The organism is Enterovibrio norvegicus DSM 15893 (assembly GCF_900115495.1).
GTDB lineage: Bacteria > Pseudomonadota > Gammaproteobacteria > Enterobacterales > Vibrionaceae > Enterovibrio > Enterovibrio norvegicus.
In genome coordinates, this window is record NZ_FOWR01000015.1 from 43,126 (window position 1) to 100,796 (window position 57,671).

The 57,671-nt window shown below is 48.0% G+C and carries 55 protein-coding genes and 1 tRNA gene (1 of these 56 running past the window's edge); 34 read left to right on the top strand and 22 right to left on the bottom strand.

The genetic code is table 11. The features are described from left to right. The first annotated feature begins 1 nt into the window (after position 1). Positions 2 to 76: transfer RNA gene (locus tag BM082_RS11315), tRNA-Gln, on the top strand. Between the two features lie 167 nt (positions 77 to 243). Then, positions 244 to 1,731, top strand: coding sequence for a protein adenylyltransferase SelO (locus BM082_RS11320; RefSeq protein ID WP_074926964.1), 1,488 nt, complete (start codon positions 244 to 246; stop codon positions 1,729 to 1,731). A gap of 91 nt (positions 1,732 to 1,822) precedes the next feature. Here BM082_RS11320 and BM082_RS11325 read toward each other — a convergent pair whose 3' ends face one another. Then, complete coding sequence (locus BM082_RS11325; protein ID WP_074926966.1) at positions 1,823 to 2,983, bottom strand: 2-octaprenyl-3-methyl-6-methoxy-1,4-benzoquinol hydroxylase; 1,161 nt, start codon at positions 2,981 to 2,983, stop codon at positions 1,823 to 1,825. 291 nt (positions 2,984 to 3,274) lie between these two features. Here BM082_RS11325 and miaB point away from each other — a divergent pair, with 291 nt between their 5' ends. The 6 genes from miaB to BM082_RS11355 all read left to right on the top strand — a co-directional run bounded on the left by miaB (position 3,275) and on the right by BM082_RS11355 (position 9,565). Continuing rightward, positions 3,275 to 4,699, top strand: a complete 1,425-nt coding sequence (gene miaB / locus BM082_RS11330; protein WP_017012653.1) for a tRNA (N6-isopentenyl adenosine(37)-C2)-methylthiotransferase MiaB — start codon at positions 3,275 to 3,277, stop codon at positions 4,697 to 4,699. A gap of 166 nt (positions 4,700 to 4,865) precedes the next feature. After that, a complete protein-coding gene (locus BM082_RS11335) occupies positions 4,866 to 5,957 on the top strand; it encodes a PhoH family protein (RefSeq protein WP_026024683.1) in 1,092 nt (363 codons plus the stop codon). Then, positions 5,958 to 6,422 (top strand): rRNA maturation RNase YbeY, encoded by a 465-nt coding sequence (gene ybeY, locus BM082_RS11340; RefSeq protein ID WP_017012651.1) that lies wholly within the window; start codon positions 5,958 to 5,960, stop codon positions 6,420 to 6,422. It begins immediately after the preceding gene. A gap of 24 nt (positions 6,423 to 6,446) precedes the next feature. Then, positions 6,447 to 7,313 (top strand): CNNM family magnesium/cobalt transport protein CorC, encoded by an 867-nt coding sequence (gene corC, locus BM082_RS11345; protein WP_017011298.1) that lies wholly within the window; start codon positions 6,447 to 6,449, stop codon positions 7,311 to 7,313. Between the two features lie 7 nt (positions 7,314 to 7,320). Beyond that, positions 7,321 to 8,871 (top strand): apolipoprotein N-acyltransferase, encoded by a 1,551-nt coding sequence (lnt, locus tag BM082_RS11350; protein WP_074926968.1) that lies wholly within the window; start codon positions 7,321 to 7,323, stop codon positions 8,869 to 8,871. Positions 8,872 to 8,980: 109 nt separating this feature from the next. Further along, the gene (locus BM082_RS11355) at positions 8,981 to 9,565 is read left to right on the top strand and encodes a lipid-binding SYLF domain-containing protein (RefSeq protein WP_017012648.1); all 585 of its coding nucleotides are present in this window, start codon (positions 8,981 to 8,983) and stop codon (positions 9,563 to 9,565) included. Between the two features lie 107 nt (positions 9,566 to 9,672). On the opposite strand, the gene BM082_RS11360 is transcribed toward BM082_RS11355, so the two are convergent. After that, entirely contained in the window at positions 9,673 to 10,158 is a 486-nt protein-coding gene (locus BM082_RS11360; RefSeq protein ID WP_017011302.1) for a zinc ribbon-containing protein, read from the bottom strand. Between the two features lie 107 nt (positions 10,159 to 10,265). Between BM082_RS11360 and leuS the strand changes: the two genes are divergently transcribed. From leuS to BM082_RS11430, 14 genes are all read left to right on the top strand, one after another. Continuing rightward, positions 10,266 to 12,839 carry a leucine--tRNA ligase gene (gene leuS, locus BM082_RS11365; protein WP_074926970.1) on the top strand — a complete coding sequence of 858 codons (2,574 nt, stop codon included), beginning with the start codon at positions 10,266 to 10,268 and terminating at the stop codon, positions 12,837 to 12,839. A gap of 44 nt (positions 12,840 to 12,883) precedes the next feature. Then, positions 12,884 to 13,585, top strand: a complete 702-nt coding sequence (locus BM082_RS11370; protein WP_074926972.1) for an LPS-assembly lipoprotein LptE — start codon at positions 12,884 to 12,886, stop codon at positions 13,583 to 13,585. Beyond that, entirely contained in the window at positions 13,582 to 14,610 is a 1,029-nt protein-coding gene (gene holA, locus BM082_RS11375) for a DNA polymerase III subunit delta (RefSeq protein WP_074926975.1), read from the top strand. Before BM082_RS11370 ends, holA begins: the two co-directional genes overlap by 4 nt. Positions 14,611 to 14,744: 134 nt before the next feature. Then, positions 14,745 to 15,062: a ribosome silencing factor gene (rsfS, locus tag BM082_RS11380; RefSeq protein WP_017011306.1), complete on the top strand. Its 318-nt coding sequence runs from the start codon at positions 14,745 to 14,747 to the stop codon at positions 15,060 to 15,062. A 4-nt stretch (positions 15,063 to 15,066) separates the two neighbouring features. After that, the gene (gene rlmH / locus BM082_RS11385) at positions 15,067 to 15,537 is read left to right on the top strand and encodes a 23S rRNA (pseudouridine(1915)-N(3))-methyltransferase RlmH (RefSeq protein ID WP_017011307.1); all 471 of its coding nucleotides are present in this window, start codon (positions 15,067 to 15,069) and stop codon (positions 15,535 to 15,537) included. 3 nt (positions 15,538 to 15,540) lie between these two features. Then, entirely contained in the window at positions 15,541 to 17,418 is a 1,878-nt protein-coding gene (gene mrdA / locus BM082_RS11390; RefSeq protein WP_017011308.1) for a penicillin-binding protein 2, read from the top strand. Next, positions 17,415 to 18,536 carry a peptidoglycan glycosyltransferase MrdB gene (gene mrdB / locus BM082_RS11395; protein WP_017011309.1) on the top strand — a complete coding sequence of 374 codons (1,122 nt, stop codon included), beginning with the start codon at positions 17,415 to 17,417 and terminating at the stop codon, positions 18,534 to 18,536. The genes mrdA and mrdB overlap by 4 nt, the downstream gene beginning before the upstream one ends. Further along, a complete protein-coding gene (locus BM082_RS11400) occupies positions 18,536 to 19,333 on the top strand; it encodes a septal ring lytic transglycosylase RlpA family protein (protein ID WP_017011310.1) in 798 nt (265 codons plus the stop codon). The genes mrdB and BM082_RS11400 overlap by 1 nt, the downstream gene beginning before the upstream one ends. A 109-nt stretch (positions 19,334 to 19,442) precedes the next feature. Further along, complete coding sequence (locus tag BM082_RS11405) at positions 19,443 to 20,615, top strand: serine hydrolase (RefSeq protein ID WP_017011311.1); 1,173 nt, start codon at positions 19,443 to 19,445, stop codon at positions 20,613 to 20,615. A gap of 219 nt (positions 20,616 to 20,834) precedes the next feature. After that, positions 20,835 to 21,104 carry a DUF493 family protein YbeD gene (gene ybeD, locus BM082_RS11410; RefSeq protein ID WP_017011312.1) on the top strand — a complete coding sequence of 90 codons (270 nt, stop codon included), beginning with the start codon at positions 20,835 to 20,837 and terminating at the stop codon, positions 21,102 to 21,104. Positions 21,105 to 21,253: 149 nt separating this feature from the next. Beyond that, the gene (gene lipB / locus BM082_RS11415; protein WP_017011313.1) at positions 21,254 to 21,907 is read left to right on the top strand and encodes a lipoyl(octanoyl) transferase LipB; all 654 of its coding nucleotides are present in this window, start codon (positions 21,254 to 21,256) and stop codon (positions 21,905 to 21,907) included. Continuing rightward, positions 21,904 to 22,869 (top strand): lipoyl synthase, encoded by a 966-nt coding sequence (lipA, locus tag BM082_RS11420; RefSeq protein WP_017011314.1) that lies wholly within the window; start codon positions 21,904 to 21,906, stop codon positions 22,867 to 22,869. Before lipB ends, lipA begins: the two co-directional genes overlap by 4 nt. Positions 22,870 to 23,100: 231 nt before the next feature. Continuing rightward, positions 23,101 to 24,642, top strand: coding sequence for a YjjI family glycine radical enzyme (locus BM082_RS11425; protein WP_074926977.1), 1,542 nt, complete (start codon positions 23,101 to 23,103; stop codon positions 24,640 to 24,642). A 30-nt stretch (positions 24,643 to 24,672) separates the two neighbouring features. Further along, on the top strand, positions 24,673 to 25,569 hold the full coding sequence (locus BM082_RS11430) for a YjjW family glycine radical enzyme activase (protein ID WP_074926979.1): 897 nt from the start codon (positions 24,673 to 24,675) through the stop codon (positions 25,567 to 25,569). Here BM082_RS11430 and BM082_RS11435 read toward each other — a convergent pair. From BM082_RS11435 to BM082_RS11465, 7 genes are all read right to left on the bottom strand, one after another. Then, a complete protein-coding gene (locus BM082_RS11435; protein WP_074926981.1) occupies positions 25,566 to 26,489 on the bottom strand; it encodes a LysR family transcriptional regulator in 924 nt (307 codons plus the stop codon). The two genes, BM082_RS11430 and BM082_RS11435, sit on opposite strands and share 4 nt — an antisense overlap. A gap of 154 nt (positions 26,490 to 26,643) precedes the next feature. Then, positions 26,644 to 27,912 (bottom strand): glutamate-5-semialdehyde dehydrogenase, encoded by a 1,269-nt coding sequence (locus BM082_RS11440; protein ID WP_074926983.1) that lies wholly within the window; start codon positions 27,910 to 27,912, stop codon positions 26,644 to 26,646. Between the two features lie 51 nt (positions 27,913 to 27,963). Further along, positions 27,964 to 29,121 carry a glutamate 5-kinase gene (gene proB, locus BM082_RS11445; RefSeq protein WP_074926998.1) on the bottom strand — a complete coding sequence of 386 codons (1,158 nt, stop codon included), beginning with the start codon at positions 29,119 to 29,121 and terminating at the stop codon, positions 27,964 to 27,966. A 105-nt stretch (positions 29,122 to 29,226) separates the two neighbouring features. Further along, on the bottom strand, positions 29,227 to 29,631 hold the full coding sequence (crl, locus tag BM082_RS11450; RefSeq protein ID WP_017011320.1) for a sigma factor-binding protein Crl: 405 nt from the start codon (positions 29,629 to 29,631) through the stop codon (positions 29,227 to 29,229). 225 nt (positions 29,632 to 29,856) lie between these two features. Beyond that, positions 29,857 to 31,110 carry an esterase FrsA gene (frsA, locus tag BM082_RS11455; protein WP_074926984.1) on the bottom strand — a complete coding sequence of 418 codons (1,254 nt, stop codon included), beginning with the start codon at positions 31,108 to 31,110 and terminating at the stop codon, positions 29,857 to 29,859. 228 nt (positions 31,111 to 31,338) lie between these two features. Further along, a complete protein-coding gene (gene gpt / locus BM082_RS11460; protein ID WP_017011322.1) occupies positions 31,339 to 31,797 on the bottom strand; it encodes a xanthine phosphoribosyltransferase in 459 nt (152 codons plus the stop codon). Positions 31,798 to 31,862: 65 nt separating this feature from the next. Then, the gene (locus BM082_RS11465) at positions 31,863 to 33,149 is read right to left on the bottom strand and encodes an NCS2 family permease (RefSeq protein ID WP_017011323.1); all 1,287 of its coding nucleotides are present in this window, start codon (positions 33,147 to 33,149) and stop codon (positions 31,863 to 31,865) included. Between the two features lie 881 nt (positions 33,150 to 34,030). Between BM082_RS11465 and BM082_RS11470 the strand changes: the two genes are divergently transcribed. Both BM082_RS11470 and BM082_RS11475 read left to right on the top strand, forming a co-directional pair. Next, positions 34,031 to 35,671 carry a methyl-accepting chemotaxis protein gene (locus tag BM082_RS11470; RefSeq protein ID WP_017011324.1) on the top strand — a complete coding sequence of 547 codons (1,641 nt, stop codon included), beginning with the start codon at positions 34,031 to 34,033 and terminating at the stop codon, positions 35,669 to 35,671. Between the two features lie 129 nt (positions 35,672 to 35,800). Further along, complete coding sequence (locus BM082_RS11475) at positions 35,801 to 37,261, top strand: aminoacyl-histidine dipeptidase (protein WP_017012638.1); 1,461 nt, start codon at positions 35,801 to 35,803, stop codon at positions 37,259 to 37,261. Between the two features lie 47 nt (positions 37,262 to 37,308). Here BM082_RS11475 and dinB read toward each other — a convergent pair whose 3' ends face one another. The 10 genes from dinB to bolA form a co-directional block, all read right to left on the bottom strand. Next, positions 37,309 to 38,370: a DNA polymerase IV gene (gene dinB, locus BM082_RS11480; RefSeq protein WP_026024686.1), complete on the bottom strand. Its 1,062-nt coding sequence runs from the start codon at positions 38,368 to 38,370 to the stop codon at positions 37,309 to 37,311. 175 nt (positions 38,371 to 38,545) lie between these two features. Then, a complete protein-coding gene (nqrM, locus tag BM082_RS11485; RefSeq protein WP_017011327.1) occupies positions 38,546 to 38,767 on the bottom strand; it encodes a (Na+)-NQR maturation NqrM in 222 nt (73 codons plus the stop codon). Between the two features lie 10 nt (positions 38,768 to 38,777). Next, complete coding sequence (locus BM082_RS11490; RefSeq protein ID WP_017011328.1) at positions 38,778 to 39,794, bottom strand: FAD:protein FMN transferase; 1,017 nt, start codon at positions 39,792 to 39,794, stop codon at positions 38,778 to 38,780. A 255-nt stretch (positions 39,795 to 40,049) separates the two neighbouring features. Then, positions 40,050 to 41,273: an NADH:ubiquinone reductase (Na(+)-transporting) subunit F gene (nqrF, locus tag BM082_RS11495; RefSeq protein ID WP_017016650.1), complete on the bottom strand. Its 1,224-nt coding sequence runs from the start codon at positions 41,271 to 41,273 to the stop codon at positions 40,050 to 40,052. A gap of 31 nt (positions 41,274 to 41,304) precedes the next feature. Then, positions 41,305 to 41,901: an NADH:ubiquinone reductase (Na(+)-transporting) subunit E gene (gene nqrE, locus BM082_RS11500; protein ID WP_017011330.1), complete on the bottom strand. Its 597-nt coding sequence runs from the start codon at positions 41,899 to 41,901 to the stop codon at positions 41,305 to 41,307. Positions 41,902 to 41,908: 7 nt separating this feature from the next. Then, entirely contained in the window at positions 41,909 to 42,541 is a 633-nt protein-coding gene (locus BM082_RS11505) for an NADH:ubiquinone reductase (Na(+)-transporting) subunit D (protein ID WP_017011331.1), read from the bottom strand. After that, positions 42,534 to 43,316 (bottom strand): Na(+)-translocating NADH-quinone reductase subunit C, encoded by a 783-nt coding sequence (locus BM082_RS11510; protein WP_017011332.1) that lies wholly within the window; start codon positions 43,314 to 43,316, stop codon positions 42,534 to 42,536. Before BM082_RS11510 ends, BM082_RS11505 begins: the two co-directional genes overlap by 8 nt. After that, positions 43,303 to 44,547: an NADH:ubiquinone reductase (Na(+)-transporting) subunit B gene (locus BM082_RS11515; RefSeq protein ID WP_017011333.1), complete on the bottom strand. Its 1,245-nt coding sequence runs from the start codon at positions 44,545 to 44,547 to the stop codon at positions 43,303 to 43,305. The genes BM082_RS11510 and BM082_RS11515 overlap by 14 nt, the downstream gene beginning before the upstream one ends. Positions 44,548 to 44,550: 3 nt before the next feature. Further along, positions 44,551 to 45,891: a Na(+)-translocating NADH-quinone reductase subunit A gene (locus BM082_RS11520; RefSeq protein WP_035017086.1), complete on the bottom strand. Its 1,341-nt coding sequence runs from the start codon at positions 45,889 to 45,891 to the stop codon at positions 44,551 to 44,553. A gap of 503 nt (positions 45,892 to 46,394) precedes the next feature. Next, the gene (gene bolA / locus BM082_RS11525; RefSeq protein ID WP_017011335.1) at positions 46,395 to 46,715 is read right to left on the bottom strand and encodes a transcriptional regulator BolA; all 321 of its coding nucleotides are present in this window, start codon (positions 46,713 to 46,715) and stop codon (positions 46,395 to 46,397) included. Positions 46,716 to 46,861: 146 nt separating this feature from the next. Here bolA and BM082_RS11530 point away from each other — a divergent pair, with 146 nt between their 5' ends. The 8 genes from BM082_RS11530 to BM082_RS11565 all read left to right on the top strand — a co-directional run bounded on the left by BM082_RS11530 (position 46,862) and on the right by BM082_RS11565 (position 53,635). Further along, positions 46,862 to 47,989: a methyltransferase gene (locus BM082_RS11530; protein WP_017012635.1), complete on the top strand. Its 1,128-nt coding sequence runs from the start codon at positions 46,862 to 46,864 to the stop codon at positions 47,987 to 47,989. A 28-nt stretch (positions 47,990 to 48,017) separates the two neighbouring features. Next, positions 48,018 to 48,590 (top strand): YajG family lipoprotein, encoded by a 573-nt coding sequence (locus BM082_RS11535; RefSeq protein WP_017011337.1) that lies wholly within the window; start codon positions 48,018 to 48,020, stop codon positions 48,588 to 48,590. After that, a complete protein-coding gene (locus BM082_RS11540; protein WP_074926986.1) occupies positions 48,590 to 49,159 on the top strand; it encodes a peptidylprolyl isomerase in 570 nt (189 codons plus the stop codon). The genes BM082_RS11535 and BM082_RS11540 overlap by 1 nt, the downstream gene beginning before the upstream one ends. Before the next feature lie 14 nt (positions 49,160 to 49,173). Next, complete coding sequence (locus BM082_RS11545) at positions 49,174 to 49,539, top strand: hypothetical protein (RefSeq protein ID WP_017011339.1); 366 nt, start codon at positions 49,174 to 49,176, stop codon at positions 49,537 to 49,539. Between the two features lie 49 nt (positions 49,540 to 49,588). After that, complete coding sequence (locus tag BM082_RS11550) at positions 49,589 to 50,977, top strand: AmpG family muropeptide MFS transporter (RefSeq protein ID WP_017012633.1); 1,389 nt, start codon at positions 49,589 to 49,591, stop codon at positions 50,975 to 50,977. 278 nt (positions 50,978 to 51,255) lie between these two features. Further along, positions 51,256 to 52,002 carry an outer membrane protein OmpK gene (locus BM082_RS11555; protein ID WP_074926988.1) on the top strand — a complete coding sequence of 249 codons (747 nt, stop codon included), beginning with the start codon at positions 51,256 to 51,258 and terminating at the stop codon, positions 52,000 to 52,002. Positions 52,003 to 52,158: 156 nt separating this feature from the next. Further along, complete coding sequence (locus BM082_RS11560) at positions 52,159 to 53,049, top strand: 2-dehydropantoate 2-reductase (RefSeq protein ID WP_017011342.1); 891 nt, start codon at positions 52,159 to 52,161, stop codon at positions 53,047 to 53,049. Next, on the top strand, positions 53,036 to 53,635 hold the full coding sequence (locus BM082_RS11565; RefSeq protein ID WP_017011343.1) for a DJ-1 family glyoxalase III: 600 nt from the start codon (positions 53,036 to 53,038) through the stop codon (positions 53,633 to 53,635). The genes BM082_RS11560 and BM082_RS11565 overlap by 14 nt, the downstream gene beginning before the upstream one ends. A 99-nt stretch (positions 53,636 to 53,734) precedes the next feature. Here the strand turns inward: BM082_RS11565 and thiI are convergent, their stop codons facing one another. The 3 genes from thiI to pomA form a co-directional block, all read right to left on the bottom strand. Further along, a complete protein-coding gene (thiI, locus tag BM082_RS11570; RefSeq protein ID WP_026024687.1) occupies positions 53,735 to 55,183 on the bottom strand; it encodes a tRNA uracil 4-sulfurtransferase ThiI in 1,449 nt (482 codons plus the stop codon). A gap of 141 nt (positions 55,184 to 55,324) precedes the next feature. After that, the gene (locus BM082_RS11575; RefSeq protein ID WP_017011345.1) at positions 55,325 to 56,254 is read right to left on the bottom strand and encodes a flagellar motor protein MotB; all 930 of its coding nucleotides are present in this window, start codon (positions 56,252 to 56,254) and stop codon (positions 55,325 to 55,327) included. Between the two features lie 10 nt (positions 56,255 to 56,264). Beyond that, positions 56,265 to 57,026, bottom strand: a complete 762-nt coding sequence (gene pomA, locus BM082_RS11580; protein ID WP_026024688.1) for a flagellar motor protein PomA — start codon at positions 57,024 to 57,026, stop codon at positions 56,265 to 56,267. 215 nt (positions 57,027 to 57,241) lie between these two features. Between pomA and xseB the strand changes: the two genes are divergently transcribed. Together xseB and ispA are read left to right on the top strand one after the other, a co-directional pair. Then, positions 57,242 to 57,487, top strand: a complete 246-nt coding sequence (gene xseB, locus BM082_RS11585; protein WP_017011347.1) for an exodeoxyribonuclease VII small subunit — start codon at positions 57,242 to 57,244, stop codon at positions 57,485 to 57,487. Next, positions 57,480 to 57,671, top strand: partial view of a (2E,6E)-farnesyl diphosphate synthase gene (gene ispA, locus BM082_RS11590; protein ID WP_074926990.1) — the 5' end (the start) only. It continues 708 nt past the right edge of the window; only the first 192 of its 900 coding nucleotides appear in the window; its start codon is at positions 57,480 to 57,482; its stop codon lies beyond the right edge, outside the window. The genes xseB and ispA overlap by 8 nt, the downstream gene beginning before the upstream one ends.

Sequence of the window (57,671 nt, forward strand, 5' to 3'; positions counted from 1 at the left end):
TTGGGATATCGCCAAGCGGTAAGGCAGCGGCTTTTGATGCCGCCATTCCCTGGTTCGAATCCAGGTATCCCAGCCACAACATTTAAAAGCTCACCTTCGGGTGGGCTTTTTTTGTTTTAGCCCTTCTCTTTGACCTCTCCTCGTTTTACCTTTTAATCCGCATGGTTGAATCATCCCCCATACTCTGTAGTCTTAGTTCTCAGAGCTAAATGATCGCAGCATAAAAGTAGGGAAGCAGTATCTATGACCAATCGCACCCACTCTCCTCATTCAAACCCCATTGCAATGCAGCGCTATACCAGTCTGCCTGACGATATGTATGTCGCTCTAGCGCCTACGCGCAGCGAAAGCCCGACAATGCTTACCGTCAATACAGGGCTGATTGAAGAGTATGGCCTTTCTGTCGAATGGTTCGAAAGCGCTGACGCATTGGGCTTATTGTCTGGCAATCACGATTATGACGGTGCTTCTCCGATTGCCATGGCGTATTCAGGCCACCAGTTTGGGCATTTTTCGCCACTGCTTGGCGATGGTCGCGCACATATGCTCGGCCAATTAGAGACTGCAGACGGCAAGTGGGTGGATGTGCAACTTAAAGGATCAGGGCGAACCCCTTTTTCTCGCGGCGGTGATGGCAGAGCCACGCTAGGAGCGGTGATTCGCGAATACCTCATCAGTGAAGCCATGGCGGGTCTTGGCATTCCTACAACGCGCACGCTGGCCTTGGTGACGACAGGTGAAAGCATCATGCGTGATTATCAAATGGTGCCCGGTGCGATTCAGGTTAGAACAGCAGAAAGCCACTTGCGTGTTGGGTCGTTTCAATATGCGTATTCAAAACTGGGGAAAGATGGCGTAAAGGCCCTTGCTGATTTCGCCATTGAACAGCACTTTCCGGAAATCAAAGGCAGGGACGACAAATACCCCGCTTTCCTTGAAGCGGTTTCTCTTCGCCAAGCCGATTTGATTTCGCAATGGATGCTTGTGGGCTTTATTCATGGTGTGATGAATACAGACAATGCTGCGATTGTCGGTGAATCTATCGACTTTGGCCCATGTGCCTTTATGGACGATTTCAAAGCCAATAAAGTCTTTAGCTCCATCGACAGAGACAGTCGCTATGCTTGGAAGCAACAGGCGTCGATTGGCTACTGGAACTTACAGCGTCTTGCAGAAACCTTGTTACCTTTGTTTGATGACGACACTGATAACGCAGTGAAAACCGCAGAAACGCAAATTGGCGCCTTCATTCCACGCTTCCAATTGGCATTCCAAGAAGGGCTAAAGCGAAAGTTGGGCATCGCCAGTGATTCAGATGCTGCTGATGCCTTTGTCGATAATGTAATGCCTGTTCTCGAAGATGAGCATATCGACTTTACGTTGTTCTTTGATGCACTGACCTCAGTGGCTGAAGGCGGATCAGAGGATATCTTGTTGCGTTACTTTGATAATGCAGAAAAAGGGAAAGATTGGTTAAAAAAATGGCGACAATTCAGCGATCGTGACCAAGCGACGTTAACCGCCATGAGAAACGCTAATCCTGCATTGATTGCAAGAAACCACCAAGTGGAGAAAGCGATTGACGATGCCACAGAGCGCAATGACTTTACCTTGTTCCATCGACTCAGCAATGCCCTGAAAACCCCTTACGTAGTGAGCGACAAGAACGTTGATCTTCAAGAGGCACCGCTGCCGGAACAATGTGTATTGCGAACCTTTTGCGGGACGTAATACTTGCTTGAAGCATAGGGCCAATTCACATCCATAAAAAATGGGGCTTCATCGCCCCATTTCTCATCCATCCCCTAGCGAGCGTTAAGTGCTAAAGGCCCATGGCGTATTTCAGCACCTGTGTTTTTATTGGCCCACTGTTTTCCGCCAGCTTCAACCCAATATTGCGCAGCAGTTTCAACGGCACGATATCGTTGCTGAACCCGCCGTAAAACACATCCATGCCCGCTTGCATCAATAAATTGTCAGGCTTACGTTTTCGCTCGTAGGCAGCAAGCACAACGTTATCTGCCCACTCCGTGCCTGCATCTGCAACCACATCAAGCAAGGCATCGACATCTTTGAACCCAAGGTTAACCCCCTGCCCCGCAAGTGGATTGATGGTATGCGCTGCATCACCAAGGATCACAACGCTTTTGCTGTAGTAACGCTGAGCATGACGACGGGTGAGTGGGAATGCGCCTTGCGCGATAACCTCAATCTCGCCAAGCTCTGGCGGGAAATGCGACACAATTTCTTGTTTTAGCGCGTCAGGCGACATCGCACAAAGCTGCTTGATGCGTGTGGGATTGTCATACCATACCAGCGAGCCTTGATGACCCGGTAGCGGCAAAAATGAGCGAGGGCCTTCCGGCGTAAACCACTGCCACGTAATGTCTTGCTGCGGCAGTTCGGTGCTTACGTTCACCAGCATGCAGTGTTGTCGATAATCCCATGCCGTTACCCCAATGTTGGCATAATCACGAACGCGAGAATTTGCACCATCTGCACCGACGAGCCAACGGCCTTGCAGCTGGTCACCGTTATCAAGCTCAACAGCATGCCCGTCATGTTCCGCCCACATCGTTTTGATGGTATTCGGACAGAACAAGGTTAAATTCTCGTGGGCTTCACACGCTTCCCACAGTGCCAATTGGAGAATGCGGTTTTCGACAATAAAGCCCAGCGCCATCAAATCCATGCTGTCACTGCTAAAGCGGATTCGACAATCAGGATGATCCCACGTTTCCAATCGACGGTAGGGGCAAAGTCGCATCCTGAGGACGGCATCCCACACTTTGAGCGATTTGAGTAAAGAAACCGATGACGGTGAAATCGCGGAAACCCGCAAATCCATAGGCTGCTCAGCGGAAAAAGGCTTGGGCGCTTCTCTTTCCACCATGGCAACACGCTTTCCCTGCTTAGCAAGGCCAAGTGCCGTTGCGGCGCCCACCATGCCGCCGCCAACCACGATAATATCGAATTGTTTCATAAGACAATCTCTTTAAATCCTTCCTGCATTCTACTGACAACCAGATTAAATGCGACATTCAGGGTCTTATCTCCGCGTGAAATCCACCATTAAATTTGGGGAGAACGTGATCTGGTCACAGAATGTCTAAAGCAGTACAATACGCGGCTTGCTGTTAACCAGCGCAGTTTCTCTGCGGGTTAACCAAAAACAGATTAAACATTTTCGACTGACACTCACACTCTGATATTGCATCATGTGTAGACCTCTCAGCCGAAAGACGTAGAAACATCAACGTGAGCAATGAGTTACATGGCTAAGAAACTGCTGATCAAAACCTGGGGCTGTCAGATGAACGAATACGATTCATCAAAAATGGCAGATCTTCTCAATGCGGCCGGCGGCTACGAGTTGACCGAAGAGCCGGAAGAAGCAGACGTACTGCTGCTTAATACCTGTTCGATCCGTGAGAAAGCTCAGGAGAAAGTGTTCCACCAGTTGGGACGCTGGAAAAACTTAAAAGATCAGAATCCTGATCTTGTGATCGGTGTTGGCGGTTGTGTGGCAACGCAAGAAGGCGACCACATTCGCGAGCGCGCACCTTATGTTGATGTAATTTTTGGCCCACAAACACTGCACCGTTTGCCTGAGATGATTAAACAATCTCGCGCAGACCACGGCCCAGTCATGGACATTTCTTTCCCTGAGATTGAGAAGTTCGATAACTTGCCAGAGCCACGCGCAGAAGGCCCAACCGCATTCGTTTCCATCATGGAAGGCTGTTCGAAGTACTGCACATTCTGTGTGGTGCCTTACACCCGTGGTGAAGAAGTCAGCCGTCCACTTGACGACGTACTTTATGAAATCGCACAGCTTGCAGAACAAGGCGTTCGAGAAGTGAACCTTCTTGGCCAAAACGTAAATGCATTCCGCGGTGAAATGCATGATGGCGATATCTGTTCATTTGCAGAATTGCTTCGCTATGTGGCAGCGATCGACGGTATTGACCGTATTCGCTACACCACCAGCCACCCGATTGAATTTACCGATGACATCATCGATGTGTACCGTGACACACCAGAAGTGGTTAACCACCTGCACTTACCTGTGCAAAGTGGTTCGGACCGTATCCTGACCATGATGAAGCGTCCTCATACTGCCATTGAGTACAAATCGAAAATCCGTAAATTGCGAGAAGTCCGTCCAGACATCGCCATGAGTTCTGACTTCATTGTCGGGTTCCCTGGCGAAGAAGACGCTGATTTCCAAGCGACGATGAAGCTAATTCGTGATATTAACTTCGACATGAGCTTTAGCTTCGTGTATTCACCACGCCCAGGCACGCCAGCGGCAGACATGCCAGATGACACGCCTGAGCAAGTGAAGAAAGAGCGTTTGTACGAGCTACAACAGCAAATTAACGCACAAACCATGATTTTTGCTCGCCAGATGCTAGACACTGAGCAACGTATTTTGGTTGAAGGCCCATCCCGTAAGAATCTGATGGAACTTCGCGGCCGTACTGAAAACAACCGCGTCGTGAATTTTGAAGGTTCTGTTGATTTGATCGGTCAATTTGTAGACGTGAAGATCACTAACGTACTGACTAATTCCCTTCGTGGTGAATTGATTCGTACTGAAAAAGACATGAACCTGCGTATTGCCATCTCTCCTTTAGAGATGATCGCAAAGACACGCAAAGAAGATGATCTTGGTGTGGGCGTGTATACTCCTTAATAACACGGAGGCCACACGGCCATTCGACACCCCGCTGTCACGGCGGGGGGAATCACTGGTTTTAGGCGTGAGAGTGCGCCGCCATATCAGCGTCAAACTAGCTGCGAGAAGCTTCCATCCCTACGCAGCTTCTATTGATAGCGATATTAAGCTTGCGAGGACAGCATTGAACAAAGTCATTACCCTAGAATTGTTGCTGGAACCAGAAGACAATTCACGCCTAGCCAGCCTTTGCGGCCCATTCGATGACAACATCAAGCAACTAGAACGCCGCCTAGGTGTCGAAATTAATCACCGAAGCCATCAATTTTCTGTCGTTGGCAAAGAACACACCGCCACTGCCGCAATCGATATTCTGAAAACGCTTTACGTAGAAACTGCGCCTGTTAAAAACCAAACGCCGGATTTGGAGCCTGAGCAAGTTCACTTAGCGATCAAAGAAAGTGGCGTACTCGAACAGACGGTTGAATCATCGATTCCTTACGGAAAAGAAATCAACATCAAGACCAAAAAAGGCGTGATTAAGCCGCGTACACCCAACCAAGCGCAATACATTGCGAACATGGTGACGCATGACATCACTTTTGGTGTTGGCCCTGCGGGTACGGGTAAAACCTACCTTGCCGTCGCTGCCGCAGTAGATGCACTTGAGCGCCAAGAAATCCGTCGAATTTTGCTGACACGCCCTGCGGTTGAAGCGGGTGAAAAACTCGGTTTCTTGCCCGGTGATTTAAGCCAGAAGGTCGACCCCTACTTGCGCCCGCTTTACGACGCCCTATTTGAAATGCTGGGTTTCGAGCGTGTAGAAAAATTGATTGAGCGAAATATCATCGAAGTGGCACCGCTCGCTTATATGCGTGGTCGCACACTGAATGATGCGTTCATCATTCTGGATGAAAGCCAGAACACCACCGTAGAACAAATGAAAATGTTCCTCACGCGTATTGGTTTTAACAGCCGCGCGGTGATTACAGGTGACGTGACGCAAATCGATTTACCACGAAATACTCGCTCAGGTCTTCGCCATGCCATTGAGGTGTTGGCCGACGTGAACGAAATTAGCTTTAACTTTTTCCAAGCCGACGATGTTGTTCGTCACCCTGTTGTCGCGCGCATTGTTTTGGCTTATGAAGCTTGGGAAGCAGAAGACGCTAAAGCGCGTAAATATGCTGAAGAGCGTCGTAGACTAGAGCGTGAAGCCGCACTAAACGCAGTTTCACACTCAGAAGAAAAGCCATCAGAAGAGAAGCAACCTTAAATGCAATACTATGTCGACTTACAAGTCGCAACGAAAAATGCAGAGAACCTGCCGTCAGAAGAACAGCTTCAGACGTGGTTTGAACAAGCGGTGAAATCTTTTCGCAAACAAGCGGAAACGACCATTCGTATCGTTGATGAGTTTGAAAGCCAAAGCCTAAACCGTGACTACCGCGGCAAGGACAAACCAACGAATGTTTTGTCATTTCCTTTTGAAGCGCCTCCTGGTGTAGAGTTAGATCTACTAGGCGACCTGATAATTTGCCGTCAGGTTGTAGAAAAAGAAGCAAAAGAACAGAATAAAGACCTGTTTGCCCATTGGGCCCACATGGTTGTACACGGCAGTCTCCATCTGCTAGGTTATGACCATATTGATGATGAAGAAGCGGAAGAAATGGAATCTCTCGAGATTTCTATCATGACTGCACTTGAGTTTCCGAACCCATACGCAGCCGATTTCATCTAAATTAACGTTGTAAATATTGAGACAATGAACGAAGACAACTCACAAAGCTCTGACGGTCCGAGTAGAAAGACCTTCTTCGAACGCCTTGGTCAAATCTTTCAGGGAGACCCGAAAGACCGCCAGGAATTAGTAGATGTATTCCGTGATTCGGAACAGAACGATCTAATCGATCACGAAACACGGGACATGCTAGAAGGCGTAATGCAAATCTCTGAGATGCGCATTCGCGATATCATGATTCCACGTTCGCAGATGGTGACCATCGAACGCGCACAACCTCTCGAGGAAATCATTAACGTTATCAACGATGCCCAGCACTCGCGCTATCCGGTAATCAGCGATGACAAAGACCATGTTGAAGGCATTTTGCTAGCGAAAGATTTACTTCGCTACTTGATCCACGACAGCGAACCGTTCGACATCGACAAGGTTATTCGCCCTGCCGTTGTTGTACCGGAAAGCAAGCGTGTTGACCGACTCCTTAAGGAGTTTCAGGCTGAACGCTACCACATGGCCATTGTTGTCGATGAATTCGGTGGTGTATCTGGCGTTGTAACCATTGAAGATATTCTCGAAGAAATCGTCGGCGATATTGAAGATGAATATGACGACGATGAAGAGCAAGAAATCCGCCAGTTGAGCAAGCACACCTTTGCGGTGAAAGCACTCACAACACTGGAAGATTTCAATGAGAAATTTGGCTCTCAATTTAATGACGATGACATCGACACCATTGGTGGATTGGTAATGACCAGCTTCGGTCACCTGCCAACACGTGGTGAAGAAGTTGATATCGAAAACTTCCACTTCAAAGTGACAGCAGCCGACAGTCGACGTGTTATCCAATTGCAGGTTACTATCCCAGACCTTACTGCAGAGGAAACGGCATAATCGTCACATGCTAAACGTTAAAACTTTTAAGCGGCCCCAAGTATTCAAGCGGATCTTCGGGGCCGCTTTTTCTGGTGCGCTCGCGACACTGGCATTCGCCCCGTATTCATTTTGGCCAGCCATGCTGGTTTCTTTGGTTCTGTTATTCCTACTTATCCATAAGCAATCGCCCAAACGCGCCGCGCTCATTGGTTTTAGCTGGGGGTTGGGACAATTCTCAACGGGTATCGGTTGGGTGTATGTGGTCATCGAGCAATTTGGAGGGCTTCCAACCGCGGTCGGTTTGATTCTCATCGGCTTACTCGTCACTTACCTTGCGCTTTTCCCCGCGCTATTTGGCTACCTACTCAAACGTATTCAACTTCCTTTGGCGCAATCTTATTTGCTGCTTGCACCTTCGCTGTGGCTGCTCATCGATTGGTTCAGAGGATGGTTCTTAACGGGCTTCCCATGGCTCTGGCCGGGCTACAGCCAAATAGATAGCCCTCTTGCCGCCTTTGCCCCTATGTTTGGCGTACAAGGCATTACACTGGCTGTCGTGGTCATCGCGGCGTCTATCACCCTAACGTTACTAAGCCGAAAAGCGACCATGCTATTACCTGCCCTTGTTGTGGCAGTGGTTGCTGTTGTTTCAGGCCAAATGCAATGGGTACAAGAAACCGGAAAAACGGTTGATGTGGCCATGGTGCAAGGGAATGTTCCTCAAGAACTAAAATGGCTACCAAGCCAGCGCTGGCCAACCTTATTAAGTTACCAAGACATGACCCGCCAAAACTGGGATGCAGACATTGTGATCTGGCCAGAAGCTGCCATTCCAGCCCTTGAGCGTGATCTTCCTGATTTCTTGGCAAGGCTTGATGCGGCGGCGCGTAATAATGATTCCGCCATCATCGCTGGCGTGCTCGACCAAAACCCGCAGGGGCAGTTCTATAACAACGTGATCACCTTAGGTGACAACGGCACGGAGGGTTACAGCTATCCGGCTACCGAGAGCTACAGTAAACACCACTTGCTGGTGTTCGGAGAATTTGTGCCGTTTGCTGACATTCTACGCCCGCTCGCGCCCTTGTTTAATTTGCCGATGTCATCCTTTAGCCGCGGTGATTACACACAGCCAAACATTGATGCTAAGGGCTACCAGTTGGCACCGGCCATTTGCTATGAAATTGCCTTTAGCGATCAAGTTCGTCATAGCCTGACGCCCGATTCCGATTTTATTTTGACGCTTTCAAACGACACATGGTTTGGTACCTCTATTGGCCCCCACCAGCACCTTGAAATCGCTCAAATGCGCGCACTTGAGAACGGCAAGCCCGTGTTTCGTGCTACCAACACAGGGCTCACGGCTGCGATTGACTACAAAGGTCAAATCATTGAGCAGATCCCACAGTTCGAAACCGTCGTCCTGCGTACCGACATCGCTACAACGAACGGGCAAACGCCGTATACCCGCTTCGGTGATTGGCCGCTGTACCTGTGGATTGTACTTTCCGGTATCGCGCTTCTTTTGATGCGTCGCGCTCAACAATCAACAACTGTTGGCGAGTCGCAAAAATAAGAGCAAACATCTCTGAATTTACCGTGTCCTACGTTACATTGAAACTGAGGTTGAAAGGCAACCTCAGTCTTCTTTGAGCGGCTTTTTAGCACCAGACACGGAGATTCTCATGCGCGCCTTAGCTCGATACGCTTCACTCTTCTCACTGCTTTTTACCTCGATATTCTTCACGCCAGCACAAGCTGCAGAGCCTTCGGCTGAATTATTTGCAGACACCCGCGCGGCTCTCGCGAATTTTCATCGCTTCGATCCTGTTAAACCGTTTTTCGAAAAAGCCTACGGTTACGCGGTATTTCCGTCTGTGGGCAAAGGAGGATTCTGGATTGGGGGCGCTTACGGCAATGGCCTTGTCTATCAGGGTAGTCAAACCGTTGCCGAGGCTGAACTCATTCAAGTGTCGATTGGATTAACCTTCGGTGGACAAGCCTTCAGCGAGATTTTGTTTTTCGAAGATAAGGAAACATTCGACAATTTTATGTCGGGAAGTTTTGAACTTGGCGCACAAGCCTCAGCCACCGCATTAACGGAAGGCGCGGCCGCACACGTCGGTACAACAGGCACGTCCGCCAGTGCTGGAAGCGTTCAATCAAAAGCGTATTACATCAATGGCGTCGCCATTTTCACGCAAGCCAAAGGCGGGTTAATGCTGGAAGCCGCACTTGCCGGTCAAACGTTTAACATCGAGCGGTTTTAGCGAATGTAAGGGAAGAGCGGTACTCGGTACTGCAATATTTTTTCAAGATCAGAGGCACTGTCAAGCTTTTGCTCTTTCTAGTCCCTGCTCTTCCTGCTCTCCCAGCTCTAAGCCGGATACGCCTTGCGACTAAAATGCTTGCTGCCGCATTTTATGCAATTCGTTAGCACCCCAACGTGACTGTGTTCAGTCTGATTACCGCATTTTTCACAAATCAAAATGCCCAGACCGACCACTTCACCTGACTGATAAACGCCGTGATGCTGAATATCTTTCAACACTTCACGCCACTCAAGCTGGGTCTTGTCGGTGATTTCTGCGAGTTGCTCCCACAGCGTGTTAGCAATGAGGCTTTTGAACAGCTCGCCGTCATCTGCGCGGTCTTCAGACGCGTTATATTGCTCGCTGAACTCCTGCACATCGCGCTTGAAATACGCTTCGATCAGGGCCAATTCATCCTTGGTCATGTCCGATGCGGCTTCAAAATAACGCTCTGATAAATCAACCCAACGTTGGAGCTCTTCAGGGCTGTGCTTTAAAGCGTCGCTAACCCGTTGAACGATCAACTTGTACTCTGCTTTTTGCTCTGACATAGGCCACCTCTGCATTCAACTGTTGTTGCGCCTTCTACCTTTAGTTATTCTATGTCGATTATTAAGATTCATTTTATACCTATCTCACAATTTCCCGGATGTCATCGATGCAAGAACAATACCGTCCTCAGGACATAGAGCCTAAAGTTCAGGCTGATTGGGACAACAACAAAACCTTCGTGGTTCAAGAAGACCCGAACAAGGAAAAGTTCTACTGCCTATCCATGTTCCCGTACCCAAGCGGCCGACTGCACATGGGTCACGTGCGTAACTACACCATCGGTGATGTGATCTCTCGCTACCAGCGACTGCAAGGCAAGAATGTCATGCAGCCAATCGGCTGGGATGCATTTGGTCTGCCTGCTGAAAACGCGGCTGTTAAAAACAAAACAGCACCCGCGCCTTGGACCTACGAGAATATTGAGTATATGAAGAACCAGCTAAAACTGCTGGGCTTCGGCTACGATTGGGATCGCGAATTCGCGACCTGTACGCCTGAATACTACCGCTGGGAACAAGAATTCTTCACCAAGCTTTACGAAAAAGGCCTGGTATACAAGAAAACCTCTTCAGTTAACTGGTGTCCGAACGACCAAACCGTTCTTGCGAACGAGCAGGTTGAAGACGGCTGCTGCTGGCGTTGTGACACCCCAGTAGAGCAAAAAGAAATTCCACAGTGGTTCATTAAGATCACTGCCTACGCACAAGAGTTACTTGACGATCTAGATACCCTAGAAGGTTGGCCTGACATGGTGAAAACCATGCAACGCAACTGGATTGGTCGCTCAGAAGGCGTTGAGTTGTCATTCAACGTGGCTGACAACCCTGTTCTAGAAGTGTATACCACGCGTCCTGACACCCTAATGGGTGTGACTTACGTGGGCATTGCAGCGGGTCACCCTCTTGCGGCTAAAGCGGCAGAGACGAACCCAGAGCTTGCAGCGTTTATCGATGAGTGCCGTAACACCAAGGTTGCAGAAGCAGAGCTTGCGACCATGGAGAAAAAAGGCATGGATACAGGCCTCAAGGCAATCCATCCTCTAAACGGCCGTGAAGTGCCTATCTTCGTCGCAAACTTCGTACTGATGGATTACGGAACAGGTGCCGTGATGGCCGTTCCTGGTCACGACCAGCGCGATTTTGAGTTTGCAACCAAGTACGGCCTGGAGATCACGCCAGTGATCTTGGCTGAAGACGGCAACGCACCGGACATTTCTGAAGCAGCACACACTGAAAAAGGTGTTCTGTTTAATTCTGGCGAATTCGATGGTTTGGCGTTCGAAGCAGCGTTTGACGCAATTGCGGCAAAACTTGAGTCAGAGGGCAAAGGCCACAAGACAGTTAACTTCCGTCTACGTGACTGGGGTGTTTCTCGACAACGTTACTGGGGTTCTCCAATCCCAATGGTGACCACTGAAGATGGCCAAGTACACCCAGTACCTGCCGACCAACTGCCAGTGATCTTGCCAGAAGACGTTGTCATGGACGGCGTTACCAGCCCAATCAAAGCAGATAAAACGTGGGCAGAAACTACCTTTAACGGTGAGCCTGCACTGCGTGAAACCGATACCTTCGACACCTTCATGGAGTCTTCTTGGTACTACGCGCGTTACTGTTCACCGAAAGCTGACCAAATGCTGGATTCAGATGCAGCAAACTACTGGTTGCCTGTTGACCAATACGTGGGTGGTATCGAACACGCCGTGATGCACTTGTTGTACTCTCGCTTCTTCCACAAGCTACTGCGTGATGCAGGCATGGTTGAAAGTGACGAGCCGTTCAAACAACTGCTGTGCCAAGGCATGGTATTGGCTGACGCTTACTACTACAACAACGAGAAAGGCGGGAAGGTTTGGGTTTCTCCTACTGACGTGACCGTTGAGCGTGACGAAAAAGGCCGCATCACCAGCGCGGTTGATACCGAAGGCAATAACCTTGTGCACTCAGGCATGACCAAAATGTCTAAGTCAAAGAACAACGGTATCGATCCGCAAGAAATGGTTGATAAGTACGGTGCAGACACCGTTCGCTTGTTCATGATGTTCGCGTCTCCAGCAGACATGACACTTGAATGGCAAGAATCAGGCGTTGAAGGTGCTAACCGCTTCCTGAAACGTATCTGGAAATTGGTATTCGACCACACGTCTAAAGGCGCTGTGGCGGCACTGGATGCTTCTTCACTGAATGCAGATCAGAAAACACTGCGCCGTGAAGTACACAAAACCATTGCTAAAGTGAGCGATGACATTGGCCGTCGTCAAACCTTTAACACGGCAATTGCAGCTGTGATGGAACTGATGAACCGTCTGTCAAAAGCACCACAAGAGACCGACACTGACCGCGCTATCCTCGACGAAGCGTTGAAAGCCGTTGTCGTGATGCTTTACCCAATCACGCCGCACATCAGCAATGAGTTGTGGACTGCACTGGGCGAAACTGACGCAGACCACGCTGCATGGCCAGAAGCTGACCAAAGCGCAATGATTGAAGATGAAAAACTGATCATTGTTCAAGTTAACGGCAAGCTTCGTGCGAAAATCACTGTTGCGGCTGATGCTGCAAAAGATGACGTTGAAGCCATGGCGCAAAACGACGAGCACGTTGTTAAGTTCACCGAAGGGAAAACCATTCGTAAGGTGATCTACGTGCCGGGCAAACTGGTTAATATCGTTGCAAGCTAAGCGCTTTGCTAACGCCCTTGACCGAAAAGAAAGGGAGTAATTCGGTGACATCGATCTTTCGTTCTCTCCGAACCCTGCTCGTTGTGGTGGCCGCTTTGGCCACCGCATCTTGCGGATTCCATCTCCGCGGTAGCTACAACCTACCTGACGAGATTCAAAAGCTTTCAATCACGAGCTTCGATAAATACGGGGCACTCACCCGTGAGATGAAAACCCAACTTCGCTTGCACGATATCGACATTATCGAGCCTGCAGAACGCATTTCTAATCTCCGTCTGAATGGTGAGTCCTACGGCGAAAGCACCTTGTCGCTTTACCAAAACAGCCGCGTGGCAGAAAAGCAATTTGCTTACTCTGTCAGCTATACAGTGACTGTTCCAGACAAGGGCAACTACAACTTCTCGACGTCACTAAGCCGCACATACCTTGATAACCCTCTGACTGCTTTGGCTAAATCAGTGGAAGAAGAGATGTTAGCGCAAGAGATGCGTGTAGAAGCGACCAAGCAAATCATGCGACAGCTTGCTCGTTTGAATGCACATATCGAAGAATTTGAACGCAAAGAAGCGGAAGAAAAAGCGCTGCGCGAACTCTACCAAGGCTTCAGCGAAGAAACACCGTCTGTATCGATTGAAACGCGTTTCGACGGTAAAGATGAACCTCAAGGTAAGCCGCTATCGAGCTACTCAACAACGCCATCAGACGATACAACCGAAGCGCGCGTAGAGGGTGACACCACCCCATGAGGATCTACCCAGAACAACTGACACAGCGCCTTTCCCAAGGCTTGTGTCAGACTTACTTGCTGTTTGGCAATGAGCCTCTGCTCAAGCAAGAGTCTATTCAATCCATCCTCAATACCTCGCTGCAGCAAGGTTTCGAAGAGAAACACCGTTTTTCTGTCGATAACCAACTGAATTGGCAAGAGGTCTACGATGTTTGCCAGGCATTAAGCTTATTCGCAAGCCGTCAGGTGCTGATTCTTACCTTACCGGATTCAGCCCTGACCGCCGCACAAGCCAACGCCCTCAAAGCGCTTGAACCCTTCTTGCATCAAGATATTTTACTGATCTTAGACGGCCCAAGACTCAACAAGAAGCAAGAGTCCGCGCAGTGGTTCACGTTGTTCCAAAAAAATGGCGTATACATCCCATGCAATACACCGGATGCAAGACAGCTTCCGCGCTTTATCGAAGCACGCTGTCGTGAACTTCATTTAAAGCCAGACCATGAATCCGTGATGCTGCTTGCCCAGTGGCATGAAGGCAACTTGTTGGCGTTGTCGCAAAGCCTGATGAAGCTTCAACTGCTTTATCCTGACGGAGCGCTTACGCTGATTCGTCTTCAGGAGGCGTTGTCACGACACAACCATTACACCCCCTTCCAACTGACCGATGCCCTTATTGAAGGCAAAGCAAAGCGTGCCGTGCGCATTGTGCGTCAGCTCCAAGCTGAAGGGGTAGAGATAACATTGCTGTTGCGTGTTATCCAAAAAGAACTGGTACAACTTTGTAAGATGCAAGAATACGGCGCATCGGGAATGGGCTTAAATACCCTCTTTGACCATTTCAGAGTATGGCAAAACCGACGTCCAATACTCACTGCCGCCTTACATCGTCTGCCGCAGCCTCGATTAATGCTGTTACTTCACCGACTCGCAGACATTGAGGTGATGGTAAAAACGGACTTTGACAGCCAACCTTGGCCAGCACTCTCGGCGTTCACCATTGAAATGTGTGGTCATCCCGTGATGCGTGAACCTGTCAACTAACCGTCAAATCCCAACACGCTGTATTTTATTCCGATTCGCTAGTGTTATAATTTTTCGAACAATAGCCCTACATTCAGGGTTAAAGCTCGAAATACAACCCACTGGCGATCCGCGACAAGATTAAGGGGAAAGCATTGCTTCCGGAACAACTTCAACACTTTGTTGTCGATAAAGCAGATGACATGAAAGCCGTCGACATCGTTATTCTTGATGTTCGTGAAAAAAGTAGCATCACCGATTTTATGGTGCTGTGCACCGGCAACTCAAAACGCCATGTTTCTTCTATCGCAGAACATGTGGCGGATGAAGCCAACGCGGCGAATATCAATACCTTAGGTATGGAAGGTCAGAACGAAGGTGAATGGGTTGTCTTAGATCTCGGTGATGTGATGCTCCACATCATGCAAGACGAGCAACGCCAAACCTATGAGCTAGAAAAACTGTGGAACTGATCCGATGAAACTGCAATTGATCGCGGTAGGCACAAAAATGCCGAAATGGGTCGAAGAAGGCTATAAAGAATATAGCCGTCGATTCCCAAAAGACATGCCGCTTGAACTGATCGAAATCACCGCAGGAAAACGCGGAAAGAACGCAGACATCGCGCGAATTCTTCAAAAAGAAGGAGAAGCGATGTTGGCCGCAGTGCCAAAAGGAAACCGCATTGTAACACTCGACATTCCTGGAAAGCGTTGGGATACCGAACAGTTGGCAGGACAGCTTGAAAGCTGGAAACTCGACGCCCGTGACGTATCTATCCTTATTGGTGGTCCTGAAGGTCTATCGCCAGCATGTAAAGCAGCGGCGGATCAAAGTTGGTCACTCTCTCCTTTGACGCTTCCTCACCCGCTGGTTAGGGTTGTAATGGCAGAAAGTTTATACCGCGCCTGGAGCATTACGGCGAACCACCCTTACCACCGAGAATAATGAATGAAGCACAAGCGTAGTCCAATACGCGATCATCAGGCCGAATCTTCTCTGTTTTTCCGCCGAGCCGTTGTGGCTTTCGGCGGCATCTTTGCGCTTGTCGGAATTTTGCTTTTTAACCTCTACAACATCCAAGTAGAGGACCATGATGATTACATTACCCGCTCAAATGACAACCGTATCAAGGTGGTGCCTGTTGCCCCTAACCGCGGTTTGATTTACGACCGCAAAGGCAAACTGCTCGCAGAGAATCGCCCAGTCTATGCACTTGAGATCACGCCTGAGCAAGTCAAAGATATCCCCGAAACCATTGCGCGCTTGCAAGACATCATGCCGATCAGTGAACGGGAAATTGCCTCATTCGAACGTGATAAAAAACGCACACGCCGATTTAATGCCGTTGCGCTGAAAAACCAACTCTCGGAAGAAGAAGTGGCGATATTTTCTGCCAATCAACACAAATTCCCAGGCGTTGAAATCAAAGGCTACTTAAAGCGTTATTACCCTTATGGAGACGCACTTACCCATGTCATGGGTTATGTAGCCAAAATCAACGACAAAGACATCGCTCGCCTTGAACGCGAAGAGCGTATCAGTAACTACAAAGCAACCCGCGACATCGGCAAGCTGGGCATAGAGCGTTTTTATGAAGGTGAACTGCACGGCACCGCTGGCTACCAAGAGGTAGAAGTTAACAGCCGCGGCCGTGTGATCCGTACCCTTAAATATGTGCCACCAGAACCAGGTAAAGATCTGGTGTTGAACCTCGATATCGATTTGCAGCTCTATATTCGTGGCATTATGGGCGACCGACGCGGCGCTGTTGTCGTGCTCGATCCTAAAGACTCTTCCGTACTCGCCATGGTCTCGACCCCAAGTTATGACCCTAACCTGTTTGTTCATGGTATTTCAGGCCCCGACTACCGCGCCTTACTGAACGACAAAAACCGACCTTTAGTAAACCGCGCTACGCTCGGTATCTACCCACCGGCATCCACCGTTAAACCTTTCATTGCTGTCGCGGCATTGGAAGAAAAAGTGGTCACAACCAATACGACGCGAAACGACCCTGGCTATTGGCGATTACCTAACTCCAAAACCCGCCCGTTTCGTGATTGGTTGGCATGGGGTCATGGCCGTGTAAACCTAAAACAGTCAATAGAAGAATCGGTGGATACCTTCTTTTATCAAATCGCCTATGACATGGGGATTGATCGCATCTCAAGTTGGATGAGCCGCTTTGGGTTCGGTGATTACACCGGTATCGATATTCACGAAGAAAGCAAAGCAAACATGCCAACCCGTGAATGGAAAATGGCACGCTACCGTAAGCCTTGGTACCAAGGGGACACCATTCCTGTCGGTATCGGTCAAGGCTATTGGACGGCCACCCCGATGCAGCTCGCGAAAGCCACCACAGTGTTAGTGAACAAAGGCAAAGTTAACCCGCCTCACCTTCTGATGCGCACCATCAACGAAGGCGTGCAGGAACAAGCCACGTTCGCCCCTTACCCGCCGATTGAAAACGTCAAAGACAAATATTGGTCAACTGCCCTTGAAGGCATGAGATTAGTCAATCACGGTAAAAAAGGCACCGCACGTCGCGCATTTGCAAATACGCCATACATCACAGGTGGCAAGTCGGGCACGGCACAAGTCTTTGGTTTGGGCGAAGATGAAGAGTACAACGCCGACGAATTGGCGGAACACCTTCGAGATCATGCACTTTACACTGGCTTTGCACCGTTCGAAGACCCTGTCGCGGTTGTTTCCATGGTGCTTGAGAACGCCGGTGGCGGTTCTAGCCAAGGTGGCCCAATCGCACGACGTATCTTTGATCATATCTTGCTCGACAAAGACAATGAGGAGAAAACCCAGTGAGCCTTCTAGCGTCATCAGGACAGAAAAAGACGATCCTTGATCGTCTTCATCTCGATGCCCCGTTACTATTGGGCATTCTGGCACTGATGGGCTTTGGCTTGATTGTGATGTGGAGTGCAAGCGGACAAAACGTTGCCATGATGGAACGACAAGTGTTTCGCATGTTTCTCTCATTAGGTGTGATGTTTGTGCTCGCACAGGTGTCTCCCAGGCACTACGAGTTTTGGGCACCCTATTTATACGTAACAGGCATCATCATGCTCTTTGCCGTGCTCTTTTTTGGTGAAACGGCCAAAGGCGCACAGCGGTGGCTGAATTTAGGTGTCATTACCTTTCAGCCTTCCGAGCTTATCAAGCTCGCCGTACCACTCATGGTCGCTCGCTTTATCGGTAAAGAGCCTCTGCCACCGCGATTCAGAAACCTTGCGATAGGTTTGGTGCTGGTCTTCGTGCCCACCATTCTGATTGCCAAACAACCGGACTTAGGTACATCGATTCTTATTGCTGCATCTGGCATTTTCGTGTTGTTTCTATCTGGCATTAGCTGGCGAATCATTTTTGCAGCGGGCACCTTGGTGGCCGCCTTCATTCCCGTGCTGTGGTTCTTCTTAATGCGCGAGTATCAGCGCACGCGCGTACGCACCTTGTTTGACCCTGAATCCGATCCGCTCGGTGCGGGCTACCACATCATCCAATCTAAAATTGCGATTGGCTCTGGCGGTGTCAGCGGCAAAGGTTGGTTGCTAGGCACCCAGTCTCAACTGGAGTTTTTACCTGAACGCCACACGGACTTCATTTTCGCAGTGATTGCAGAAGAATGGGGGCTGATTGGTGTTGCTTGCTTATTGGCACTGTACCTCTTCATCATCGGGCGCGGTTTAATGCTTGCTAGCCGAGTACAAACGGCGTTTGGTCGCATGATGGCAGGCAGTATTGTGCTCAGTTTCTTTGTCTATGTCTTTGTGAACATAGGCATGGTAAGCGGGATTTTACCCGTTGTTGGTGTTCCACTGCCCCTTGTGAGTTATGGGGGGACATCGATGGTGACGCTAATGGCTGGCTTCGGCATTCTCATGTCGATCCATACACATAGAAAAATGCTCTCTAAGGCTCTGTAATGAAAAAATACCTTATTATCACTGCGATGTTGCTTTCAGGCTGTGTTTCTGAAGATGGGCGCTACAGCCTTTCCGATGATAAAGCACCAGAAACGTCACCAACGTTGGCACACATTGAAGATGCACAGCCTCGTTACGAGCCCTATAGCCGCGCAGGAAACAGCAATTACACCGTTCTCGGTAAAGACTATGAAGTGCTCAAAGCGCCTGAAGCGTTTTCTGAAACAGGCATTGCGTCTTGGTATGGCGAAAAATTCCACGGCCACAAAACGTCAAACGGCGAAATTTACGACATGTACTCCATGTCCGCTGCGCATAAAACATTGCCGATCCCAAGCTACGTCGAAGTTGAAAACACCAGCAATGGTAAAAAAGCCATTGTACGCGTGAATGACCGCGGTCCTTTTCATGAAGGTCGCGTGATTGATTTAAGCTATGCGGCTGCATCGAAATTAGACGTACTAAAAACGGGAACCGCACCTGTAAAAGTGACCTTACTCAAAATTGGCAAACCTACTGATGATACAGAGTGGCAAGGTGCACGATTAAACCGTTACTTTGTACAATTGGTGGCTATCTCGGACCAAATGAAAGCAACCAAAGCGGCTGAAACATTTGCAAAACAATTTGATTTGCCAACCGACATTCGCCAATCAGGAAACGTGTATCGCGTTCGCCTAGGCCCATTTTACGACTATGATCAAACGCAAAATGCGGCGATGAAAGCTCGCGAGCAGCAAATAAATGAGGCATTTATTGTTGCAGAACCGATTGCAGGTGAACTGTCGCAAAAATAGAATGTCATTAATTAGTAAGTTGTTGTAACCCTGTCTGACACTTAATCAGCCGATCTGATATAGTGTTGCCAGTTTTGACTAGAGAAATACCAAGTAAGTACCTAAAACTATGAATAAATCATCCTCTTTGTTGCGCTCTTTAGTCTTATCGACTGCCGTTTTAGCATCCGCATCAGCGGTCGCTGCGCCTTCCGTTGTCCCAGATGCCCCGCAGATCGCTGCGAAAGGCTACGTATTGATGGACTACAACTCGGGCAAAGTCCTTGCCGAGAACAATGCCTACGAGCGTTTAAACCCTGCTAGCTTGACCAAGATGATGACCAGCTATGTCATCGGCCAAGAAGTGGAACGTGGCAACATCAGCCTCGAAGACGACGTTGTGATCAGTAAAAACGCATGGGCGAAAAACTTCCCAGGCAGTTCAAAAATGTTTATTGAAGTGGGCACAACAGTCTCTGTTGCCGACTTGAACCGAGGCATCATCATCCAATCAGGTAACGATGCCTGTGTTGCTATGGCTGAACACGTGGCCGGATCTGAAGATTCATTTGTCGACCTGATGAATGGTTGGGCGAAAACACTGGGCATGAAAGATACCCATTACGCCAACTCACACGGCCTTGACCATGATGAGCTTTACTCAACGCCTTATGACCTTGCGCTACTAGGCCAAGCCTTGATTCGTGATGTTCCTGAAGAGTATCGCATCTACGAAGAGAAATCGTTCACTTACAACGGCATCACCCAATACAACCGTAACGGTCTACTTTGGGATAAGAGCATGAACGTTGATGGCATTAAAACAGGCCATACCGACAAAGCGGGTTACAACCTTGTCAGCTCTGCGACTGAAGGCAAAATGCGTCTTATCGCGGTTGTGATGGGCACCAACAGTGCAAACGCTCGTAAAGCTGAAAGTAAAAAACTGCTTAACTACGGTTTCCGTTTCTTCGAAACTGTCGCACCGCACAAAGCGAACGAAACATTTGTGACTGAGAAAGTCTGGATGGGCGACACTGACCAAGTGGCTTTGGGTGTATCAGAAGATACCTACGTAACCCTGCCACGCGGTAAAGCACGTGACTTGGAAGCAAGCTTTGTTCTCGAGAAAACGCTTGAAGCACCCATCGTCAAAGGCGACGTTGTGGGTAAGCTTTACTACCAAGTTGATGGCGAAGACATCGCGGAATATCCACTGGTTGCGTTGAATAACGTACAAGAAGGTGGTTTGTTCAGCCGCTTGATGGACTACATCATCATGTTCTTCAAGAGCTTGTTCTAAGTTCGCTCAGAAAGAACATTAGCAATTTCAAAAGGCAGCCGATGGCTGCCTTTTTATTTTGATTCTTCGTCCCCATATAAAAAGAAATCACGGGGTTTTACATCGTCTTGTTTTCTGTTAACAGGACGATTACTATGCTCCCCAATTCACAAATCGTGATCATAAGCACAAAAGATAGACGCCCAGAGAGTGTATTTGGCGTCCAGCCTGGAGTAGAAAATGCAAGAGCAACCAAAACTAAAAGACCTGCTGGAGTTCCCATGTAAGTTCACTTACAAAGTCATGGGCTACGCCAAACCAGAACTTACAGATCTGGTTTTGGAAGTTATCCAGCGTCACGCACCGGGTGACTACACCCCAAGCGTAAAACCAAGTGGCAAAGGCACATACAACGCGGTATCTGTCTCTATTACAGCCACTTCTATCGAACAAGTTGAAACGCTGTATAAAGAACTGGGTGACATTGAAATTGTACGCATGGTTCTCTAACCAGCTGTTACCATTCTGAAATACCCTTACTGACGGCGGCTGTTAATTCAGCCGCCACTCATTATAATGCTGGAGAGAAGGCCGACATATTCAGCCAATCTCAGACTCAGTCCACATCTTTACCAATTCAACGCGAAGCAGGTGCCAATTTGCAGCAGAACCGTCTTATCATCAGACAACTTGGGTTGCAGCCATACGAACCTATCTTGCAAGCTATGCATACATTTACTGACGAACGCGACAGTGATACATGCGATGAAATTTGGTTGGTAGAGCATGAGCCTGTGTTTACACAAGGCCAAGCGGGCAAAGCAGAACATTTATTGGCAACGGGTGACATACCCGTTGTACAGAGTGATCGTGGTGGACAAGTAACGTACCATGGTCCCGGTCAGCAAGTGGCATACATACTGATCGACCTAAAACGAAACAAAATGGGCGTGCGCGAGCTGGTCACTCATATCGAAAACACCGTTATCGATACACTGGCTCACTTTGACATCGAATCAAACGCACGTCCTGATGCGCCAGGCGTCTATGTGAAAGACACAAAAATATGCTCACTGGGTCTTCGTATCCGTCGAGGATGTTCTTTCCACGGCCTCGCGCTCAACGTAAACATGGATCTTTCTCCCTTCCTGCGTATCAACCCATGTGGTTATGCGGGGATGGCGATGACGCAAACTGTCGATCTTGGTGGCCCAGCCTCGTTGGCTGAGTTAAACCCAGTGTTAGTAGATAAACTGACTTCGCACCTCGGTTACGATCAGGTCGAGTCCCTAACAGAAAGCAATCAATTATGAGCAAACCGATCCAGATGGAACGCGGCGTGAAATACCGCGATGCAGACAAAATGGCGCTCATCCCGGTCAAGAACATGCCGACCGAGAAAAAAGAGATGCTGCGCAAGCCCGAGTGGATGAAGATAAAACTTCCTTCTGACAGCAAACGTATTCAGGAAATTAAGTCTGCATTGCGTAAAAACAATCTGCATTCTGTCTGTGAAGAAGCGTCTTGCCCAAACTTGGCGGAGTGTTTCAACCACGGCACAGCCACGTTCATGATTTTGGGTGCGATTTGTACTCGCCGCTGCCCATTCTGTGACGTTGCCCATGGTCGTCCAAACGCTGCTGATGAAAATGAGCCAGCGAAACTGGCAAAAACCATCAGCGACATGAAGCTGAAATACGTGGTGGTCACCTCCGTTGACCGTGACGACTTGCGTGACGGTGGTGCAAAACACTTTGCTGACTGTACCCGTGAAATTCGTGCTTTGAACCCAGAAATCCGTATCGAAACCTTGGTACCTGATTTCCGTGGTCGCATGGAAACCGCACTTGAGTTGCTAAAAGACAACCCACCTGACGTGTTCAACCACAACTTAGAAACTGCGCCGCGCCTTTACCGTAAAGCGCGTCCAGGTGCGAACTACAAGTGGTCGCTCGAACTGTTGAAGAAATTTGGTGAAATGCACCCGAACGTGCCAACCAAATCTGGCGTCATGATGGGCTTAGGCGAGACCAAAGAAGAGATCGTCCAAGTCCTGAAGGATTTGCGCGAGCACGGCGTGACCATGCTGACATTGGGCCAATACCTTGCCCCAAGCCGTCACCACTTGCCGGTTGAACGTTACGTGCCACCTGAAGAGTTCGACGAGCTACGTGATATCGCGTTAGAGCTAGGCTTCACACACGCTGCGTGTGGTCCGTTTGTACGCTCTTCTTACCATGCAGACCTGCAAGCACAGGGCGTGGAAATCAAATAAGTCGCTTTAACTGACTTTTGAATAAATAGCGCCGAGTATCTACTCGGCGTTTTTGTTTTCCCTGCTCTTGCTGCTCTATCTGCACTTCCTGCTCTATCTGCACTTCCTGCTCTCCCTGCAATCATACTGCCACGGATTTCCAAAATGGAAACACCGCCTTCTCATCATATCAATAGTGGAAAAACCCTTATTCACAATAAAATAAACCCAAATTAAAGTAGGGTCTTTTCCATGAACAACAACCTATCTGAAATGCAGCAACGTTTTTACGACATCATCAACAACCCAAGTCTTTCACCAAAGCAAAAGAACCAGTTTCTTGCGCTAGAAGCAGAAGCTAGCCTGCCTTACCTGTCAATCACAGACAGCATCGAGCAAGCGATGAAGGATGGTGTGATTTGTGACATGTTCGAAGGCCATGCCCCCTTCAAACCACGTTACGTGCTGCCAGATTACGCGAAGTTCTTGTCGCAAGGTTCTGAACACCTAGAACTTGCGCCAGCGGAAAACCTTGATGATGCACTGAACATGCTAAACATCATCTACCATCACGTTCCATCAGTGACCAATATCCCTGTGTATGTTGGCCAGCTTGATGACGTGTTGATGCCGTATGTAGGCACGCTGACAGAAGAAGAGATCTACGAGAAGATCAAACGCTTCTGGATCATGCTTGACCGCACCCTGCCTGATGCCTTCATGCACGCGAACATTGGCCCTGCTGACAACATCATCTGTCGTACCATCCTGCGCGTTGATGCTGAACTAAAACAAATCGCGCCAAACCTGACGTTCATGTATGACCCTGCTGTCACGCCAGACGATCTTCTTCGTCACGCCACCAGCAACATCTGTGAATGCAGCAAGCCACACATTGCAAACTACCCAATGCATGCTGGCGCTTACGGTGACAAGCGATTCGGCATTGTGAGCTGCTACAACTCACTGCCATTGGCTGGCGGTTCAAACACTTTAGTGCGCATGAACCTAAAAGAAGCGGCAAGCAAAGCAACCAACAGCGACGATTTCATCAACCGTGTTCTGCCAACCTACAGCAAACTGATGGTTGAACTGATGGATGTACGCAGCACGTACCTGCATGAATCATCAAACTTCTTCACCAACTTCCTTGCGACTGAAGGACTGATTGAAGAAAGCCGATTTGCGCCAATGTTCGGTATCTACGGCATGGCTGAGGCTGTAAATACCTTGTTCGAAAAAGACGGCAAGCAAGGCAAGTACGGTCACGACATCAGCGCTAACGAATTGGGCCACGCAATTTCCGCGAAACTGGCGGCTTTGGTTGACGAAAACCCAGTCAAACATGGTTACAACGGTAAAGCACTTTTGCACGCACAAGGCGGTATCAGCCTAGATTTGGACGCAACCCCTGGCGTGCGTATTCCTTACGGTACTGAACCAGACCCAGTGACTTACGTGCATGCAACTGCGGGTCACCACAAGCACTACACCTCAGGCATCAGCGACATTCTGACGATTGATGAGACGGTAAAGTCAAACCCAGAAGCGATGTTCAACCTGTGTAAAGGCGCAATCAATTCAGGCTATCGTGAATTCACCGCGAACGTTGCATCAAACGATTTGGTTCGCGTCACAGGCTACATGATCAAACTGTCCGATATCGCGAAGTTTGATGACGAAGGTTCACGTAAGAACACCACGTGGTTGGGTGCAGAAGCATCGAAAAATACCGGTATTCTGAACCGCGCACCACGCGTCGTGAGCTTTGAATCAACGCCGATTTACAAATAATTACCGCTCATCGTTAAAGAGACCAAGAGAATGTCAGTCAAGCCAACGCAAAACGAAGCACTGGTCAGTCGTATTCTGACATTCTCTTGTGTTGATGGGCCGGGTAACCGTTTGGTGGTGTTTTTGCAGGGGTGCAATTTCGATTGCATCACGTGCCATAACCCGCACACCATCAATCACTGCACACATTGCGGTGATTGTGTGAAAAGCTGTCCAAGTGATGCCCTTTCCATTGCCTCACAGCAAAACGGCCCAAAGCAGCGTGTCATCTGGCACGCTGACAAGTGCACACATTGCGATCTTTGCATCGATGTGTGTCCAGACAAGTCCAACCCGAAAATCGTCAGCTACAGTGTGGATGACATGCTCGCGTTGATCCGCCAGCACCACTTTTTCCTCAATGGCATCACCATTTCAGGTGGTGAAGCGACACTGCAACTGCCTTTCATTATCGCGCTGTTCAAAGCGGTGAAATCCGATCCTGATCTTGCACACCTTACCTGCTATATCGACAGTAACGGTTCGCTATCACGCACGGGTTGGGAGCGCGTTTCCCCCTACCTTGATGGTGCCATGATCGATCTCAAAGCATGGCAATCAGACACGCATTTGTGGCTCGTCGGTCGAGATAAGCATCGCGTTATCGACACCATTGATTACTTGGCTACGCAGAACAAACTGCATGAAGTGCGTTTGCTGCATATACCGGGGAAAAGCGATTTGGATACCGAAGTCGATGCGGTAGGCGATTACCTCAACCCCCTGCCTAAAGAGGTAAAGATCCGCCTCAACGCGTTTCAACATCACGGTGTGATTGGTGAAGCGCTGACGTGGGAGAAATGCAGTGAAACCGAGATGAACCGCTTTCATAATTTACTGTTTTCGAAGATCAATCGCCCCATGCAATTACCGACGATTTACACCTAACTCTTTGCCGTGTCGCCAATCAGTTGATCATGCAGCCAGCGGCACGCTGGGTTGTTCAAACTCACGGTATTCCACACCAAGCTATACGCCACTTGTCCGTAATCAAACGGCAAGGTTTTTGCCACCAGCCCTTTTCCTTGTAGCGCCGTTTCAGCCCAACGCTTCGAGCACGTAAACAAATACGGCGAGTGCTGACACATTAATGCCGCCGAACCGAAATCCGCCACCATGGTCGCAATGTTTCTTGCACCATGTCGCTGCGTGAGTGTCTGCTCAAAGTAAGGTTCCGCCAAGTCTTTGTCGATCACACGAATATGCCGATAACTCAAGTATTTCTCTATCGTCAGCTCACCCTTGGCAAGCGGATGATGGTGATTCATCAAGCAGACCATTTCATCATTCAGAATCGCTTTCCACACCAAGTTCTTGCTGTGTGTCGGTGGCTGGCTGATATCATGAGGCAGCAGCAGAAAATCGATCTTCCCGCTCAGTAATGCCTCAAAACTGAATTGTTCTTTGGTGGAGATCACTAACTGAGCATGGTCACTCAACTGCTGAGAAATGCTCCCAAGCTGCGGGGCGAAAAGCTCAAACGTACTTTCACGCATCGACAAGGAAAGCGTACCCGTAAACGTCTCTGGCGCAAACTCGCCTTGTTGAAATATACCGTTAATGTTCGACAGCACATTGTGGATAGCTGGCCCAATGCTCAAGGCATATTGCGTAGGGGCGAGTTGATTACCTGTGCGGAAGAAAAGCTCATCGTTCAGCTGTGTTTTAAGCTGCGCCAATGCCTTGCTGACGCTCGATGGCGTGACACACAATATGTTGGCTGTCGCCGTCACGCTATGCGTCATCAAGAGCACATGCATCACGGTTAAGTGTTTAACGCTAATACGGGAAAGGGTCGCGTAATCCATCGAAGGTCATCATCATTTAAACAATCACGGCATAGCGTAGCGCTAAACCTTCCCTAGAGGTAGAGATATGCCTAAGTAACGTGGGGATATACAAGCGCCAGACACAAAAAAGGCGCTGAATCAGCGCCTTTTACTTCGATAATCCACTTCCCGATTATGGGCGAGACAGGTAATCCGCTTTACCTACCCATTTGTAGGTTGTCAGCTCCTCTAAGCCCATAGGGCCGCGAGCATGAAGCTTCTGAGTAGACACAGCAACTTCTGCGCCTAAACCGAACTGAGCGCCGTCTGTGAAGCGTGTAGAGGCATTCACGTAAACAGCAGCAGAGCCTGCGCCATTGATGAAAGCTTCAGTCGCGATCAAATCGTTGGTCAAGATCGCATCTGAGTGACTCGCATTGTGCTCACGCATGTGGGCAAGTGCGCCGTGAACATCAGCAACCAATGCCACACCTAGCGTGTAGCTCAGCCATTCCGTGTCGAAATCACCGTCGCCCGCTTCTTGCAGATCCGCCACACTGTTCAGTAATGGCAGCGCCGCTTTCTCAGCAACCACTTTCAACTTGTTGTCGTTGAGGAGCGGTGTCAGCTTTTCAAACAATGCAGCCGCAATGTCTTTGTTCACCAGCAAAGTATCCAGTGCGTTACACGCTGAAGGGCGCTGCGCTTTCGCGTTGATGATCAAATCCAACGCACGATCGAGATCCGCGGTTTTATCCACGTACATATGACTAATGCCAAAGCCACCGATGATCACTGGGATGGTGCTGTTCTCTTTACACATTTTGTGCAAGCCCGCACCACCACGAGGAATAATCATGTCCACGTAATCGTCAAGACGAAGCAATTCGCCTACCAGTTCACGATCCGGTTTTTCAATGTACTGAACAGACGATGCAGGCAAGTTGGCTTTTTCAAGCGCGGTTTGAATGACCTTCACCAACTCAACATTTGAGTGGAAGGTTTCACGGCCACCACGAAGAATGCTCGCATTGCCAGTTTTCAGGCACAGAGACGCGATATCAATCGTCACGTTAGGTCGTGCTTCATAAATCACGCCAATAACGCCAATGGGCTCACGACGGCGGCTCAACGTCATGCCGTTTTCCAGCACTTTACAATCCATTTCGCTGCCGACGGGGTCAGGCAGAGAAATGACATTGCGCACGTCTGCGGCAATGCCCGCCAAACGTGATTCGTTGAGTAATAGACGATCAAGCATGGCGTCGGGCAAACCTGCCTCTCTGCCTGCATCAATGTCTTTTGCGTTCGCCGCTAAAATCGCCGCTGCGTTCGCCTCGAGTTCATCAGCGATCACTGCCAGCGCGTGGTTCTTTTGCGCTGTTGGTGCCGTTGCCAATGCATATGCAGCATCTTTCGCTGCACGTCCCATGCTCTGTAAACTGGTTGTTTGCAGACTCATTATCGCCTCTATTGCTTCGTCCTTTTCGACTGCGGAACACCCGCAATCGGATTAATCTGTTACGACCAAATCATCGCAATGAATCGCGACAGGTCCATGTGCGTAACCCAGAATATCTTGAATGTCTTGGCTGTGTCGACCCGCGATCGCACTCAAGTCTTTGCTTGAATAACGACAAATACCGCGAGCGAGCTGCTTACCGTGCTGATCGCATATGCGCGCAACGGCACCGCGATCGAACGATCCTTTCACTGACACGATGCCTTTTGATAGCAAACTACTGTGGCGCTCAACAACAGCAGAAGCCGCGCCCGCATCAATGATGATGTCGCCCGCTGGCGGAGGACCAGCCAAGATCCAACGCTTACGGCTTTCTAACGGTGACTCAAGCGGCAGGAAGCGTGTGCCCGCCGGCTGGCCGTTTACCACGTGTTGAATCACTTCAGGGCGGCTACCCGCTGCAATGGTCACTTCAATGCCAGCACGGCGCGCCACGTCAGCGGCTTGCAACTTGGTCGCCATGCCGCCTGTGCCTAATCCACTGACACTGCCGCCAGCGAGCTGGTGTAGGGTTTCATCAATGGTGTGCACTTCACGAATCAGTTCGGCATCAGGGTTTGAGCGTGGATCAGCGGTAAACAATCCCGGCTGATCGGTCAAAAGAAGCAGTTTGTCTGCTTCGGCAAGAATGGCGACCAGTGCAGATAGGTTGTCGTTGTCTCCCACTTTGATCTCAGCGGTCGCAACGGCATCGTTTTCATTCACAACGGGAACAATGTTGTTGTCGAGTAAGGCTTGAAGCATATCGCGCGCATTTAAATAGCGCTCACGATCATCAAGGTCAGCACGGGTTAACAACATCTGACCGATGTGGATACCATAAATGTCGAACAGGCTTTCCCACTCTTGAATAAGACGGCTCTGCCCCACAGCAGCAAGCATTTGCTTGTTGGCAATGGTATTGGCGAGTTTGGGATGATTTAGATGGTGACGGCCCGCTGCGATTGCACCAGACGTAACAACAATGACTTGATGCCCTTGACGAATGAGCATGGCGCACTGACGCACAAGCTCGACAAGATGCGCCCGATCGATTTTGGTCGAGCCACCAGTAAGTACACTGGTGCCGAGTTTGACAACGATGGTCTGGCGATCTTGCTTATCACCAGCATCGGAAGTAACGGATGAAACGTATTCTTGGCCTGACATGATATTGATAACATAAAAGCAAATGAGCTCTTCTTTTATCAATCCCAGACCAAGATAACAAGTGAATAACGCAATCTCGTTACGATTCGAGACAAATCATCCGATTTATGCAGCAGAACCTAATTTTGGTTGCTTAAGTGTTGGAAGCGCGGTGATTTCTAATTGCAATTCACCTTCTACAAAATTACAGATCTTTTTATAAAAAGCATCAAGCGATTCTGTGACTTCTTTATTGCACTTTTTCGGCACATTGTCCGATTGCCACACACCTTCCGTATTGAATTTGCCAAACTTGTACGCATATTCAAAACCGCCCTCTTTTGGCGTTAACTCAAGCCACCAGCCCCAAAATTCACGACTTTCAGGGGGTTTCTTTGCATTCACACAGGCAGACAGACAATCGAAAAAGTAACGTTCTTCGGTTGATTTGTTCTGTCGAAGGTACGGCCCAATTTGGGTAAAACGCGTTAGCAGCCTTCCATGGGATAAGGTTTTGGTTTCTTCAGTCATAGCAAGATCCCTCAAGACGAGTCCAGTCTATTTATAATCAGTCTAATTTTGCTTACGTCGTTAGGCGTACAACTCAGAAATAACCATTTACAAAACTCGCCTAAAGTACGCAATGTTGTTTAACACTTAACCTTACTTATATAACACGCAATCACCAAAAATTCGTGCCTAGAACCTCATGATTATAAATTACGTCTTCATTTCGAGACATTAAGCAGATAATCATCACAAAGTTTTAGCGAACCATTTCATCGTTTCCAGCATTGCTCTGTGATATCCATCGTGAATAGGTTTATTTGGAAGCGTCATCGCTTTACCACCATGGCTATATAGTGCAGCCAATTGATTGTCGGTTTTCGGGCAAACCGGATCGTTTTCCAAATTCAATGCCAATACAGGTACTTTGGTGCGCCTGCCCGTTAGCAAACCTTGGTTTTTGAGCGACAACGCTTGAAGCTGAGTCAGCATTGCATCTGATGCACTGCCTTTCCCCATGCGCGATGCAATGGAATCAAGGTACATAGCGGGAGCCGCATTAAGCTTTTTAATGTCCACCAACATGGCATGAAGCATACCGCCAATGGACACACAGGATTTCACTCGGTTTTGCTCGACGAACGCCATTCTCACCGCAGCATTCGCAGCGAATCGCACACCAAGAAAACCCACACGGTGGTGATCGACCCAAGGCACAGACGCTAACTCATTCAACATGGCTTGATGAAGACGGCTACTATCTTCCGACAGATTCCAATGCGCACTTCGACCAATAGAGGGCATATCAATGGTCAGCATTGCGATGTTTGCAGGGGCAAAATAGGTTTCAAACAACCGCCATAGGTCGGTTTGCAAGCTATCCAAGCCACCACTCACAATTACCACAGGCAAAGGTGAATCGGTATGAGGCAAATACAAGAAGCCTTCCAGCGCTTTACCATCAACCTTCGCAACCACACTCTTTACCTTGTATGGCAATTTGTCGATCGCGGAATGGAATGCCTTATTGGCTAACGTTTCAGCTTGAAGCGCCAAGGTATCTCCTTTGAGGTGAGGGTACCCTGCAATGCTGAAATAGGTGCTCGTTCGCAGCCACGCATTCGCAGCAGCTTCTTTGCTTCCTTTTTCGTCATATTCCTGTGCGATGCGTTGCTGACGCATCCCAGATTGCGTCCATTCATACGCCCAATTTCCTGAGCGATAGCCCACCACCGTATCTAGCTGGTTGTCATGGGTTCTATCATTGTCAGATGCGGCAATGCGCGCCAAGGTCTCTTCCATATCAATAGGATCGACGCCTTGCCAAACCCATTGAGGACGGCGTAACACGCGATACCAATGGCTATCACTGTCACCATCAATCGCATTATTCGATTCTTTTTTCGCTTTGGTGGTAGAGCCTACAATGGTCGATGTTTCTCTGGCGAATTTAGTGTGTTTGAAGAGTTTTACGGAAAGGTTTTCGGAATCGGATGTGCTCACGGAACCACCCCTAATGTCGATGATTTAACTGGCATTAGTGTAAACCATGAGAGGAAGAAAGCTACAGAGCAGTTCTTGATATTGCGGTTTCAAGTAGAAACCAAGGAAAGTAACGAGAAACCCCGGGAAAATGCACAAGACTTACCATGTGCTAAATAGATAAAATATCAACACATACAAAAAAGCCCCTTTCGGGGCTTTTTCACTATCACATCGCACTAAGTAATATTAGCGCTTAGCAACAGGCTCAACAAACGTGACGCCCATGTCCCATGGTTGCTCAATCCAGCAATCCTGAGCAATGTCGACAACGTAATCGTCGACAAGGTGTTTACCTGCTGGTTTCGCACACACGGTCACGAATTTCGCTTTTGGGTACATTTCACGGATCACTTCTGCAGTGCCGCCAGTATCAACCAAATCGTCAACCACGATGAAGCCTTCGCCGTCACCTTCAGCTTTTTTGATAACACGCATATCACGCTGGTGATCATGGTCATAGCTAGAAATGCACACAGTATCAACGTGACGAATGCCTAGCTCACGAGCAAGAATCGCAGCAGGTACAAGACCTCCACGACTTACTGCAATAATCCCAGTCCATTGCTCTGCAGGTAACAATTTTTCAGCCAGTTGGCGGGTATACATTTGCATGTTGTCCCACGTGATAACAAACTTGTTGCTCATTTTAAAGAACCTCAGTGGCGACGGTCGCCATTTAACTCACAGATTTAATTGCGGCGTATTGTGGCTTACATAACAAATTTCAGCAAGAACAGCGCAGCAAGAACCCAAATACTAATAGGTACATCACGTCCTTTACCACTAAACGCTTTGATTGCGCAGTAAGAGATAAAGCCCAAGCCGATGCCGTGTGCGATTGAGTAGGTCAATGGCATCATCAAGCACACCACAACAACCGGTGCCGCTTCTGTCAGATCACGCCAGTTAACGCTCACCAAGCCAGACATCATAAGAATGGCAACGTAAAACAATGCACCCGCTGTCGCATAGGCTGGCACCATACCCGCCAATGGCGAGAACATCAGTGCTAACAAGAACAAGATGCCGACGACGACTGCAGTCAAACCAGTACGACCACCCGCAGCAACACCCGACACACTTTCAATGAATGACGTGGTGTTTGATGTACCCAAAACAGCACCTACTGTCGTTGCAGTACTGTCTGCCAATAGTGCGCGGTTCAAGCGAGGAAGTTTGCCGTCTTTGTCCATCAATTCAGCTTTAGTAGCAACACCGACCAATGTGCCCGCTGTATCAAACAAATCCACAAACAAGAAGGCGAAAACAACCGAAATCATGGCAACATCAAATGCACCAGACAGGTCCATCTGCATGAAAGTAGGCGCGAGGCTTGGCGGCGCAGAAACGATACCTGCGTATTGCACATTGCCCGAAACAACCGAAATGGCCGTCACGATCAAGATAGCAATCATTACCGCGCCTTTAATGCCGCGATTGACCAAACCAATTGTCAGGAAGAAGCCCAAGGCTGCCATTGCAGGTGCGAACGCTGATAGATCGCCCATTGACACCAAGGTCGCAGGGTGCGCAACAACGATGCCAGAGTTCTGCAACGCGATAAGCGCCAAGAACATACCGATACCTGCTGAAATGCCCGTGCGTAAAGAGAGAGGTATAGAGTTTATGATTAACTCACGGACTTTAAACAGGCTCAACGCAATAAAGCAAAGACCAGAAAGGAACACAGCACCTAAAGCCACCTGCCATGAGTATCCCATTTGGAATACAACCGTGTAGGTAAAAAAGGCGTTCAAGCCCATACCTGGTGCTTGTGCTACCGGGTAATTAGCAACGAGACCCATCACGAAACAGCCGATCGCCGCAGCCAAACAGGTCGCAACAAACACAGCGCCGCGATCCATGCCTGTTTCAGATAAGATGGCTGGGTTAACAAAGATGATGTAAGCCATCGTCAGGAAAGTGGTTAAACCTGCAATAACTTCGGTGCGTATATCAGTACCTTGCTCTTTTAATTTAAAAAGACGCTCAAGCATGGCTTTCGTTCCTTGGAAAGTGAGTGTGTCTGCCAATATTACGCAAACGTTTGGCTAAACGTTTGCGTCTGAATTTGACGCGAATCTTACTCGCCAATTATCGAAATTTCCAGCGTGAATTAAGTCACACTGACTTCAACTGTTGATGAATCAATCAGAGACACATCATATCGGCGAATTTTTGTCGCATAAGCTCAATACTAGAGCCAAAAATCGATGATTAAATAGACAGATGAGAAATTTGAGATATGCATAAACTCAACATCAAAAGAATGAGAAGCCTGCCGATAGCTTTGACAAAACGAGAGAAAATGAAGACAAAAAAAACGCCACTATTTTAGCGGCGTCAGATTAAAACGTGGTTTCCAAATTAGAAACGAAATATCTGTATAGCGGGGGATGTATCAAATCGTGCAAGTCATCTTACTTGCGTTTATACCCGAACGGTGCCGGATATTTAAAATTACCAGTGAACACAGAACCAGTGTTCCAGTAGCGACATGCAGAATTACCTTTCATTCGGATTACCTCAAAAAATTTTCGTGAGAATGCAGCTTTAGTAAAGCTCGGTTCCATGGAGACGAAAATTTCGGGCTTATCCTTAAACATTGAAAGCGCATGGCTATGTTCTTGGGCGTCTTGCCCTTTCTTGAACGATGGGATAATAGACGACTCGAGGTTTAATTACAAACAAAAACGAGATCCGAGTCACAAAAAATTGCAATTGCAACCTAAAGGTAATTAAGGCACAGAAACGACATGCAACAGATGTTTACAAAATGTTATACGGTGCATAATTTAACGTACTAGTGTTGCTAAAGTGATAATTAATTGAAAATGTAGACCAATTAATAACAATATCGATAGGTCAGGATTGCATTATGGTTATCAATGCCATTCGAAACATAAAAATACGTAGTAGACTTTTCACGCTTGTCACCGTCACACTTCTCGCAATGCTCCTCCCAATTTATTTATTCGCAACGAGTAATTATCAAAACCTGATGTCTTTCAAACGAGGGGAAACTCAAGTTTTGGTTAACAGTGGCCATAGCCTGATCAACCACTATTATGAACGCTACCTAAGGGGAGAATTGAGCGAACCTGAAGCAAAGCAAGATGCACTCAATGCTATTTCATCACTCCGATATGACAACGGTAACTATTTTTGGATTAACGATTCAACACCCAAAATGGTACTTCACCCTATTAAGCCGAATCTCAATGGTAAGGACTTAAGAAACTTCAAAGATAAAGCAGACAAAAAGCTGTTTGTTGAAATGGCAAATGTTGCTCAACGATCTGGCGAAGGGTTCGTTAATTACTATTGGAGCAAGCCAAACGCCGATGTGCCAGTGGAAAAAGTCTCGTACGTTAAGCTATTTGAACCGTGGGGTTGGATTTTAGGCACCGGTATCTATGTTGATGACGTCAATGAAGCTTTTGCAAGTGAACTCACTAAGTTATTGCTCGGCGTCGGCATCATCCTATCCATCGTTCTAACAATCAGTGTCGCGATTGGACATTCCATCGTTGAACCGAGCACAGAAACCGCAAAGGCATTGAAAAACATCTCCAGTGGCGATGGAGACCTTACCCATAAATTATCGGTAAATGGTAAAGATGAACTAAGCCAAATAGCACGCTTCTTTAACCGATTCATCGATCAAATTCGCGCCATTGTCGGAGACATCAATCCTGTTTCAGATACCATTTCTCATTCAGCAAATGAAATGACACGCTTATCGAGATCGTCAGAAACATTGGCGAATCAACAAAACGTCGAACTAGAAAGCATTGCCGCAGCCGTCAATGAACTTCTCGCCAGCAACCAAGAAATTGCTACCTCATCTGCCAATGCAGCAGAAGAAGCCAGCAATGCCGCACAGCAATGTCATGCCGGCAAGAATGTCATTAATGATATGAACCAACAAATGAACGTTATGGTTGACTCACTCCGAGCTGCAAGTGGTGAGGCGAATTTACTTTCCGACGATTCAAAAAACGTCGGCAAGGTGCTCGATGTCATTAGAACAATTGCCGAGCAAACCAACTTGCTCGCATTGAACGCTGCAATTGAAGCAGCTCGAGCCGGAGATCAAGGTCGCGGATTTGCCGTCGTTGCAGACGAAGTGAGAACCCTCGCTATTCGTACACAACAAAGCACCGATGAAATTGAAGAGATCATCACTAACCTACAATCCCGCGCCTCTTCACTTAACAACGCTATCAGCAATACTCAATCTTTGTCAGAAACCACATCTACTCACAACCACGATGTGCTGAACGCATTGAACGAAATCGACACGAAAGTGAGCGAGATTACGCAAATAAACAATGCTATAGCGTCATCATGCGGACAACAAGCGGTCGCGACAGAAGAGATCAATGTGAACCTGCACGGACTCGTCGATAAAGGAAAGCAAACAGTTGACCAGAGTAAAGATTTAACCGAGCAAAGCATGGCACTTTCAGCGGTCAGCGTTCAACTTAAAAGTGCGATGGCACAGTTCAAGGTATAGCGTTTCACTAAAGATATAGTGGTATGCTTTTAACAAAGCATACTTTAACGTTACAAATTCTGATATTTTAACGGCATACAGCATAAGCTGTATGCCGTTTCTTTTTTTGTTTTATTTTGGAGATAGCCTGTGTCTGAGATCAGTCAATTGTCCCCGCAGCCTGTATGGCAGTTTTTCGATAAGATTTGTTCTATTCCTCATCCTTCCAAGCATGAGGAGCAACTTGCTCAATACATCATTGAATGGGCTCAGCAGGAAGGTCTTGCGGTGCGTCGTGACGACGTAGGTAACGTCTTTATCAAAAAAGCAGCCACCCCCGGCATGGAAAATCGCAAAGGCGTCGTACTTCAAGCGCACATCGACATGGTGCCGCAGAAAAATGAAAACACCGACCACGACTTCACTGTCGATCCGATTCGTCCATATATCGATGGCGAATGGGTCACCGCTGACGGCACAACGCTTGGCTCAGACAATGGCATGGGCATGGCGGCATGTCTTGCGGTGCTGGCATCAAAAGACGTAGAACACGGCCCACTCGAAGTGCTCCTGACTATCGATGAAGAAGCAGGCATGACGGGCGCGTTTGGATTACAAGAAGGGTGGTTAGAGGGCGACATCCTTTTGAACACCGATTCTGAACAAGAAGGCGAAGTGTACATGGGATGTGCTGGCGGCGTAGACGCAGCCATCACCTTCGCACTCGAGCGAGAAAACTTACCTTCGGGTTACGTTGCCAAAACGCTGCAAATCAAGGGCCTGAAAGGGGGTCACTCAGGTTGTGATATTCATACTGGCCGTGCGAACGCAAACAAATTGTTAGGTCGCTTTCTGGCAGGCCATAGCGAAGAGCTGGGTCTTCGCATTGTGTCTGTGCGTGGCGGTACACTGCGTAACGCTATCCCTCGTGAAGCATTTGCAGACGTTGCCGTTCCCGAAGAAAACGTTGAAAAGCTGGCATCATTGTTCGGCTACTATGAGCAACTGCTGAATCAAGAATTAAGTGCCATCGAAACAAATTTGTCACTGTCCATCATCGAAGCAGATGTAGGTCAGCAAGCACTTACCTCTTCCGTTCAATATCGCATCATTGCGGCGATCAATGCATGTCCAAATGGCGTGATTCGCATGAGCGATGACATTGAAGGCGTGGTTGAAACGTCACTTAACCTTGGCGTCATCACGACCGAGCAATCCTCCATGACGCTGCTATGCCTCATTCGTTCTTTGGCGGACAGCGGCCGTAGCTATGTTGAAAGCATGCTTCGTTCATTGGGTGAGTTGGCGGTTGCTGACGTGGCATTCTCCGGCGCATACCCTGGTTGGAAGCCTGATCCTGACTCGGAAATCATGAAAGTGTTCCGCAGTACTTATGAAGGCATTTACGATCGCGTTCCTAACATCATGGTGATTCACGCAGGCCTAGAGTGTGGTCTGTTCAAAGAACCGTACCCGAACATGGACATGATTTCGTTTGGCCCAACCATCAAATTCCCGCATTCGCCAGACGAGAAGGTAAACATTGAAACCGTCGGTCTGTTTTGGGAGCAAATGGTCGCCATGCTTAAAGCTATCCCAATGAAAGCATAATCCATACCTAAACACCCAATAGCAAAAGGGCACATAACGTGCCCTTTTTATGACCAATCAAAACTGAGCTGGGAGGCCTTACTGTCGTCAGTTGCAATCAACCCCACAGATAAACCAATCAGGCGCACCCCTCGTCCATTCTGTCGCGATAGCGCTTCTAATAGCAGTTCAGGAAAAGCTTCTTCATCATATTTCCACTGACGATGTTCCACCGTCGTTTGCTGAAAATCAGAAAACTTGAGCTTTACGCCCTGCCTAGCAATCAACAAATCCGGACACACTCGCTTCAGACGGGTTTCAAGTTCTTCGTAAAGCGATGCCATCACGTCCATGCACTCCGATTCCGTTTGAATATCTTCGGGCAAGGTTCTTTCGACGCCGACGGACTTTCTTACGCGATGTGTTTCTACCTCTCGCTCATCGATGCCATGACAACGATTCCAAAGCGATTGACCAAACTTACCAAAGCGAGAGAGCAATGTGTTTTTGTCGTAGGCTTGAACGTCTTCGCCTTTATAGAGCCCCATCTCATGAAGCTTTGCCAGCGTCACTTTTCCCACGCCAGGAATTTTTTCCAACGGTAGGGTTTTGACGAATGCCGCCACACCATCAGGCGTGATCACGTACTTTCCATCGGGTTTATTCAGGTCTGAGGCGACCTTAGCGATAAATTTAATCGGAGCAATGCCCGCTGACGCCGTTAAGCCAAGTTCTCGCTTAATGGTCTGGCGAATATCTTCCGCAATAAGAGTGGCAGAGCCTTGGAAAAGTAAGCAGTCACTTACATCCAAATAAGCTTCATCGAGTGATAAGGGCTCTATTTTGTCTGTGTAGCGTTCGAAAATGGCACGTATTTGCTGTGATACGCTTTTGTATTTGGCCATTTCACCGCGCACAACCGTAAGTGTCGGACACAGTTTTAACGCGTGTGCCGTCGCCATGGCAGAGCGCACACCAAACTTACGGGCTTCGTAATTACACGTAGAAATAACGCCACGCCGTTTTTCTGATCCCCCAATAGCCAAGGGAATACCACGAAGTGACGGGTTGTCTCGCATTTCAACAGCGGCATAAAAACAATCCATGTCGATATGGATAATCTTTTTCATAGCAAGAACGGCCCAAAACACTGTTTAGATAAACAGTGGTAATTATCTGCGCGAAATCGATATGATGCAAGTTTGTCGCCTTAAGAACCTTTCCTCATAGGACATTAGGAACATAACCTCAGATTTCAGACACAAAAAAGGCCGCTCACAGCGACCTTTTAACAAGGTGGAATCGTTAGAGAATCTGATTCTTTTTCCACTCTTCAGCTTTCGCCGCACGTGCTTCGCGCTTTTTACGAGCGTCACAAGGTTCTGGGCAATCACATTCTTTTTCAATGCCGATAGAGCCGAGACCGCCGCAACTGCCGCTGATCGTTTTTCGTTGAACAATGTAACCGATAGACATGCCTGCAATCACAAGCATGAAAACCGAAAACGTTATCAGATATACAGACATTTCATTACCCTTAACGTGTTAGATACTTTTTAAACGCGTCCGATGCGACTTCTTTGAAGCCATTATCCGTCTTTATGATGAAAAATGCGGCAATTTTTTCACTGTTCGCCAGCGTAAGTGCTTTGTCAGGCCCCATCACCATGAAGGCAGTAGAAAAGCCATCTGCCGTCATACATGATTTATCCAAGACAGTGACAGACACCAAGCGGTGATTAATAGGTTTTGCCGTAGCAGGATTAATCGTGTGCGAATAGCGAACACCATTTTCCTCAAAATAGTTTCTGTAATCGCCCGACGTTGCCATTGCCATGTCTCCAGGGGCAATGATCTCTTGAACGGTTTGTTGATCGTCGCTTGGTTTTTCGATCGCAATGCGCCAAGGCTGACCTTCTGCATTCACGCCTTTCAATTGAAGCTCACCGCCAATCTCAACCAGATAGTTACTCAAACCAAGTTCAGCCAGGTAATTTGCAATAACATCCACGCCAAACCCTTTTGCGATCGAGGAAAGATCTACATACAGGTCTGGGTTCGTTTTGATCACAGACATACCATCCACAAAAAGATGATTAATCCCCGTCATCGCACGGCGCTCTGCGACTTGAGCATCGGTTGGAACGCGATCTGGTCTGCCTTCAGGGCCAAAACCCCATAGGTTAACCAAAGGTCCGACAGTGACATCCAGTGCCCCGCCTGACAGTTTATTAATGCGAATCGCTTCACTCATCACCGTCGCCGTATCTTTTGATACCGTAAACGGTGAATCATCTTTGTGTTGGTTAAACTGACTCAGTTCAGACGTTTTACGGTAGGTCGACATTTGGTCATTCACCAACTCCAAACGTTTATCAATTTCCACTTGGATATCAGATGCACTCGGCAATGTCACATCGTTCAAAAACTTAACCGAGTAATAGGTTCCCATTGTGGAACCTGTTAAGTGCGTTTGTTTCGGCGTTTGATCGCAGCCTGCCAGAACCAATAAGGCGCTAACAATAAGACCGGCAGACAACAGGAATTTTTTCATTACTTTATCCGGTTTTGGAAATAGAGGTATTAGAACGCAAAACGTTGCAGCCATACATAGCCATCAACACAACAGCATTCGAATACCAATCACAGTATATATTTAGCGAACATGACGATGTAAATCGAAGACAAATCAGAATGATTTATGGCACTTACACTTTGGTTCTCTTAAATAACTTCTGTGATTGGTATGGTATTTACGCAAAATGGCTGACCCTAAGGCCAGCCATTGTTCTTTCAGACGTGGTGTAAATTAGCCACCGAAGTCATCAAGTAGGATGTTTTCATCTTCAACACCCAGATCTTTCAGCATGCCGATCACAGCCGCGTTCATCATTGGAGGACCACACATGTAGAACTCACAATCTTCAGGCGCATCGTGATCTTTCAAGTAGTTCTCGAATAGCACGTTGTGGATGAAGCCTGTTAGACCTTCCCAGTTATCTTCTGGAAGCGGATCTGACAGCGCACAATGCCACTGGAAGTTAGGGTTCTCTGCTTGAAGACCATCAAAATCTTCCACATAGAACATCTCACGCTTAGAACGTGCACCGTACCAGAAAGACATCTTACGGCTAGACTTCAAACGCTTAAGCTGATCGAAGATATGCGAACGCATTGGTGCCATACCTGCACCACCACCAACGAATACCATTTCAGCGTCAGTGTCTTTCGCGAAGAACTCACCGAATGGACCAGAGATCGTACACTTATCACCTTCTTTCAACGACCAGATGAACGAAGACATGATGCCTGGAGCAACTTCTGGGTTGTTAGGTGGCGGCGTAGCAATACGCACGTTCAGCATGATAATGCCAAACTCTTCTGGGTAGTTAGCCATTGAGTATGCGCGGATAGTTTCTTCGTTAACCTTAGACTCATAACGGAATAGGTTAAACTTGTCCCAATCTTCACGGTACTCTTCTGGTACATCAAAGTCAGCGTACTTAATGTGGTGCGCTGGTGCTTCAATCTGGATGTAACCACCTGCACGGAAAGGTACAGATTCGCCATCAGGGATTTGAAGCTTAAGTTCTTTGATGAAGGTTGCTTTGTTATCGTTAGAGATAACAGCACATTCCCACTTCTTAACACCGAAGATTTCTTCTGGAAGCTCGATGTCCATGTCGATTTTCATTGCAACCTGACATGCTAGACGTTCGCCTTCACGCGCTTCACCTTTGCTGATGTGATCAAGTTCAGTTGGCAGAATATCACCGCCGCCCGATTTGATTTTCACGCGACACTGGCCACAAGAACCACCGCCACCACATGCAGAAGAGACGAATACGCCTGCACCTGCAAGCGCACTTAGCAGCTTGCCGCCAGGCTGTGTAACGATAGCTAAAGAGTCATCGCCGTTTACAGATATGGTGATGTCACCTGATGGTACTAACTTGGATTTGGCGAACAGAATCACCAGTACCAGAGCCAGTACAATTAGAGTAAACATCACTACACCAAGAATAATGTCCATTGACTATTCCTTATTTCGCGGTTTACCCGACTTACAGTTGAACACCGGAGAAAGACATAAAGCCCAGCGCCATCAAACCTACAGTGATGAAGGTAATACCTAGACCACGAAGTGCAGGAGGTACATCTGAGTACTTCATCTTTTCACGAATACCTGCCAGCGCAACAATCGCTAGCATCCAGCCCACACCAGAGCCGAAACCGTAAACCACAGATTCTACGAAGTTGTAGTCACGTTGAACCATGAAAGATACACCACCAAAGATTGCACAGTTAACTGTGATCAATGGAAGGAAGATACCCAATGCGTTGTATAGCGGCGGGAAAAAGCGGTCCAGAACCATTTCTAGGATCTGTACCAAAGCCGCGATAACGCCGATGAAAGTGATGAAGTTCAGGAAGCTAAGATCCACGCCTTCAACAATCGCACCGTTTCTTAGTACAAAGTTGTAAATCAGGTTGTTAACCGGAACGGCCACAGACAGTACTACGATTACCGCAACACCAAGACCGAACGATGTTTTAACTTTCTTAGATACAGCCAAGAAAGTACACATACCTAGGAAGAAAGAAAGTGCCAGGTTTTCGATGAAGATCGAACGGACCAGCAGGCTGATGTAATGTTCCATTACGTCCTTACTCCTTCGCTTCTATTTGTTCAGGTTTGAACGTACGTACAATCCAGATCAGGAAGCCGATCAGGAAGAATGCTGATGGTGCCAGAAGCATCATACCGTTTGGTTGGTACCAACCGCCTTCTGAAGTCAGAGGCAATACAGACATACCAAACAGCTTGCCTGAGCCCAAAAGCTCACGGAAGAAGCCGACAGTAATCAGAACGAAGCCGTAACCCAAACCGTTACCGATACCATCAATGAATGATGGAAGTGGCGCTGATTTCATTGCATATGCTTCAGCACGACCCATTACGATACAGTTAGTGATGATCAGACCAACGAATACAGACAGCTGCTTAGAGATGTCATAAACGTATGCTTTAAGGATCTGGTCAACAACGATTACCAGCGAGGCGATGATCGCCATCTGCACGATAATACGTACTGAGTTAGGGATATGATTGCGAATCGCCGAAACGAACAAGTTAGAGAAAGCGGTAACGAATACTACCGCTAGCGTCATAACAAATGCTGTTTCTAGCTTAGTGGTAACCGCTAGCGCAGAACACACACCTAGCACTTGAAGTGCAATAGGGTTGTTGTCTAGTAGTGGGCCCCACAGATTCTGTTTAAGTTCTTTAGTGTTAGCCATTGTTCAGGCCTCCTTCACGAACTTTAGTCAGGAATGGTCCGAAACCATTGTCTCCCAACCAGAAGTCAAAGGTGTACTGAACACCGTTACCCGTCAGAGTAGCCCCAGACAGACCGTCAACACCGTGGATATCTCCAGGTTGAGCGCCGCCTTTTACGATACGAATCGCTGGTTTACCCTGCTCATCAAACAGCTTCTTACCTTCGAACTGTGAACGCCAGCGTGGGTTTTCGACTTCGCCACCCAGTCCTGGAGTTTCACCTTGTTGGTAGTAAGAGATGCCGCCAACGGTGTTGCCATCGGTTTCAACTGCAACGAACGCATACATCATCGACCAAAGACCGTTACCGTGCATTGGAAGAATGATTTCGCTCGTTTTGCCTTCTGCGTCTTTCACCAAGTAAATTTTCGCTAGGTTGGCGCGACGGCCAATACCACCGAAGTCTTGGTCTGCAGGAAGCAGAATCGACTCAGCTGGGTCATTGGCAGCAAGACGTTGATTGTACTTCGCAGCTTCTGCTTCAGTACCCACCATCTCACCTGTTGCCAAATCAACCAACTGGGGTTGAATGAACTTGCCAAAGGCTGCTTGAATGTCACCGTCAGCATCGATGCCGGCAACAGAAAGGATGTTGCGCTGTACGTCTAGAACGGCATTTTTCTCTTGCAAAGGACGCAGAGAAACCGCCGCGAAAGATACCACGACTGAACACACAAGGCTCAGCGCGATAACTACGGTCAGCGTTTTTTTAATGCTATCGTTATTGCTTGACACGAGCCAGCCTCCGTTTGATGTTGCCCTGAATAACCAGGTTGTCGAACAGCGGGGCAAACAGGTTCGCGAACAGAATCGCCAGCATCATACCTTCTGGGTATGCCGGGTTAACAACACGAATCATAACTGCCATCGCACCAATCAGGATGCCGTACCACCATTTTGCTTTATTGGTGAATGAGGCTGAAACTGGATCGGTCGCCATGAACATCATACCGAACGCAAAACCACCTAGAACCAAGTGCCAGTGCCAAGGCATGCTGAACATTGGGTTAGTGCTTGAGCCAACGATGTTGAACAAGGTCGCAGTAGCAACAAGACCAATCATGGTACCTACGATGATGCGCCATGATGCAATACGCATCGCAACGATCATTGCACCACCAATGATGATGGCCAGTGTTGACACTTCACCGATTGAACCTGGGATGTTACCGATGAACGCGTCCATCCAAGAAATCGAGTTACCCGTGACGTTATGAACCAGCGCGCCTTGACCGCCTGCAGCCCATTGGCTCAGTGCAGTTGCACCAGAGAAGCCATCAGCAGCAGTCCAAACCAAGTCACCTGAAATCTGTGCAGGGTATGCAAAGAACAGGAATGCACGACCAGCAAGTGCCGGGTTCAAGAAGTTACGTCCGGTACCACCGAAGATTTCTTTCGCAACAACAACACCGAAGGTAATACCTAGTGCTGCTTGCCATAGCGGAAGCGTTGGCGGAACAATCAAAGCAAACAGGATAGAGGTGACGAAGAAACCTTCGTTGACTTCATGCTTGCGGACCATACAGAAAAGGACTTCCCAGAAACCACCGACAAGGAACACTGTCGCGTAGATTGGTAGGAAGTAGGTCGCACCAAGCATCATTTTGCTTGCCCAGCCTGCATCGGCTTGGAGCGTGCCACCAAACATCTGTGTTAGCCAGTAGTGCCAGTTACCATCAATGATTGAGGTAAGTTGGTCGCCACTGTACATGGCATTCAATGCCATGATGGTTTGGTTACCTGTGTTGTACATGCCAAAGAACATGGCAGGGAACACAGCAATCCACACCATGATCATGATGCGTTTTAGGTCGATACTGTCACGAACATGCGCACCGCGATGTGTCACTGTACCTGGGGTGTAAAGCAAGGTTGCTACTGCTTCGTACAGCGCAAACCATTTTTCATGCTTGCCACCAGGTTCAAAATGCGGTTCGATGTCTTCCAGATATTTTTTCAGGCTCATCAGTTACCCTTCCTTCTCAATTTGATCAAGGCACTCGCGAAGCATCGGGCCAAAATCGTATTTGCCAGGGCAAACAAAGGTACACAGAGCTAAATCTTCTGAATCAAGTTCCAGTGCACCTAACTGAACCATGCTGTCCAAATCACCTGCACAGATGTCTCGAAGTAACATGGTTGGCTCAATGTCCAGAGGCATAACACGTTCGTAGTTGCCAATTGGCACCATTGAACGCTCACTACCATTGGTAGTGGTTGTCATGTTGAACAGCTGGCCTTTGAAGAACTGGCTCAGGAACGCACGGGTTACAGAGAACTTGTTTTTGCCTGGAACAATCCAACCAAACAGTTCTTTCTCACGGCCTTCTCGAAGCGCACTCACCTGCAGGTGGAAGCGACCAAGGAAACCATGAGCACCGCCAGCATCTGTACCGCTTAGTACGGAACCAGAAATAAGACGGATTTCTCCAGGCATCAATTCATTGTCAGTAAGATCATTAATTGACGCACCGACTTGTGTGCGAATTAGGCGAGGGTTGTTTACCACAGGGCCTGCCAAAGAGATTACGCGATCAGTATAAATTTCACCGGTTAGGAAAAGTTTACCGAACGCAATAACGTCTTGGTAGTTCAGGTGCCAAACTTGCGCTTCCAAGCCTGCAGGGCGAAGGAAATGGATGTGAGTACCAACCAAACCTGCTGGGTGAGGACCGTTGAACACGTGTTCTTCGACATTAGATTGTGCACTACGCGGAAGGCTTGATTCACCTTTACATACGAACACTTTATTGTCAGTTAGACGTGAAAGAACATCCAAACCAGCAACGAATGCTTCTTGCTGCTCATTGATAATTTGCTCTGGATTTGCAGCCAGAGGGTTGGTATCAATTGCTGTAACGAATACAGCCGCAGCCTTCGCATCTACTGCCGGGCTTTTGCTGAATGGACGGGTTCGAAGCGCTGTCCAAGCACCAGATTCGACAAGTTGTTCAACAACAACTTGACGGTCTAGGCCTGCAATTTCAGAGGCTTCGTACTTATTGAAAGTGACTTGCTCATTGCCTTCGACTTCGATGACAACCGACTGAAGAACACGTTTCGCACCGCGGTTAACTTCAACCACAGTACCTGCAGCAGGTGCAGTAAATTTAACGCCAGCATTCTTTTTGTCTTCAAAAAGCATCTGACCTTTCTTTACTACATCGCCAACACGAACATGCATCGTTGGACGCATGCCAACGTACTCTTCGCCAAGCAAGGCAACTGTTTTGATGGCTGGGCCATCATTAATCACCTGAGTAGGAGTCCCTGAAATGGGGATATCCAAACCCTTTTTTATTGTAATCATACGCACTTGCACTACATTAACGGGAAAAAGAATTCTGTTATTGCGCAGTTAATACACGACTTTCCACTGTCTGGCTGAACAACGAAATTATTCAACCTTCGCAACTTCCAAATGACTAACCCGCAACATTTTTCAGTGTCGGGCTAGTTTTCAAGCGGTGGATTCTACCATCAACCAAAGTCGCTATTCCACGGCAATCACCGTGATACACCTTGAATTTTCGGCAACTGAGCAAACTATCGCCAATTCTGATTGATAAGTATGAGCAAGTGCACAAATTGGCATGCAAAGACGTTGTTTAAAGAGTGTTACAAGCGTAACAAACTGTAAATGTGTTTATGCATGCATATCGTGTTTCGTCGACACGTAAATCTTTAACATTTGCTCACTTACATTTCACTTCACTGAATTTTTCATTCAAGTTGTTAACTACGCGTTATGCATTTTTTACTTTTACTAAGAAAAAGGCCGTTTATGCTAACAGCCTTGAATATTGTTCAATCTTACGAGTCTAAATTTGACCCGCCATGGCATGGAGGAGAAACCGGGGATTGTCCGTTTAATTCGTGCCATTCGCTTTCAGTATATGTATGAATTGCCAAAGCATGGATATCATTTTTCAACTCGTCCGCGAGCACTTGGTTAACCGAACGGTGTCTTGCCAGTAATCGTTTCCCTTCAAAGCCCTGCGTAACAACCGTTACTTTGAAATGGCTCTCTGACCCAGCGGGAACATTGTGCATGTGACTTTCATTGATCACATCTAAGAACACAGGAGAAAATGCTGCGGCCAGTTTTTGTTCGATTTTTTGCTGTACAACCATTATTCGTTATAGCCCTTATCTTTTTGAAATATCATCGCGTCCCGTCTAATGATAGGCAGAAGCGAAGAGGATTGCAGTATTTGCATCATCTGCGACAATATACGCCATCAATCCCACTCTTTTTCTCGCTTCGCTGGCATCTTTGAATGAAAACCACTTTGCAAATTGAAAGCCTCGCTTTAGCGCTACGTCGCTATCCAATCCAAAAGAACGAAACTCTGCAAGCATGGGATGCCGCGGACGAATATTTAATTGAGCATGTTAAAGGTCTCGCCCTGCCCCCGCAATCGCGTGTATTGATCTTAAATGATGGGTTCGGTGCGCTAACTTGCTGGGCTCTCGCGCAGCAATTTAAAGTTACAGCTGTAAACGATTCCCTGCTCTCACAACAGAGCATTGAAAAGAACCTGGAAGAAAATGATCTCCACGGTGCAACATTGCTGACATCACTTGATGTGCTTTCTTTTGATGTAGATATCGTGGTAGCAAAACTGCCAAAAAACAATCGACTCTTGGTGTGGCAATTGCAGCAAATCGCGCAATTGAGCGACAAATCACCTTCTGTCGTTTTTGGTGCAAAAGCAAAAGATGTGCATTCTTCGACACTCAAACTGTTTGAAAAACACTTGGGTGAAACCCACACATCGTTGGCGAAAAAGAAAGCACGTCTGATTTTTTGCGAAAAGCACATCCAACTCGATGCCTTGCCAAATGAAATGACATCATTTGATGTGCCTGAATATCAGCTCACGCTATCAAACCATGCGAATGTGTTTTCATCTGAAAGTCTCGATATCGCCGCATACTTAATGCTTAAACACCTTCCGCACAGTGACGAAATTAAACACATTATCGATCTAGGCTGTGGTAACGGTGTTCTGGCTGTTCAATCTGCGAAATTGAACCCACAAGCAAAAGTGACAGCTGTGGACGAAAGTCACATGGCGATCGCCTCAGCAAGACACAATTTAGTCGCCCATGGTATTGATCCATCAAGATTTGAATGCCGTGCCAATAACTGTCTTGATGAATTCGCAGAAAACAGTGCCGATCTGGTACTTTGTAATCCTCCGTTTCACCAACAACATGCAGTGACTGATCATATTGCTTGGCAAATGTTTTGTGACGCCAAGCGAGTTCTAGAGCCGAAGGGACGTATTGTCGTGATAGGAAACCGTCACCTCGGCTATCATGCTAAATTGAAACGTCTTTTTGGCAATGCGCAGATCATTGCCTCCAACAGTAAGTTTGTTATTGTCGAAGCTTCTAAATAAGTCAGACGCTAAAGGGATGTGTTAACACATGAAAAAAATTCTACTTATATCTGGTCTCATTTTAGGTTTGAGCGCTTGCTCTACGCCCAAAGAGCCGCAACTTACCGTCGCACCTCAACCAACGATTTCGTCAGTGCCTGTCGTTCAAGGTAAAACGGTGATGGTAGAAAGCCGTGACTTACGTACTGCCCAATTTGTTGCTGTCGTTGATAACGGCCGTAAAAATGTTCAACCGATCCACGCAACCTCTAACGTACGCATTGTTCTTGAAGACGCGCTAACTCGACAATTCAACTCGCAAGGCTACCGCGTTGCGACTGACAGCAAAGGCAAAGTGCGCCTAGATGTGCTGGATGCATTGGTCAAAGTTGAACACTCCGTGTTTTCGCACACCATGCAAACCAACGTGCAAATCCAACTTGTGGCTGAGACAAGCGATAACAAATTCGTGAAACGCTACACTGGTAAATCCACCATGGAAGGCGCAACCAGCGCATCAGTGGAAGACATGGAAATTGCTTTAAACACATTGTTGGAAGCTGTGCTTCAAGACATTTCGCGTGACAAGCAACTTGCCACCTTTATGAACGAGAACTTCTAATGAAAAACCTTTTAAAAGCGGCGTTAACCGCTGGCTTCATGCTCGCTTCGCTGTCGGCGTGGGCAGTAAACCCGATAGTGAATGTTACGACGACTGACGGCAATTTCTCGCTTGAACTCTATCCAGAAAAAGCCCCTAAAACAGTGGCAAACTTTCTGCGATACGTTGAAGACGGCAGCTATGTAGGCACACAATTCCACCGTGTTATCAAAGGATTTGTTGTGCAAGGTGGCGGTTTCGATAAATCCTTTGAGCGCAGACCCAGCTATGAAGAAGTGGTGAACGAATCGAAAAATGGTTTGAGCAACAGCCGCGGCACCATCGCGATGGCACGTACCTCAGATCCAGATTCAGCAACGCGCCAGTTTTATATCAATCTGCAAAATAACAGCAACCTAGACGGGACTGATTACAAGTTTGGCTACACCGTTTTTGGCAAGGTTATTCAAGGCTTTACAACGGTTGAAAAAATTGCGAGCGTGAAAACAGTAACAATCCCAGATGCGCGTATGCGTGATGTTCCACAGCAGCCTATACTTATCGAGAAAATGACGATCACCACTAAGTAATAGGCCTTGGAGACATGCTAAAACTCGTTGCCGACAATCCGGAAAACAACGACAAGCAGGCAGCTGGCGAACATATTCGACAATATGCGCCAGCGTTTGCTGCTGAGGTCGTGCGCTTTATTATTCGTCAATCTGATTACGACGAATTAAAGGAGTCGGTAAAGCAGCAGTTTTTGGACTGGTGGCAACTCTCCCTTCCCAGCGGCCCCCCTGAGGATCAGTACGAATCGGTTTACTGGTACCTCATTTACCTCATCGAATCTCGACAAGAGCATGAGCTGAGAGGCAATCGCTTCGTTAAGCAACGTGTGCAAGAGTGCGCTTGTTATCTGATCAACAAAGGAAAAGTCCCCGATTTTGCTCGTGGCATTCGACCTTGAAGCACGGTAGCATGGTGATATTCTCTGTTACTCACAAGGACGTCTTTTCATGTCCCACGATCCCGCGCAAACTTGGCGAGAAACACTAACCAGCTACCTTGATAGACGCCTACTTTGGGTTTTTCTTCTTGGCTGCGCCAGTGGCTTCCCTTGGCTGTTAATCGGCTCCAACATGTCCGGTTGGCTGAAAGATGCTGGTCTCACACGCACAGCCATCGGGTTGTTCGGCTCAGTGTTTGCCGTATACGCCATAAACTGGATGTGGGCACCGCTAATTGACCGCGTAAAACTCCCTGTATTACATAAATATTTAGGTCAACGCCGGAGCTGGATCTTGCTCATGCAGGTCATTATGCTCGTTTGTACCTTGAGCATTGCCAACACAGATCCTTCGTTCAACCTTTGGTTAACCACCACGTTGGCTTTTACAATCGCACTTGCATCATCCACGCAAGACATTGCCATTGATGCCTTCAGGATAGATAGCTTCCAAGAGCAGGAAAAAAATAAACTGCCGCAGGCGGCTGCAATGGCGGTTATCGGTTGGTGGACGGGATACAGCCTTCCTGGTTATTTCGCCTTTATCAATGCCGATAGCATTGGCTGGAATGGTGTGTATTACGGCATGGCGGCATTTGTGGGGTTGCTGATCCTTTTCACCTTGTTCGTCGGTGAACCCAATACCAATCGAGAAAAACTTCAAGCAGAAGCTGAATCTCGCTATGCCAAACGCCTTAATCAAGGTGAAAGCAGCATTATGGTTTGGTTCTCAGTCACCATTGTTGAGCCGTTTGCTGAATTTTTCCGACGTAATGGCGTGCAAGTCGCATTGACGCTATTGCTCTTTGTTTTTCTCTTTAAGATTGGCGAAGCCTTCCTTGGACGCATGTCGATCGTATTCTACAAAGAGATCGGATTTAGTAACGAAGATATTGGCCACTACTCCAAGCTCATTGGCTGGGGCGCAACCGTCGTTTTCACATTAATTGGCAGTGCCGTCAACGTTCGATTCGGTGTTGTAAGAGGCTTATTGATTGGCGGCATCGCCATGGCCGCCAGCAACTTAATGTTTGCACTCATGGCGCAGATAGGCCCAAACAAGGACCTCTTCCTTGCCACGATATTGGTTGATAACTTCACCAGTGCATTTGCCACTATCGCGTTTGTTTCTTTCCTCACCTTCCTAACAGGGCGCGCATTTTCAGCCACGCAATATGCGCTTCTGGCTTCCCTTGGCAACCTTGGACGCACGACGCTGTCATCCTTCAGCGGCTCCATGGTCGATTGGATTGAAAGCTTTGAATGGTTGAATGGCGTTGATTGGCTTAACCCTTGGTCGCTTTTCTTCATCATTACAACGCTGATGGTTTTACCAAGCCTTGCGATGATTGTCGGACTTCGACACCACTTCAAACGTCTCGCTGAATTACAGAAATAACCTCAAACCTGTTGAACCCGTGGCATTCGTCACGGGTCACCACACCAAAACGCCTCAAAACCAAAACGCCTCAAAACCAAAACGCATGTCATATATTGCGATCAAATTCTCATATGTAATCCATTACATGGAGATCTGCATCACATTACGCAAACGGTTGCGGTTACATTGCATTTCCTTTTTTGAACTTTTACATAGAATGGCGCTCGCAACGGCGGAGGTCCTACCATTCGGTGTCTTTGCCACTCCAATCTTAGCGATGTAAAAGAGAACTTAAGATGCGTAAATCAGTAGTAGCACTTGCCGTTCTGGCGTCAGCAGCAGCTGTACCAGCACAAGCTGAATATCTATACGGTTTCGGTAACGTATACACCGACTACCTGACTTGGACCAATGGTACTCAAGGCTTTGATGGTAATGATGTAAGTGACATGCGCGACGACCACATCACCATCGGTGCTGAAGGTGGCGCAGGCTTTACTTGGGGTGAAATCTACGGTTTCTACGAATACGAGAAACTGAACAAAGGTTCTGACGAGCGCGGCCAAGCGGCAAAATTTCAAATCCACTATAAAATTGCTGGCAACGTAACTGCATACGGTCAAATCTACGACCTGGTAGACAACAAGTTCGGTGGTGAGCAAAACCGCGTTCTGGGTCTGGGTTACGTTGGTCTGACTGGCGACAACTACTGGTTCAAACCATGGGTTGGTGTTCACGACGCATCTAAAGGCGCGGCAAGCGGCATGAACGGTGGTATGCTGGGTTGGTCTGCAGGTTACAGCTTCGAAATCGCTGGTGAACCTCTGCAACTGGTAAACTGGAACGAAGTTGAATTTGCACGTTCTGATGAATACCAAGCACACGTAGGCACTAAGTCTTCAGGCCTAAATGGTGCAGTCGTTCTGTCTTACGACATCACTGACACTGTTTACACCAGCGTGACTTACCGTTACTTCTCAAACAAACTGGGTGTAGACGGCTACGGCGACGCAGCTATCTTCCGCATCGGTATGCACCTGTAATCGCAAGATTATCGAAAAAAGCACCTTCGGGTGCTTTTTTACTTTCTGAGGCCCACAATGAGCGCGGTAACTGAATGATTCCTTGCCGTTACAGTGGTGATTCGAAAGGATGATCGGTGGTATTCTTCTAAAGATTGGAAACAGAAAGGATACATCATGCATTTCACGCTCGTCGGTGCCGGTGCTGTTGGCACGCTGTGGGGACTAAAGCTCCAAAACGCAGGCCACCACGTTCATTTCTGGACGCGGGCAGAGCAGAACTCTTTAACACGCAGTCTTGAATCGCAAGCAGAGCAACACTTTCCTGCAAACAACCCAGCCTTACTTGCTGATAGCGATTGCATCCTTGTCTGTGTCAAAGCCTTTCAAGTCGATACAGCACTAAACAGCCTATTGCCACACCTTCACCAAGACACGCCCGTCATTCTCATGCACAACGGCATGGGCACCGCGCAAAGCGCGCTTGAAAAACTGGGGACCTTCCCTTTATTACTCGCAACCACCTCTCAAGCAAGTTTGTTACTGTCGGAAACCACTATTCGACACACAGGCATGGGTGAAACACGGCTAGGCGGTATTAACCCAAGCGGGAAGCGCTGTGATTTCTTAACAGAGGTGCTGAACCATGCCCTCCCCCCTTGCGCGTGGGAGAACAAGATCGAACAAGCATTGTGGCAAAAGCTCGCGATCAATTGCATGATCAACCCATTAACGGGGATCTTTCAGATTCAAAACGGTGAACTCACCAAACCCGAATACAGTGACCAGCTGCACCAACTTGCAAGCGAGATTGCCCTCGTCATGCGTGCGGAAGGCATAGATACCGACAGCGACACGGTGCTACAACGCACCCTCTCTGTGGCGAATGCGACAGCGACAAACTATTCCTCGATGAATCGTGACGTGTTTTTCAAACGCGCATCAGAGATCGATGCCATTACAGGCTATTTGATTCATTGTGCCAATCGCCATCGTATTGCCACGCCTGAAAATCAGGCGTTATACCTCGCAATTAAGAACTTGGAGCAATCCTATGACCACCCCTAGCGTTTTAGTGTGCCTCGCACCAGGCACCGAAGAAATGGAAGCCGTTACCGTCATTGATGTCATGGTACGCGCGGGATTTAACGTAACGACGGCAAGCGCAGCACCAAATGGCGAGCTCGAATTGACCTGCTCACGCGGCGTAAGGCTGATTGCTGACGCACCTCTCGTCAAAGTGGCGGACGACGAATACGACTGTATTGTCATTCCTGGTGGTGTTGAAGGCGCAACCTGTTTGGGTGAAAGCGCACTGATCATTGAAATGCTTCGCCAGCAGCAATGCGATCAAAAATGGGTCGCCGCTATCTGTGCCGCTCCCGCGTTGGTGCTCGAGAAAAACGGCCTTTATCCCGACGCATACAAGTCATGTCACCCTGCATTTGTTGAGCACATCGCCGAAGACAAGCGGAATACAAAACGCGTTTTCACCGATCGCGACCACAAGCTGATTTCGAGCCAAGGGCCGGGCACGGCACTAGAGTTTGCTGTTGAGATTGTTTATGTCTTAGCGGGGAAAGAAAAAGCGGCAGAAGTGGTTGGCCCAATGGTGATCATTCCAAACCTTCACTATGAGCAGAAGTTCGCCTAGAGCGAGAAGCGAGAAGACATGCCTTACTTTTCGCTTTTCTAAGCAATAAAAAAAACCGACTCATGGTCGGTTTTTTTATTGAATATGGCATTGCACCAACTACGGGCGATACACTTTCACGTTAGCAAAGCCATTCTCTTGCAAGTACAACGCTTGCAAGCGGCTCATCACACCACGATCACAGTAAAGTAAGTACGTTTTACTCTGATCCAAATCGCCAAACTTGGTTGCCAACTTGAAGAACGGAATATGCACAACGTCAGCACCATCAATTTCTAACGGGTTGCCGTCTTCTTCTTCAGGGCTGCGAATATCAAGAACCACTGCACCTGATTCAATGTCACCAACCTGCTCAACTTCGGGAGCTTTTTCTTTACTTTGTTTTTCGATCTCACGAATATCGATCGTACGCGCTTCACGCACCACTTGCTCGAGGATCTCAAAGTTAAACTTCGCTTCTTCAATATCTAGCTTTTCTTTCTCAGCCTTAATGGTTGGCTTACGAGAAATCACGCCACAGTATTCCGGCATCGTTTTGGCGAAATCTTCGGTACCAATCTGACGCGCTAAATTGATGATATCTTCTTTATCCCAGTTAATCAGAGGACGAAGAATCAAAGTGTCTGTCGAGTTATCGATATGACGAAGGTTGGTCAACGTTTGGCTAGAGACTTGGCCCAACGCCTCGCCAGTAACCAGTGCTTGAATACCATTTCGTTCAGCCATCTTCGAGGCCGCACGCATGAACATGCGCTTCAAGATCACACCCATTTGACCATCTTCAACCTTTTCTAAGATCTCAGCGACAACAGGTTCAAAATCAATAGACACAAATTTCACTTTCGCAGAAGAACCGAACTTCTCCCACAAATAGTAAGCAGTTTGCTGAACACCAATCTCATGGGAAGCACCACCAAGATTGAAGAAGCAGTAATGCACCTTACTGCCACGTTTGATGTGCAAATAGCTTGAAACCCCTGAGTCAAAGCCACCAGAGATCAAGCTCAGTACATCTTCTTGTGTACCGAGAGGGAAACCACCTAGACCTTTAAAACGCTCGCGCACCACGTTGACGTTTTCTTTGTCCACTTCAATGTGAACAGTGATGTCTGGGTTTTTCAATTGAACACGCGCAGATTCGACGTCTTGATTCAAGCCACCACCAACGTAACGCTCTACTTCGATAGACGTAAACGGATGATTACCGCGACGCTTAGCACGCACACAGAAAGACTTGCCTTCCAGTTGGTGGCTTACCGTTGCAGCAACGATCTCGTAAATGTTGTGCAGATCTGTGAATTCAGTTTGCTCGACTTCCAACACGTGGTGAATACCAGGGGTACAGGTCAAAGCGTCGAGCATAAGCTCGCGTTGAGAAGCGTCTTTTAGCGAAACCTCGATATGGTCGCGACGGTTATATACCGCCATAGCAACTGACTTCCGCTTAAGAACATTTCGGATGTTACCTTCCAGAATTTTCGTGAAGCGTTTCCGTACAGATTCACTTTTGACCATCACCTCAGGGTGAATTTTTACGATAAATTTCATAACAGGTTTCGCTACAGCTTCTTTAAAGGCGCGCATTATACATCAAGCATAACGTATTCGAAATAACCCGACACGAACCAAAAAGCAGCGCCAATGCGCTGCTTTCTTTATAGGTGTGAATTCTTCTCGCTTAGGACGCCATCAGTTTTCCTGAATTGCCTCAACCGGTGCGTCTGCTGACAACTCTTCAGACTCTCGCGGTTTACCTTGCATAATAGAGATTTCGACGCGACGGTTAAGCGCTCGATTCTCCGGCGAATCATTCGGGGCGCGCGGCATTGAACCGGCCAAACCTTCTACACGCATGCGCATGGGATCAAACCCTTGAACCTTTTCCATCTCTTGAGCAACAGACACCGCACGCTGCGCCGACAGATCCCAGTTTGAACGATACAGTTCTGAATCCAGCGCCGAATCATCGGTATGTCCCGACACTTTTATCTCACCCGGCACATCTTTCACCAACTCGGCAATCTGACGCACCAACGGACGGAACTTAGGTTGCAAGAACGCCGACCCCGCAGGAAACGCGCCTTTCTCTCGAATACGAATAACCAGCTGCTGCCCGAGGTTTTCGACTTCAATAGCCCCCTCTTCCACTTCGCGTTCTAAGGCTTGTACCACCATTTGAGCGGTACTCGACATCTGTTCAACGTCTTGTTCTTGTTCCTGCATTGAGGCTTCACTGGCGGTAGACCCCCCTTCAAGTTTCGCAGAGTCCCGTTGTGAGCCACCCGCACGATCAGATTCACCGTCTTGGAAATCGAGGGAGCGCTGCGTCATGTCGATGGTTTGCTGCATGATCACTTCGATGGGTGTTGGTTCAGGGCGACCTGGGCGAAACTCCTGTGCAATCACACTGGTCCCTTTCGGGATGTCTTTTACTTCAAGTAAGTTTTGCACACCAAACGCAAACTTCATGGAGCCAGCGATCTGTTTAAACTTCAATACGTCCATTTCCGAAAACGAAAGTAGAAGTACGAAGAAACACATCAGTAGGGACATCAAGTCCGCGAACGTACCCATCCAAGCCGGCAGGCCTGGGGGGGGACATTTGCATTCTTCTTCCATATCAGGCTCCTTATGCGTCTACGTCAACGGCGCGTTTCTTCTCGTTGAGGTAGTTTTTCAGATAGCCATCAATGACGCGTGGGTTTTGTCCATCCTGAATAGCAAGAAGCCCATCCATGATTAGGCGTCGATTCTGCTTTTCCTGATCTTTACGCAAACGGAGTTTATCTGCGATCGGAATGGCGACCATGTTCGCGAGCATCGCACCGTAGAGTGTTGTCAAAAGTGCTACCGCCATCGCGGGACCGATGGCCTTTGGGTCATCCATGTTTGAAAGCATGGCTACCAGACCAACCAGTGTGCCGATCATTCCCATCGCGGGTGCAACATCAGCGAGCGCACTGTAGAATTGGGCTCCACCATCATGGCGTTCATCGGTCATGGCGATGTCTTTTTGAAGTGTCATTTTCACCACTTCCGCATCGTGGCCATCCACCAGCATATCTACGCCTTTCTTCATAAAAGAGTTGGTCACTTCCATCTCTTCCAATGCAAGAAAGCCACCTTTACGCGCGGCATCTGCCATCTCAACCACTTTTGCGATCAAATCTTCAGGGTCATCTGCCTTAAACATAAAGGCCTTACCCGCAATTTTGAAGGCACCAAAAAACTGTCCCATTGGGTATTTCATCATTACAACGAAAAGACTACCGCCAAATACAATCAGCGCAGACGGGACGTCGGCAAACATGCTCAAGGTACCACCGAGTAGCATCGCCATTATGATGAAGGCGAACGCGCCTAACATCCCTATAAGTGTCGCCAGATCCACAGATCGATCCCCTTAAAATGTGTAGCCAGAGTAATATTTGAATTATCTAACTATCTTAACAGCTACTGTATTTAACGGCAGCAGCGACGATAGTTTTAGTGCTTCTTTATAAATTGTAGAAAAGCCCTTTTAATACACATAATTTCATTCAAGGATTTGACCCTTATCAGACGCTGAGTTAACTTCTCCGCCATTCTCCCCAATGTAGAATCATCATGGCAGCCAAGAAACCAGAAAATATGACCTTTGAAGAGACACTCAAAGAGTTAGACACAATCGTGAATGGTCTCGAAAACGGTGAATTACCGCTCGATGCGGCGCTGAAGCAATTCGAACGTGGTATCTCGCTGGCACGTCAAGGTCAAAAAACCTTAACGGATGCCGAACAACGCGTAGAAATCCTTCTCGCGCAAGATGATAATGCACCTTTGGAACAGTTCGAAGATATCCGCGATGAGTAACACCGCTCTGCACACCACCCTTCGTCATTATCAGGAACGCAACAATCGCCAGCTCGCTCACTGGATAGACTCTCTTGGTCATCACGACCAGCCTTTAATCCAAGCGATGAAGCACGGCACCTTGTTGGGTGGAAAGCGCGTACGCCCTTATTTAACGTACGTAACAGGCCAACTATTCGGCCTC

Excerpts from the sequence above, each read along its gene's own strand:
- BM082_RS11320 (WP_074926964.1), top strand. The coding sequence starts at position 244 with ATGACCAATCGCACCCACTCTCCTCATTCAAACCCCATTGCAATGCAG.
- BM082_RS11325 (WP_074926966.1), bottom strand. The coding sequence starts at position 2,983 with ATGAAACAATTCGATATTATCGTGGTTGGCGGCGGCATGGTGGGCGCC.
- miaB (WP_017012653.1), top strand. The coding sequence starts at position 3,275 with ATGGCTAAGAAACTGCTGATCAAAACCTGGGGCTGTCAGATGAACGAA.
- ybeY (WP_017012651.1), top strand. The coding sequence starts at position 5,958 with ATGCAATACTATGTCGACTTACAAGTCGCAACGAAAAATGCAGAGAAC.
- corC (WP_017011298.1), top strand. The coding sequence starts at position 6,447 with ATGAACGAAGACAACTCACAAAGCTCTGACGGTCCGAGTAGAAAGACC.
- lnt (WP_074926968.1), top strand. The coding sequence starts at position 7,321 with ATGCTAAACGTTAAAACTTTTAAGCGGCCCCAAGTATTCAAGCGGATC.
- BM082_RS11355 (WP_017012648.1), top strand. The coding sequence starts at position 8,981 with ATGCGCGCCTTAGCTCGATACGCTTCACTCTTCTCACTGCTTTTTACC.
- BM082_RS11360 (WP_017011302.1), bottom strand. The coding sequence starts at position 10,158 with ATGTCAGAGCAAAAAGCAGAGTACAAGTTGATCGTTCAACGGGTTAGC.
- leuS (WP_074926970.1), top strand. The coding sequence starts at position 10,266 with ATGCAAGAACAATACCGTCCTCAGGACATAGAGCCTAAAGTTCAGGCT.
- holA (WP_074926975.1), top strand. The coding sequence starts at position 13,582 with ATGAGGATCTACCCAGAACAACTGACACAGCGCCTTTCCCAAGGCTTG.
- rlmH (WP_017011307.1), top strand. The coding sequence starts at position 15,067 with ATGAAACTGCAATTGATCGCGGTAGGCACAAAAATGCCGAAATGGGTC.
- mrdA (WP_017011308.1), top strand. The coding sequence starts at position 15,541 with ATGAAGCACAAGCGTAGTCCAATACGCGATCATCAGGCCGAATCTTCT.
- BM082_RS11400 (WP_017011310.1), top strand. The coding sequence starts at position 18,536 with ATGAAAAAATACCTTATTATCACTGCGATGTTGCTTTCAGGCTGTGTT.
- BM082_RS11405 (WP_017011311.1), top strand. The coding sequence starts at position 19,443 with ATGAATAAATCATCCTCTTTGTTGCGCTCTTTAGTCTTATCGACTGCC.
- ybeD (WP_017011312.1), top strand. The coding sequence starts at position 20,835 with ATGCAAGAGCAACCAAAACTAAAAGACCTGCTGGAGTTCCCATGTAAG.
- lipA (WP_017011314.1), top strand. The coding sequence starts at position 21,904 with ATGAGCAAACCGATCCAGATGGAACGCGGCGTGAAATACCGCGATGCA.
- BM082_RS11425 (WP_074926977.1), top strand. The coding sequence starts at position 23,101 with ATGAACAACAACCTATCTGAAATGCAGCAACGTTTTTACGACATCATC.
- BM082_RS11430 (WP_074926979.1), top strand. The coding sequence starts at position 24,673 with ATGTCAGTCAAGCCAACGCAAAACGAAGCACTGGTCAGTCGTATTCTG.
- BM082_RS11435 (WP_074926981.1), bottom strand. The coding sequence starts at position 26,489 with ATGGATTACGCGACCCTTTCCCGTATTAGCGTTAAACACTTAACCGTG.
- BM082_RS11440 (WP_074926983.1), bottom strand. The coding sequence starts at position 27,912 with ATGAGTCTGCAAACAACCAGTTTACAGAGCATGGGACGTGCAGCGAAA.
- proB (WP_074926998.1), bottom strand. The coding sequence starts at position 29,121 with ATGTCAGGCCAAGAATACGTTTCATCCGTTACTTCCGATGCTGGTGAT.
- crl (WP_017011320.1), bottom strand. The coding sequence starts at position 29,631 with ATGACTGAAGAAACCAAAACCTTATCCCATGGAAGGCTGCTAACGCGT.
- gpt (WP_017011322.1), bottom strand. The coding sequence starts at position 31,797 with ATGAGCAACAAGTTTGTTATCACGTGGGACAACATGCAAATGTATACC.
- BM082_RS11465 (WP_017011323.1), bottom strand. The coding sequence starts at position 33,149 with ATGCTTGAGCGTCTTTTTAAATTAAAAGAGCAAGGTACTGATATACGC.
- BM082_RS11470 (WP_017011324.1), top strand. The coding sequence starts at position 34,031 with ATGGTTATCAATGCCATTCGAAACATAAAAATACGTAGTAGACTTTTC.
- dinB (WP_026024686.1), bottom strand. The coding sequence starts at position 38,370 with ATGAAAAAGATTATCCATATCGACATGGATTGTTTTTATGCCGCTGTT.
- nqrM (WP_017011327.1), bottom strand. The coding sequence starts at position 38,767 with ATGTCTGTATATCTGATAACGTTTTCGGTTTTCATGCTTGTGATTGCA.
- BM082_RS11490 (WP_017011328.1), bottom strand. The coding sequence starts at position 39,794 with ATGAAAAAATTCCTGTTGTCTGCCGGTCTTATTGTTAGCGCCTTATTG.
- nqrF (WP_017016650.1), bottom strand. The coding sequence starts at position 41,273 with ATGGACATTATTCTTGGTGTAGTGATGTTTACTCTAATTGTACTGGCT.
- nqrE (WP_017011330.1), bottom strand. The coding sequence starts at position 41,901 with ATGGAACATTACATCAGCCTGCTGGTCCGTTCGATCTTCATCGAAAAC.
- BM082_RS11505 (WP_017011331.1), bottom strand. The coding sequence starts at position 42,541 with ATGGCTAACACTAAAGAACTTAAACAGAATCTGTGGGGCCCACTACTA.
- BM082_RS11515 (WP_017011333.1), bottom strand. The coding sequence starts at position 44,547 with ATGAGCCTGAAAAAATATCTGGAAGACATCGAACCGCATTTTGAACCT.
- BM082_RS11520 (WP_035017086.1), bottom strand. The coding sequence starts at position 45,891 with ATGATTACAATAAAAAAGGGTTTGGATATCCCCATTTCAGGGACTCCT.
- bolA (WP_017011335.1), bottom strand. The coding sequence starts at position 46,715 with ATGGTTGTACAGCAAAAAATCGAACAAAAACTGGCCGCAGCATTTTCT.
- BM082_RS11530 (WP_017012635.1), top strand. The coding sequence starts at position 46,862 with ATGAAAACCACTTTGCAAATTGAAAGCCTCGCTTTAGCGCTACGTCGC.
- BM082_RS11535 (WP_017011337.1), top strand. The coding sequence starts at position 48,018 with ATGAAAAAAATTCTACTTATATCTGGTCTCATTTTAGGTTTGAGCGCT.
- BM082_RS11540 (WP_074926986.1), top strand. The coding sequence starts at position 48,590 with ATGAAAAACCTTTTAAAAGCGGCGTTAACCGCTGGCTTCATGCTCGCT.
- BM082_RS11545 (WP_017011339.1), top strand. The coding sequence starts at position 49,174 with ATGCTAAAACTCGTTGCCGACAATCCGGAAAACAACGACAAGCAGGCA.
- BM082_RS11550 (WP_017012633.1), top strand. The coding sequence starts at position 49,589 with ATGTCCCACGATCCCGCGCAAACTTGGCGAGAAACACTAACCAGCTAC.
- BM082_RS11555 (WP_074926988.1), top strand. The coding sequence starts at position 51,256 with ATGCGTAAATCAGTAGTAGCACTTGCCGTTCTGGCGTCAGCAGCAGCT.
- BM082_RS11560 (WP_017011342.1), top strand. The coding sequence starts at position 52,159 with ATGCATTTCACGCTCGTCGGTGCCGGTGCTGTTGGCACGCTGTGGGGA.
- BM082_RS11565 (WP_017011343.1), top strand. The coding sequence starts at position 53,036 with ATGACCACCCCTAGCGTTTTAGTGTGCCTCGCACCAGGCACCGAAGAA.
- thiI (WP_026024687.1), bottom strand. The coding sequence starts at position 55,183 with ATGAAATTTATCGTAAAAATTCACCCTGAGGTGATGGTCAAAAGTGAA.
- BM082_RS11575 (WP_017011345.1), bottom strand. The coding sequence starts at position 56,254 with ATGGAAGAAGAATGCAAATGTCCCCCCCCAGGCCTGCCGGCTTGGATG.
- xseB (WP_017011347.1), top strand. The coding sequence starts at position 57,242 with ATGGCAGCCAAGAAACCAGAAAATATGACCTTTGAAGAGACACTCAAA.